This window comes from Streptomyces sp. Ncost-T10-10d (genome assembly GCF_900091955.1).
Classification (GTDB): Bacteria; Actinomycetota; Actinomycetes; order Streptomycetales; family Streptomycetaceae; genus Streptomyces.
Genome location: NZ_FMDF01000202.1, coordinates 1 through 45,265, shown reverse-complemented (window position 1 = coordinate 45,265; position 45,265 = coordinate 1). Strand labels below are relative to the sequence as shown.

Annotated in this window: 36 protein-coding genes and 9 pseudogenes; 18 read left to right on the top strand and 27 right to left on the bottom strand. The window is 68.6% G+C overall.

From position 1 onward, the window contains the following. The first annotated feature begins 281 nt into the window (after positions 1-281). From GA0115254_RS34865 to GA0115254_RS34855, 3 genes are read left to right on the top strand one after another with little or no spacing between them, the layout of a single operon-like run. Complete coding sequence (locus GA0115254_RS34865; protein ID WP_093899253.1) at positions 282-704, top strand: hypothetical protein; 423 nt, start codon at positions 282-284, stop codon at positions 702-704. 56 nt (positions 705-760) lie between these two features. Continuing rightward, positions 761-1,192, top strand: a complete 432-nt coding sequence (locus GA0115254_RS34860; protein WP_093899252.1) for a DUF3151 domain-containing protein — start codon at positions 761-763, stop codon at positions 1,190-1,192. Between the two features lie 11 nt (positions 1,193-1,203). Further along, complete coding sequence (locus GA0115254_RS34855) at positions 1,204-2,016, top strand: ankyrin repeat domain-containing protein (protein WP_218105605.1); 813 nt, start codon at positions 1,204-1,206, stop codon at positions 2,014-2,016. 239 nt (positions 2,017-2,255) lie between these two features. Here the strand turns inward: GA0115254_RS34855 and GA0115254_RS34850 are convergent, their stop codons facing one another. Beyond that, positions 2,256-3,557, bottom strand: a complete 1,302-nt coding sequence (locus GA0115254_RS34850; protein WP_256102937.1) for an MFS transporter — start codon at positions 3,555-3,557, stop codon at positions 2,256-2,258. 313 nt (positions 3,558-3,870) lie between these two features. Between GA0115254_RS34850 and GA0115254_RS46865 the strand changes: the two genes are divergently transcribed. Then, on the top strand, positions 3,871-4,773 hold the full coding sequence (locus GA0115254_RS46865; RefSeq protein WP_256102936.1) for a helix-turn-helix transcriptional regulator: 903 nt from the start codon (positions 3,871-3,873) through the stop codon (positions 4,771-4,773). A 443-nt stretch (positions 4,774-5,216) separates the two neighbouring features. On the opposite strand, the pseudogene GA0115254_RS46860 reads toward GA0115254_RS46865, so the two are convergent. From GA0115254_RS46860 to GA0115254_RS34815, 6 genes and pseudogenes are all read right to left on the bottom strand, one after another. Beyond that, positions 5,217-5,384: pseudogene (locus tag GA0115254_RS46860) on the bottom strand (transcription termination/antitermination protein NusG); the annotation flags it as partial. A 198-nt stretch (positions 5,385-5,582) separates the two neighbouring features. Continuing rightward, positions 5,583-6,482, bottom strand: a pseudogene (locus GA0115254_RS34835) (nucleotidyl transferase AbiEii/AbiGii toxin family protein); the annotation flags it as partial. Beyond that, positions 6,479-7,189, bottom strand: a complete 711-nt coding sequence (locus tag GA0115254_RS34830; protein WP_256102935.1) for a hypothetical protein — start codon at positions 7,187-7,189, stop codon at positions 6,479-6,481. The pseudogene GA0115254_RS34835 and the gene GA0115254_RS34830, both read right to left, overlap by 4 nt. Positions 7,190-8,096: 907 nt before the next feature. Further along, positions 8,097-8,984 carry an NAD(P)-dependent oxidoreductase gene (locus GA0115254_RS34825; RefSeq protein ID WP_093899248.1) on the bottom strand — a complete coding sequence of 296 codons (888 nt, stop codon included), beginning with the start codon at positions 8,982-8,984 and terminating at the stop codon, positions 8,097-8,099. A gap of 49 nt (positions 8,985-9,033) precedes the next feature. Then, a complete protein-coding gene (locus GA0115254_RS34820; RefSeq protein WP_093899247.1) occupies positions 9,034-10,179 on the bottom strand; it encodes an FAD-dependent monooxygenase in 1,146 nt (381 codons plus the stop codon). 81 nt (positions 10,180-10,260) lie between these two features. Then, positions 10,261-10,833: a TetR/AcrR family transcriptional regulator gene (locus GA0115254_RS34815; RefSeq protein WP_256102934.1), complete on the bottom strand. Its 573-nt coding sequence runs from the start codon at positions 10,831-10,833 to the stop codon at positions 10,261-10,263. 313 nt (positions 10,834-11,146) lie between these two features. Here GA0115254_RS34815 and GA0115254_RS47985 point away from each other — a divergent pair, with 313 nt between their 5' ends. The 4 genes from GA0115254_RS47985 (at position 11,147) to GA0115254_RS34800 (ending at position 16,121) form a co-directional block, all read left to right on the top strand. Continuing rightward, the gene (locus tag GA0115254_RS47985; RefSeq protein ID WP_370740994.1) at positions 11,147-11,731 is read left to right on the top strand and encodes a WD40 repeat domain-containing protein; all 585 of its coding nucleotides are present in this window, start codon (positions 11,147-11,149) and stop codon (positions 11,729-11,731) included. Between the two features lie 131 nt (positions 11,732-11,862). Continuing rightward, positions 11,863-14,070 carry an MMPL family transporter gene (locus GA0115254_RS34810; protein ID WP_093899246.1) on the top strand — a complete coding sequence of 736 codons (2,208 nt, stop codon included), beginning with the start codon at positions 11,863-11,865 and terminating at the stop codon, positions 14,068-14,070. Between the two features lie 144 nt (positions 14,071-14,214). Beyond that, entirely contained in the window at positions 14,215-15,438 is a 1,224-nt protein-coding gene (locus GA0115254_RS34805) for a sensor histidine kinase (protein WP_256102933.1), read from the top strand. Beyond that, complete coding sequence (locus GA0115254_RS34800) at positions 15,435-16,121, top strand: response regulator transcription factor (RefSeq protein ID WP_093899244.1); 687 nt, start codon at positions 15,435-15,437, stop codon at positions 16,119-16,121. The genes GA0115254_RS34805 and GA0115254_RS34800 overlap by 4 nt, the downstream gene beginning before the upstream one ends. A 236-nt stretch (positions 16,122-16,357) precedes the next feature. On the opposite strand, the pseudogene GA0115254_RS34795 reads toward GA0115254_RS34800, so the two are convergent. The 4 genes and pseudogenes from GA0115254_RS34795 to GA0115254_RS34780 all read right to left on the bottom strand — a co-directional run bounded on the left by GA0115254_RS34795 (position 16,358) and on the right by GA0115254_RS34780 (position 20,805). Further along, positions 16,358-17,468, bottom strand: a pseudogene (locus tag GA0115254_RS34795) (IS3 family transposase). 79 nt (positions 17,469-17,547) lie between these two features. After that, positions 17,548-17,961 carry a hypothetical protein gene (locus GA0115254_RS34790; protein ID WP_093899243.1) on the bottom strand — a complete coding sequence of 138 codons (414 nt, stop codon included), beginning with the start codon at positions 17,959-17,961 and terminating at the stop codon, positions 17,548-17,550. 375 nt (positions 17,962-18,336) lie between these two features. Beyond that, positions 18,337-19,401 (bottom strand): WD40 repeat domain-containing protein, encoded by a 1,065-nt coding sequence (locus tag GA0115254_RS34785; protein WP_107451464.1) that lies wholly within the window; start codon positions 19,399-19,401, stop codon positions 18,337-18,339. A gap of 125 nt (positions 19,402-19,526) precedes the next feature. Continuing rightward, a pseudogene (locus GA0115254_RS34780) lies at positions 19,527-20,805 on the bottom strand (IS701 family transposase). Positions 20,806-20,840: 35 nt separating this feature from the next. Between GA0115254_RS34780 and GA0115254_RS34775 the strand changes: the two are divergent. Further along, positions 20,841-21,379 (top strand): annotated as a pseudogene (locus GA0115254_RS34775) (transposase). Positions 21,380-21,453: 74 nt separating this feature from the next. On the opposite strand, the gene GA0115254_RS34770 reads toward GA0115254_RS34775, so the two are convergent. The 3 genes and pseudogenes from GA0115254_RS34770 to GA0115254_RS47980 all read right to left on the bottom strand — a co-directional run. Beyond that, positions 21,454-21,831, bottom strand: a complete 378-nt coding sequence (locus tag GA0115254_RS34770; protein WP_093899241.1) for a hypothetical protein — start codon at positions 21,829-21,831, stop codon at positions 21,454-21,456. A 122-nt stretch (positions 21,832-21,953) separates the two neighbouring features. After that, positions 21,954-22,175, bottom strand: coding sequence for a hypothetical protein (locus tag GA0115254_RS34765; RefSeq protein ID WP_093899240.1), 222 nt, complete (start codon positions 22,173-22,175; stop codon positions 21,954-21,956). A gap of 105 nt (positions 22,176-22,280) precedes the next feature. Next, a pseudogene (locus tag GA0115254_RS47980) lies at positions 22,281-22,568 on the bottom strand (aromatic-ring-hydroxylating dioxygenase subunit beta); the annotation flags it as partial. A 1,332-nt stretch (positions 22,569-23,900) separates the two neighbouring features. On the opposite strand from GA0115254_RS47980, the pseudogene GA0115254_RS47290 reads away from it, so the two are divergent. Further along, positions 23,901-24,116 (top strand): annotated as a pseudogene (locus GA0115254_RS47290) (IS630 family transposase); the annotation flags it as partial. A gap of 147 nt (positions 24,117-24,263) precedes the next feature. On the opposite strand, the gene GA0115254_RS34745 reads toward GA0115254_RS47290, so the two are convergent. The 7 genes from GA0115254_RS34745 to GA0115254_RS34715 form a co-directional block, all read right to left on the bottom strand. Further along, positions 24,264-25,010 (bottom strand): GNAT family N-acetyltransferase, encoded by a 747-nt coding sequence (locus GA0115254_RS34745; protein WP_093899237.1) that lies wholly within the window; start codon positions 25,008-25,010, stop codon positions 24,264-24,266. A gap of 231 nt (positions 25,011-25,241) precedes the next feature. Beyond that, positions 25,242-26,759 carry a UbiD family decarboxylase gene (locus GA0115254_RS34735; protein WP_093899236.1) on the bottom strand — a complete coding sequence of 506 codons (1,518 nt, stop codon included), beginning with the start codon at positions 26,757-26,759 and terminating at the stop codon, positions 25,242-25,244. After that, complete coding sequence (locus tag GA0115254_RS34730; RefSeq protein WP_093899235.1) at positions 26,756-27,349, bottom strand: UbiX family flavin prenyltransferase; 594 nt, start codon at positions 27,347-27,349, stop codon at positions 26,756-26,758. The genes GA0115254_RS34735 and GA0115254_RS34730 overlap by 4 nt, the downstream gene beginning before the upstream one ends. A 21-nt stretch (positions 27,350-27,370) precedes the next feature. Continuing rightward, a complete protein-coding gene (locus tag GA0115254_RS47975) occupies positions 27,371-27,748 on the bottom strand; it encodes a nitrilase-related carbon-nitrogen hydrolase (RefSeq protein WP_370740995.1) in 378 nt (125 codons plus the stop codon). Next, positions 27,652-28,320, bottom strand: a complete 669-nt coding sequence (locus GA0115254_RS34725) for a nitrilase-related carbon-nitrogen hydrolase (protein ID WP_141720971.1) — start codon at positions 28,318-28,320, stop codon at positions 27,652-27,654. Before GA0115254_RS34725 ends, GA0115254_RS47975 begins: the two co-directional genes overlap by 97 nt. Next, positions 28,305-29,636, bottom strand: coding sequence for a M20 family metallopeptidase (locus GA0115254_RS34720; RefSeq protein ID WP_093899233.1), 1,332 nt, complete (start codon positions 29,634-29,636; stop codon positions 28,305-28,307). The genes GA0115254_RS34725 and GA0115254_RS34720 overlap by 16 nt, the downstream gene beginning before the upstream one ends. Next, positions 29,633-31,261 (bottom strand): amidohydrolase, encoded by a 1,629-nt coding sequence (locus GA0115254_RS34715; RefSeq protein ID WP_370740993.1) that lies wholly within the window; start codon positions 31,259-31,261, stop codon positions 29,633-29,635. The genes GA0115254_RS34720 and GA0115254_RS34715 overlap by 4 nt, the downstream gene beginning before the upstream one ends. Here GA0115254_RS34715 and GA0115254_RS47970 point away from each other — a divergent pair. The 3 genes and pseudogenes from GA0115254_RS47970 to GA0115254_RS34710 form a co-directional block, all read left to right on the top strand. Then, positions 31,166-31,621 (top strand): annotated as a pseudogene (locus tag GA0115254_RS47970) (hypothetical protein); the annotation flags it as partial. The gene GA0115254_RS34715 and the pseudogene GA0115254_RS47970 sit on opposite strands and share 96 nt — an antisense overlap. 162 nt (positions 31,622-31,783) lie before the next feature. Further along, on the top strand, positions 31,784-32,077 hold the full coding sequence (locus GA0115254_RS46855; RefSeq protein WP_256102931.1) for a hypothetical protein: 294 nt from the start codon (positions 31,784-31,786) through the stop codon (positions 32,075-32,077). Between the two features lie 57 nt (positions 32,078-32,134). Next, positions 32,135-32,407: a hypothetical protein gene (locus GA0115254_RS34710; protein WP_093899231.1), complete on the top strand. Its 273-nt coding sequence runs from the start codon at positions 32,135-32,137 to the stop codon at positions 32,405-32,407. Positions 32,408-32,565: 158 nt separating this feature from the next. On the opposite strand, the gene GA0115254_RS34705 is transcribed toward GA0115254_RS34710, so the two are convergent. Then, on the bottom strand, positions 32,566-33,165 hold the full coding sequence (locus tag GA0115254_RS34705) for a hypothetical protein (protein ID WP_141720968.1): 600 nt from the start codon (positions 33,163-33,165) through the stop codon (positions 32,566-32,568). Between the two features lie 807 nt (positions 33,166-33,972). Here GA0115254_RS34705 and GA0115254_RS34695 point away from each other — a divergent pair. Continuing rightward, complete coding sequence (locus tag GA0115254_RS34695; protein WP_093899256.1) at positions 33,973-35,301, top strand: aminotransferase-like domain-containing protein; 1,329 nt, start codon at positions 33,973-33,975, stop codon at positions 35,299-35,301. Between the two features lie 76 nt (positions 35,302-35,377). Here GA0115254_RS34695 and GA0115254_RS44910 read toward each other — a convergent pair whose 3' ends face one another. Both GA0115254_RS44910 and GA0115254_RS47965 read right to left on the bottom strand, forming a co-directional pair. Continuing rightward, positions 35,378-35,557 (bottom strand): hypothetical protein, encoded by a 180-nt coding sequence (locus tag GA0115254_RS44910; RefSeq protein ID WP_176740409.1) that lies wholly within the window; start codon positions 35,555-35,557, stop codon positions 35,378-35,380. A gap of 38 nt (positions 35,558-35,595) precedes the next feature. Next, positions 35,596-35,961, bottom strand: a complete 366-nt coding sequence (locus tag GA0115254_RS47965; protein WP_370740992.1) for a GntR family transcriptional regulator — start codon at positions 35,959-35,961, stop codon at positions 35,596-35,598. A 133-nt stretch (positions 35,962-36,094) separates the two neighbouring features. On the opposite strand from GA0115254_RS47965, the gene GA0115254_RS34685 reads away from it, so the two are divergent. Then, positions 36,095-36,871 carry an enoyl-CoA hydratase-related protein gene (locus tag GA0115254_RS34685; protein ID WP_093899229.1) on the top strand — a complete coding sequence of 259 codons (777 nt, stop codon included), beginning with the start codon at positions 36,095-36,097 and terminating at the stop codon, positions 36,869-36,871. 319 nt (positions 36,872-37,190) lie between these two features. Further along, positions 37,191-38,606 (top strand): aldehyde dehydrogenase family protein, encoded by a 1,416-nt coding sequence (locus GA0115254_RS34680; protein ID WP_218105604.1) that lies wholly within the window; start codon positions 37,191-37,193, stop codon positions 38,604-38,606. 711 nt (positions 38,607-39,317) lie between these two features. On the opposite strand, the gene GA0115254_RS34670 is transcribed toward GA0115254_RS34680, so the two are convergent. Both GA0115254_RS34670 and GA0115254_RS34665 read right to left on the bottom strand, forming a co-directional pair. Further along, entirely contained in the window at positions 39,318-39,875 is a 558-nt protein-coding gene (locus GA0115254_RS34670) for a telomere-protecting terminal protein Tpg (protein WP_093899228.1), read from the bottom strand. Between the two features lie 3 nt (positions 39,876-39,878). After that, positions 39,879-42,065 carry a telomere-associated protein Tap gene (locus tag GA0115254_RS34665; RefSeq protein WP_093899227.1) on the bottom strand — a complete coding sequence of 729 codons (2,187 nt, stop codon included), beginning with the start codon at positions 42,063-42,065 and terminating at the stop codon, positions 39,879-39,881. A 446-nt stretch (positions 42,066-42,511) separates the two neighbouring features. On the opposite strand from GA0115254_RS34665, the pseudogene GA0115254_RS34660 reads away from it, so the two are divergent. Beyond that, a pseudogene (locus tag GA0115254_RS34660) lies at positions 42,512-43,269 on the top strand (toprim domain-containing protein); the annotation flags it as partial. A gap of 157 nt (positions 43,270-43,426) precedes the next feature. Here the strand turns inward: GA0115254_RS34660 and GA0115254_RS34655 are convergent. Further along, on the bottom strand, positions 43,427-44,416 hold the full coding sequence (locus GA0115254_RS34655) for an alpha/beta fold hydrolase (protein WP_093899226.1): 990 nt from the start codon (positions 44,414-44,416) through the stop codon (positions 43,427-43,429). A gap of 179 nt (positions 44,417-44,595) precedes the next feature. On the opposite strand from GA0115254_RS34655, the gene GA0115254_RS34650 reads away from it, so the two are divergent. After that, positions 44,596-45,168, top strand: a complete 573-nt coding sequence (locus tag GA0115254_RS34650) for a helix-turn-helix domain-containing protein (protein WP_093899254.1) — start codon at positions 44,596-44,598, stop codon at positions 45,166-45,168. Positions 45,169-45,265: the final 97 nt, after the last annotated feature.

Here is a 45,265-nt window from a genome sequence, read left to right as displayed (position 1 = left end):
ACCCCGCACCCCACGCGCTCATACCGCTCACCTGCAACGAAATCCAGCGACTCTTCGTCATCGGGCGTAGAACACCGAGCTGCGGCAGGAGCGGGAAATCCTGCGCAGGGCCGCGAAGTATTTCGCGGGCGAGACCAACTGGTGCGCAGCCGCTTCCAGTTCGTCGCCGACCACCAGCGCCGTTACGGCGTGAACAGCCCGCTTCGTGGAAGCGCGAGGCGAACTAGGGTGTTCATCGGACGCCGCGCCGCTCCGGCCCGGCCAAACCCGAGAAGCCTTCTGTGAGTACGCCTGAGTACGAGCGCTGGGCCGCGCTCGCCGTCAGCACCCCCGCCGACGTCCGTACCGAGGCGGGCGGGCCCGTGCCGCTGTCGTGGCAGATGAGCAAGCTCCAGGAGCACAGCGACCGCCTCGCGCTGCCCGTCGACTTCGCCTACGACGCCGAGTGGGGCACCGCCGAGGACGCTCTCGCCGGGCTTGCGCTGCGCACGTCGCTGCTGCGCGACCTGGAAGCACAGGGCGGCAGCCGCATCCACGAGGCCGCGCTCCTGGGGGCGGCGATCGCCTGGGCGACGGTACGCAGACCGCTGGTCGCGGCCGACGAGAAGGAACAGGCCCGGCCCGAGTGCACGGTGCGCTGCGGCATCACCGCCCCGCCGCTGGAACCCGCGCACGAGGAACCGGAGAACCCGGGCACCAGCTGACCGTACGCCCGGCGCCCGGCTGCCCCGGCACGCATGTACCAGGCACACTTGAACCCATGTCGATCCACGAGAACCTGCTCGGGGGTCCTCCCCCGACCCACCTGCCCGACGACCCGGAGCCGCGCGAGCTGCTCGCGAACGGCACGGCCCCCGCCGACGTCGCCGCGAAGTACCCGACCTCCTCCCTGGCCTGGGCACAGCTCGCCGACGAGGCGTTCGAGGGCGGCCGCGTCATCGAGTCGTACGCCTACGCCCGCACCGGCTACCACCGCGGCCTCGACGCGCTGCGCAGGGCCGGCTGGAAGGGCCACGGCCCCGTACCGTTCGAGCACGAGCCGAACCGCGGCTTCCTGCGCGCCCTGCATGCCCTGGCGCGGGCCGCCCAGGCGATCGGCGAGCAGGAGGAGTACGAGCGCTGCTCGGCCTTCCTGGGCCGGGGTGGAGGCGCTGATCAGGGAGTACGGGCCGTGACGGGGCGGGTGTTGTAGGGATGCCGCCGATGGACGCCTTCGAAGCCGCACGCGACGGTGACCTCGCCGCGGTACGGGCCGCCCTGGACGCCGGATTCGACGCCGCCGCGGTCGACGAGTACGGGTGGAGCCTCCTGCACCGGGCCGCGATGGGAGCGGAGGCGGACCCGGCCCGCGCGGCCGCCGTCCTCGCCGCGCTGCTGGACGCCGGAGCACCCGTCGAGCATCCGGGCGGTGACGGGCGCACCGCCCTCTACCTCGCCGCCGAGTTCTCGCGGTCGCCCGAAGCCGTCGAGCTGCTGATCGCCCGCGGGGCGGATCCCGACGTCACCGACAGCCACGGCAACCATGTCACCGTGAACGCCTGGGTTCCGGAGGTCGCCGCGCTCCTCGCGGCCGCCGCCGGAGTCGAGCCGTCGGCACCGGCCGAGGAGCCGTCCCTGGTGGAGCGGAAGTTGTCGCGGACGCAATGGCGCGCGGCGAGGAAACAGATCGGTGAGGTGCTGCACGGGCTGGACGCGGCCGGGTTCGTCGCGCTCGCCGACGCGGGCACCACCCAGTCCGACGGTTTCGACGACTGCTCCGAGGCCGCAAGGGAACGGGACCACGGCACGGACGACCTCGTGGGCTTCTGCTACTACACGCGCCAGGACGCCGAACGCGCCCGGGAGACGGGACACCTTTCCCTGGCGTTCTGGGGCGCCCCGGACGGCAGCACCCGAAAGACGGAACACGCCGGTGAACTCGTCGTCCGGGCGTTCCGCGCCGCCGGGTTCGCCGTGGACTGGAACGGCGCGGGCGACAGCCGACCCTCCGTCGACCTGAGAGGGCATTTGATCTAGGCAGATTGCCCGGGTGCGGAGGTCGTCGGCCAGGGCGCGGGCGGCTTCTTCTTGGATGTCGAGCGCGTCGAGCAGTGGCTGGATGTTCATGCGGGCACCGCCTGTGGATCGCGCCAGTTGGGGGCGGTCGTGCCGGTGAGCCGACGGGTCATGCCGAGATCGGCGCCCACCGCACAGAGACGACACGGGGCAAGCTGATGGACCAGTACGCGTTCTGCCGGAGTCCCCGCCGTAAGTGTTCAAATGCGGTAGCGGCGCAGGGCCGGGGCTGCCACAGCCAGAGCCAGCATCATCACTACGACCAGCGCTCCTCCGCCCGCGACGGCGGCCTGGGGGCCGAATGCGGAGCCTGTGGTGCCGTGCAGCACGTCGGCGAGGCGCGGACCGCCTGCGACCACCACCGTGAACACGCCCTGCATACGGCCGCGCATCTCGTCGGTCGCGGCGGAGAGCAGGATCGCCTCGCGGAACACCATGGAGACCATGTCCGCGACCCCGGCGGCGGCGAGGAAGGCCACGGTCACCCACAGGTTGCGGCTCAGCCCGGCCCCGGTGATGGCCACGCCCCAGCCGACGACAGATCCGATCACCATCCAGCCGTGCCAGCGTACCCGCGAGAACGTGCCGGAAAGCAGACCGCCGACCACCGTGCCGACCGGGATACCTGCGAACAGCACACCGAGCGCCAGCCCCTCGCCGTAGGTGGCGTACGTCTGGTTGGCCAGCTGTGGGAACAGGGCGCGGGGCATACCGGCGACCATCGCGATGATGTCGACGAGGAAGGACAGCAGCAGCACCTTGTGCCCGGAGATGTAGCGGAATCCGGCTGCGACCTCCCGTATTCCGGCCCGGTGGGTGGACTGCATGCCCAGTGGCGGCAGCGCGGGAAGCTGGAAGACGGCCCACACGGTGACGCACAGGGCTATTGCGTCGATCAGATACAGCTCGGGCAGGCCGATTATCGGGATCAGCGCGCCGGCCAGCAGTGGGCCCGCCACCAGGCCGGCCTGGTTGACCGTTGAGCCGAGGGCGTTGGCGGCGGGCAGTTCCTCGGCCGACACCAGCCGGGCGATGGAGGCGCTGCGGGCCGGTGAGTTGAGGCCGAAGAACGCCTGCTGTACGCCGAGCAGCACCATCAGGGCGACGACGGAGTGAAGTCCGGTGACTGCCTGAGCCCAGAACAGCAGCGAGGTCACGGCGATGCCGATGTTGGTGACCAACAGCAGCTTGCGGCGGTCCACGGTGTCCGCGACTGCCCCGCCCCACAGCGCGAACACGATCAATGGCAGCAGACCAGCGAGGCTGGCGTAGCCGACCCAGGCCGAGGAGTGCGTGATGTCGTAGATCTGCTTGGGTACGGCCACGGCGGTGAGTTGGCTGCCGACAGTGGTGACGATGGTCGACGACCACAGCCGCCGGTAGGCGGGATGGCCCAGGGGGCGGGTGTCCATCGCCCAGCGCCGCCAGCCGCGCCTGGGCGGCTGGCCGTCGGTCTGGGGGGCGGTGACGGACGGGGTACTGGTGCTCTCGCTCCTGGTCACGGGATCCAATCGTTGCTACATCTTTCGACTAGAGCCGCACTTTCTCAGCAGCTTCCATGGCTGTTCGAACCGGTTGTCTCAGGATCGGGCCAGGAGCGTGGTCCCGAGCGTGATCACGATGACGGCGACCAGGCCGTCCAGGGCCCGCCAGGCAGCGGATTCGGCGAGGAAATGACCGTGTGGTCGGACACCGACGCCGGAGGCGAAAGTCCAGTGCAGCGCAACGCGGTTGACGGCCAGGGAGCGAACAGGAACACAGTGTCAGGCGGACGGCCTTGGCCTCTACCTGCTCGACATCCCCGCGGGGACGGTCGTGGACGTACGCGCCACCGTCGGCGGTGAGATGCTCAACCAGTACGAGGAATACGGGCGGCCCGACGACCCTGTGCTCAGGTTCGTCGCCAAGCGCCGGAGTCCGATCGACTCCTCGCGGGTGGTCGTCCCCGAGGCCTGGGAAGCCTGCGGCGCGCGGCAGGCGCTCCGGACGGAAGGGCTCGCCCACTCGATGGAGGCGCCGTTGATCGCGTCCGGAGTGATGTACGGAACGATCAGCTTCGCGCGCCGGCCGTGGTCGCTCGCTGTGTTCGGCGAGCAGGATCTCGCCTCCGCGCGGATCGTCGGCGAGGAGCTGGGACTCGCCACCGAGCGTGCGCTCCGCTATGAGGCGACGGTGCGCAGGGCGACGGCGCTGGAGCACGCACTGGACCGGATGGCGCAGGCGGTGGTGGTCACTGACCTCGACGGACAGTTGCTGTTCCAGAACCGGATCGCCCGGCGGGACTGGGACTTCGAGGTCGTTCCGGACGGCGTGCTGCGTCCCGGGTCCATCGTGGCCTGCATCGGCGAGGGTCTCGCGGCGCTCCGGGACAGCGGCAGGTGCGTCTTCACCCGTAGCGTCCACGACGGCAGTCGCAGAGCGATCGTGAAGACCTACCGGCCGTCCTCACGCGGCGACACCGCAGTCACGGTCGTGTTCCCATGCGCGGAGGAGACCGCCGCGCAGCGGCTGCCCATCTGGGAGGTGTTGACGCAGCGCGAGCAGGAGATCGCGCAACTGGTCAGCGAGGGCCTGACCACCAAACAGATCGCGGCGCGGGCATTCATCAGCGAGAACACGGTCAAGCAGCACCTCAAGCGGGTGTTCGCAAAGACCGACGTGAGCAATCGGGCCGAGCTCGTCCAGCTGATCTGGACCTCGGGACGCCCGTCCGGGTAGGGGCGGCCTGTCACAGCTGCCTCTCCCCGATGTTGATCACGATGCCCGTGGTGATCCGCACCTCCACCGGTCGGTGAGACAGAGGCAGGCAACGCCGTTCACCCGCACCGCGGGGGGCCAAATCCACCGCCAGATGGGCGACGGTGCCGCGCAACACTCATTTGGCGGCGCCGTAGAGCACACCGCCGCCCGCCGGGTGGAACGCGGACTCCGAGAGGTGAGGGTGACGGATCCGCGCGCCCGCGCGAACTCCGGATACGCCGCCTGCAGCGCGCTGAGAACGTTCACCCGCCAATCTGAGCGACTCCCGGCCCGTGTCGGCCTCTCCGGACTCGGCTTCCCGCAGCTTCACGTTCCGCTCCAGCTGTGCCGGGTCCCTGGGTGTGTTGAACTTCAGCGGCTCCCGCGCGGGCATACTCGGCCCCCGCTCACCCACCTGCTCTTCAGTTCTTCTGCACCTGGTCGAAGGAGAGGTCGACCGTGGTCTCCCGGTGGAACACATGGACCAGAACTCTGGCCCTTTTCGAGTGGGGACTGACCTCGTTGACAGTCGCCTGGAGAGTAGCGAAGGGGCCACTGCTGATGGTCACCGAGTCGCCGACCTCAAGATCGGCCATTGTGGGTACCGCCGTTGCGAACATCGAAGTGAGTGCCGCGGACAATCGCGATAACCATTCCGCCGCGCTCCCCTGCACCCAGGGGTACTCGGTTTGGAACTTCCCCCATGCCATGGGCCATTGGTGTACCAGGTCCGGGTCAAACCCATTCGCGTCGGTGTGGCCGTAACCGCCGGACAGGACGTCTTCAAGGAGGCTCCTGGACAGGCTGGTACGGCGGTCCTCGGCCAGGAGGACGGCATCGTAGAGGTCCTTGCCCTGGCCACCATTGTCCTCCTCGGACTCAACTTGCAGCCAGAGGATCTTCCAGGCAAGCGACAGTTCCCGGCTTGCCGTCTGGACCACGACGGGTGGTTTGCCGCCGCCGACCGGCAAGGCCGCCATTTCCGGCGGTTCGGAGAACATTTCGTCGGTGGCGAAGTCCACGCGTATCCGGCCGGGCGGCAACCCGGGTGCCCGCCAGGGCACTTCCAACCGCACCCCCGGCCCGTGGTAGAACCATCCTCCGTCGCTCCACTCCACGTATGCCTGATCGACGTCGAGCATCACGCGGCCCGGTGCCTCGGGTTGTTGCCTGATCTGGTCAAGCAGGTCCATGTACAGGGATTCGGCTTCCTCGTCCACTGAGGCGGCCTCCAGCAGCCGGTCCAGGTCCGCCAACGGGCGCCTCACATCCCAGGTCCCATGAATGCCGTGCCCATTGTCTGCGGGCTCCAGCGCGTCCACCACAGCGGGCCAGGTGCGGGTCAGGTCAATGAGGTTTCCATACTGCCACCCCCCATTGAACACGTCTTGAACAACCACCCAGTCGAGATCAGCCGGCTCCCGGGCCCGCTCACCGGCCCATGCCTGTAGCGGCAGACTGCCCCGCAGCACCAGACTGTCGCTCCACCAGGATCCGGCGATCAGAGCGAGCACGTGACCAATTGCCGCCCGGCGCGCGGCCCGCCAGTGCACGGCCTGTGCCAGGTCCGCGAACTCCGGCTCCCCGGCGCGCGACCGACGGTCGAACTCCTCCAGCGGAGGTTCCCAGCCCTCGATCGCCTCCTTCGATGCCGGGGGAGTTGGACGGTTTTGATCGCTCTTCGTCATACGGCACCGCTCCCGTCCACGACTATCCAGCCTGCGTCCATAACGAGGTTGTCATCGTGCACCACGAACTCCTCCTCGACCTCCGCAACCGCGAACCCCGCGTTGGCGAGGGATGCCAGCAGGGCGTCCAGTCGCGCGCGAGCAGCAGGACGGCCGACCAGTCGGCAGCGCTGCGTGACAAAGCGCTCGTGGTGGCCCCCGCTGAGTCGGCGGCGGGCATTGCGGGAGACGTGCGCCGCGTGGGGCTCGCACAGCGCCCGCACCTCTGCCACCTGATCGACATCGGTCAGCGCCAGCTTCACATGGTGCTCGAAGTAGCATTGTGGCGGGAGCTGCGCAGCCTCCCAGGTTGTCTGCGGCACGTCCTTGTTCCATGGCGCGGCCTCGATTTTCACGCGTGTGACCTCGACGCCCTCACCACGCAGTTGTTCCACGTGCCTTCCGGCAACAGCTTTTTGTAGGGCCAGAGTCCCACGGCCGGAGACGGTGAGCATCGGTTGGTCCGGCGTCCTCCCCCGATCCAGGACAATTCGGGAGTACTTCAACCCGTTGCACTCCGCGAAGCGAAGCAACGACGCTTCTTCCCGCCCGCACAGACGCACCGTCAGGTGGGTCTCGAAGTCCCCGGTGAAAGGCTTCTCTTTGGTTCTGGTGTCGAGTCCGTTGGCGGAATGGTGGGTGAATGGGGAGTTGGTGGCCTCGTTCATGGCCGCCCCTCTCCAGATCCCGGGCTCCAACGGCACAATCGGCAGCCCTGCACCCGGCGACCACTCGTCCGCAGTCGTAGGTTCACTCCGCAGGCCACCGCTCCGCAGATCATCAGACATGGCTGGCACAGTAGACGGCCCCACTGACAATGCCCCCGGCTCTCCTCGCCGCCGGGCAGGACCATCGAGGCGTCACGCAACGCCGTCACCGGTGACGTCGGCCTGCTCCTTCCACTTCTCAACAACTCGAGCCCCGAAGTCCATACCGCCGCCTGCTACGCCTTGGCCGCTGCGTCGGGCGAGACCCACCGCATCGCAGAAGCCCTCCGTGCCCGCCTGGCCACGGAGCAGACTTCCGGGGTCCGCGCGAGCCTCATGCCGACCGTCACGGAGCTCGGCCGCAAGCACATCGATCCCCGTGCCGCTGCTTGGGTTCGTGGCCTCTGGCCTGATCCCACACAGCACGCGGACGTCCGCGTGCCTGTCGCGCTCACGTGGTGGCTCGAGGCTGAAACGAACCCGCGTCACAGCCATTCGTCGACGTCGGCGCGGCGGCCCCATGAGCGAGGCTCAAAACCAAGACCTTCCGGTCACAACCATCGATGCAGTCCCGGTGGTAATCCGCAGGAAGTGCGTCGCGGCGACCGCTACGCCGTCCGGCTGGTCAGCGAGTACCGCGGACCATCACATGGCCGTTGCTTGACGGCCCATCTGAAGTGTGTGATCTCAGCCCGGTATTCGGGCCTCCACGCCACGAGCAACGGTAAAAAGGCGGCGACGGACCGGCCGCCGCGCTCGCGCGGGCTTCGGCACGCCTGGACGGAGGTCCATGGCCCGGCCGGCAAACGAAGGCGCGCTCAAGCGATCGACGCATCACCACCGGTCAGGAGCAGCTGGTGGCTGTCGGTTACGGCGTGGGGTGGCGGAGCTGTTCGATGATCGCTGCGTAGCTGTTGCTGCCGTGTCCCTTGGCTACTGCCCGTTCGGCCAGGGTCGTGAGGAGTTCGGGTAGTTCGGCGTTGACGTCGGCGGCGTGGCTTTCGTGGAGGAGGTGTTTCATTCCGGTCAGGTTCGTGTTGACGGTGGATTCGGTGGCCGGGTAGGTGCCGTCGTCGATCTGCTGTGCATAGCCGGGCAGCCAGTCGGCTACGGTTTCGATGCCGGTCTTGGCCATGCGGGCGAATGCGGTCGCGGGGATTCCTGCCTTGCCGAGCAGGGCGGCGCCGTGCAGGAAGCCGTTGAGAGTGCTCCACACCAAACTGAGTGCGGCCGCGTCGAACAGGGACGGCAGGCCATGGTCTGCGCCGACGTACACGGGGTCGCCGAGGCTGCTGAGTGCCTGTTGATGCTGGCTGAATGCGGTGGTTGGGCCGCCGTAGAGGATGGTGGCGTTCGCGGTGCCGATGGCTGGGGGTACGGCCATGATCGCGCCGTCGAGGTAGGAGGCGCCTTGGTGTACCGCCCACTTGGCCGTCTCGCGTACCTCTTGTGAGGTGCCCGAGGTCAGGTTGACCAGGGTGCGGCCGGCCAGGTCCCGGCTCACGGGTTCGAGGATGTCACGCACGTTGTTGTAGTCGGAGACACAAATGACCACGAGCGGGCTGGCCGTGACGGCGTCACGGACGGTCCAGGCGTGCTGGGCGCCCTGCGCGGTGAGGGGTTCGGCCTTGGTGTGGGTGCGGTTCCACACGGTGGTGGGGTGGCCGTGGCCCAGGAAGGCCGCGGCGAGGGCCTGGCCCATCAGGCCCAGGCCGAGGACCGAGAGGGGGATACGGCCGGTGTCGGTGTTGTGCATCTTGTGCTCGCTTCCGGTGAATCGGCGCGGGTGGAGGGGTGCCTGGGGGTCAGCTCGTGGTCTCGGGCAGCTGCCAGGCGGCGCGTAGCTGGCGTACCAGGACGGAGGCCGGGGTCAGGCGGACAAGGGTGTTGCGTACCCGGGTGCGTGTGGGGGTGCTCCAGTGAGCGATGCGCCCGAGCTGGTGGGCGGCCTTGACGACGGCGTTGGCCCTGGGCTTGCGGAAGCGTTCGTAGCGACGCAGGGCGTCGGGGGTGGGGCCGTGCTCGGTGATCAGGTCGGTGAGGGCGAGAGCGTCCTCGATGGCCTGGCACGCGCCCTGGCCCAGGTTGGGGGTCATGGGGTGGGCGGCGTCGCCGAGGAGGGTGGTGCGGCCCCGGCCCCACTGCGTGACCGGCGGTCGGTCGCGGATGTCGTCGCGGCGGATGGCGCTGAGGGGGGTGTCCTTGACGGCCTGGCGGACGTAATCGGGGAACTCGGCCGTGGCCCGGGTGAGCGCGGCACGGGTGTCGCCGTCCGTGCCGTCGGCGGGGCCGTTGGCGCACAGGAACCAATACAGGCGACCACCGTCGATGACGCATCCGCCGAAACGACGGCCCGCTCCCCACATCTCTCCGATCCAGTCGCTCGGCAGAGGGTTGGCGTCGGTGACGCCGCGCCAGCAGTAGTAGCCGCTGTAGGTGGGCGCCTGGGCGCCCAGCAATGCGGTTCGGACGGTGGAGCGCAGGCCGTCCGCGCCGACCAGCACGGAGCCGCGTACTTCCTGTCCGTTGGCGAGGGTGACGGCGGCCCGGTTGGGGTCAACGGCAGTAACGGTCGAGGCGAGCCGCAGTTCGCTGGTGCCGAGTTGGTCGACCAGCGCCTCGTGGATGGTGGCGCGGTGCAGGCCCAGGGTGGGGGCACCGATCTCCGCCAGCAGGGCGCTGGCCTGGGCGGGGCTGGGCTGCAGCAGCACGCGGCCGCGGGCATCGTAGACGGCGGCCGTGGAGAGCCGCGCGCCGGCGGCTTCGAAAGGCTCGGCCAGGCCCAGGCGGCGCAGCGCGATCAGTGCGTTGGGCTGCACAGTCAGGCCGGCCCCGACAGGGGCGAGCTGTTCGGCCTGCTCCAGGACGACGGCCGGGATGCCGCGGTTGGCGAGTCCCGCCGCGAGGGTGAGTCCGCCGATGCCTGCTCCGGCGATGAGTACGTGGTCCATAAGGTGTTTTCCTCTTGGGTTCTTGCCAGATTCTGGAGCCGTCTTGCGGCAGATTCCGCCCCGTAGACGGCAGTGCGAAGGTCAGTCGATGAAGGTGTGCAGCAGGCTCAGCAGCGTGGTGCGGAGTTCGGCCGGGTCGAGGTCGAGTCCGTCCGGGCCGGCCAGATACTCGAAGAGCAGACCGTCGAGGGAAGCAATGAGTGCTTTCGCGCGCTGCTCCGGCTCGGGGACACCGGCCGCAGCAAGCAGGTCGACGACCGGCCGTCGCACGTGCCCGGCCGCAGTCTTCAGTACCGCCCGCAGTTCGGGCCTGCGCGTAGCCTCCAGGGCGAGTTCGTGGCGCGCGAGCGTGCGCACGCGTCCCTGGGTCCCCCAGTGCTCCAGGTAGGCCACTGCTAGATCGGCGAGCTTCACTGCTGAAGTGGTGCCTGTTGTCGGCAGCGCGGCGGCATCTGCGATGTCCGCCTCGGCGAGCCGTTCCACGGCCGCCTGCAGCAGCGCCTGCCGGGTCCTGAAGTAGTAGGAGCAGGAACCTTCCGCCAGCCCCGCCCGCTGGTCGACGGCCCGGTGGGTCAGCCCCCGCATACCTTCCGCGGCCAGCGTCTCAATCGCCGCGTCGGCCAGCTGTTTCCGTCGTGTCGAGCTCTCCGTCACAGTCGCTTCCTATTCACACGCCCAATTCCTCTACAGAAGTAGAGTACCACTGCCACTACAACTGTAGAGGCCGGCCGAGGTGGAGGGAGGCCAAGCGCCGAAGCGCTGGGAGGCCTGGAGGACACACTCCTACGCCCTCTGGAACAAGCGCTTCTGCCTGGGGCACGCTCCCTGGCGGCGTTCGATGGCAAGGACCGCCGTCCCTCCCGGACAGGCAGAGAAGACACACCGGTGACGACAGCAAGCAGTCGTCCCAGTGGAAGGCTCCGCCGGTAAAAGCATCAGTCAGGTGTGGCCGGTCGGCTCAGGCTGGATGACGCTCCCACCGTTACGGCGGGCAAAGCAGGTAGCGGCCGTGGCGGCCGACGACGGCCCCCTGGCCGTCACCCGCGACGGCGACGGGACAGTACGGCTGTGGGACTTCACCGCGCGTGAGCGGGTCAGCAATCCTGTCGTCGGCCATACCCGCAGCGTTTATACCGCAGCGACCGCAGTGGTGGAGGGCCGATCCCGCGTGGTCAGTGGTAGCGGCGACGGGACGGTGCAGGTCTGGGACCTTGCCACGGGCAGACACATCGGCGAACCCCTGACCAACACTGTCGGTGGGGTGACTGGACCCGCCGCAGCCGGGCGACGGGCGCTGAGGGGGCGCGGGGTGTCGAAGGGCATGGCCGCGACGGCCTGCGAGGCCAGCAGGCCCCGGCCGACGGCGGCGGACGGGAACAGTGCGCGGCGCGGCCACGGAGGCCACGGACGACGGCCGGGTGCCCGGCGGAGGGTGATGGACCCAGGGGATGACCCGATGCGCCGGCGCCGTCCTGTTCACGAGGTACGGCGCACCCGCCGCGTACGGCAGCGGCAGTACGTACGACTCCATGCAGGCGGACGACGACGATGACGCCCCCGTTCACGAAGGATTGAGGCATTCCTCCGGCCCCGCCGTGCCCCGGCACGGCACAGGCACGGCCGGAGCGCGGCACTCACGCCGCCGACCCGTTGCCCGACCCAGACAGACTGGAGCGCCTCTTCGTGGCTACCTTCCTCTACCGGCTGGGCCGCTTCTCCTTCCGGAGACGCCGGCTCGTCGCCCTGCTCTGGGTGGCGGTCCTGGCCGCCTGCGCATTCGCCGCGGCCAAGGCGCCGACCGCCCCCGAGGACGGGTTCTCGATGCCCGGCACGGAGTCGCAGAAGGCGTTCGACCTGCTGGACCAGCGCTTCCCCGGCGGCAATTCCAAGGCCGCCGACGCCCGTATCGTCTTCGTCGCGCCCAAGGGCCAGAAGGTCACCGCGGGCCCGAACAAGGCCGCCGTCGAGAAGATCGTCACGGACGTGGCAGGCGGCTCGCAGGTCAAGGGCGCCCTCAACCCGTTCGAGATGGCCGGGGCCGTCAGCAAGGACGGCACGACCGCGTACTCCACCGTCTCGTACGACGTACAGAGCACCGACCTCACCGACGCCACCACCAAGGCGCTGGAGGACGCCGCCGAGAACGGGCGGGACGCGGGCCTGACCGTGGAGCTCGGCGGTTCGGCCCTGGTGCCGAAGGGGGAGCTCGGCGGCACGACCGAACTCATCGGTGTCGCCGCCGCGGCGGTCGTCCTGCTCATCACCTTCGGATCGCTCGCCGCGGCGGGCCTCCCGCTGCTCACCGCGATCGTCGGCATCGGCGTGGGTGTGGCGTCGATCGTCGCCATCGGGATGTCCACGACCACGACCACGCTCGCCCTGATGCTGGGGCTCGCGGTCGGCATCGACTACGCCCTGTTCATCGTCTCGCGCTACCGGACGGAACGCGCGGAGGGCCACAGTGCGGAGGAGGCCGCGGCACGGGCCGTGGGAACGGCGGGCTCCGCCGTCGTCTTCGCCGGTCTCACCGTCGTCATCGCCCTGGCGGGCCTGGCCGTGGTCGGCATTCCCGTCCTGACCAGGATGGGCCTCGCCGCGGCCGGCACCGTCGTGATCGCCGTCCTGGTGGCGATGACCCTGCTGCCCGCGCTGCTCGGCTTCTTCCAGAAGGCCGTCCTGCCGCGCACCCAGCGCAAGGCACGGGGCGGGCAGCGCGCCAAGGACGACCGGCCCAACATGGGCACCCGCTGGGCCCGCTTCGTGATCCGTCGGCCCCTCGCGGTCCTGGTGCTCGGCATCCTCGGCCTCGGCTTGATCTCCGTACCGGCGCTCGATCTCCGACTCGGCATGCCGGGCGACGAGTCGAAGCCCACCTCGACCACCCAGCGCCGCGCCTACGACGCCCTGGCCCACGGCTTCGGCCCCGGCTTCAACGGGCCGCTCACCGTGGTCGTCGACGCCAAGGGCTCGGACGACCCGAAGGCCGCGGCGGCGCGGGCCGCCAAGGAACTCTCCACCACCGACGGCATCGTGGCCGTGACACCTCCCGCCTTCAACAAGGCCGGTGACACCGCCGTGCTCACCGCCGTACCCGCCACCGGGCCGAGTACCGCGGACACCACGGACCTCGTCCGCACCATCCGCGACGAGGCACATGGCCTGGAGTCCGAGACCGGCGCGACGATGCTCGTCACCGGCACGACCGCGGTGAACATCGACGTGTCGCAGAAGGTCACCGACGCGCTGGTCCCCTACCTCGCACTTGTTGTCGGGCTGGCCTTCCTGCTCCTGATGATCGTCTTCCGCTCGCTGCTGGTCCCGCTCAAAGCAGCCCTCGGCTTCCTGCTGTCCGTGACGGCGGCCTTCGGCACGATCGTGGCGGTCTTCCAATGGGGCTGGCTGGCCGACGCCCTCGGCGTCGAGCAGACCGGACCCGTGATGAGCATGATGCCAATCTTCCTGATCGGGGTGGTCTTCGGTCTGGCTATGGACTACGAGGTCTTCCTCGTGACCCGGATGCGGGAGGCGTACGTCCACGGGGAACGGCCTGGCGAGGCGATCGTCACCGGGTTCCGGCACAGCGCGCGCGTCGTCGGAGCCGCGGCCGTCATCATGATCGCGGTGTTCGCCGGGTTCATCGGGATGAGCGAGTCGATGATCAAGATGATGGGGCTCGGTCTGGCCTCGGCCGTCTTCTTCGACGCGTTCATCGTCCGCATGGCAGTCGTCCCGGCCGTGCTCGCCCTCCTCGGCGACCGGGCGTGGTGGCTGCCCGGGTGGCTGGGGAAGGTCGTGCCCCGGGTGGATGTCGAGGGCGAGAAGCTGACCCGCGGCGCTCCCGCGGCGCCCGCGCCGACGGCGGAACCCGACCCCGATCCCGTGCGCGTATGAGCCGCGGTGAGTGACGTGAGGCGGCCGGAGGCCCGTGCGTCGAGCGCATGACGGACGGGCCTCCGGCCGCCCTTCGCGGGCAGACGGCCGAGTCGACGACCATGGATGGCCGGACAGACCCTGCGGAAGAGGAAGAGAGACTGCGTGTTCACCGACTGGTGGCAGTGGGCCCGACGCCACCCCCGGGCCGTCGACGTGGCGGTGACCGTGGTGGTGTGGGTCTTCGCGGTCTTCTCCAGCACCCTGACCGACGCCCGGATCGTCCGCGTCCCGACGCTCGGCTTCTCCCTGGCCGCCGTCGTACCGTCCGCCGTTCTGCTGCTGGGGCAGCGCAGATTCCCGCGCACGGTGGTGGCGGTGACGACGATGTGCGGTGGCGTCCTGGGCGTCATGGGCGGCCGCATCGGGTTCGACCCCGGCCCCAGCGTCGCCGGCGCCGCCCTGGTCGCCCTCTATCTCCTGGCCCTGCGTACGGACCTGCGCACGACCACGGTGTACACGGCCGGGGTGGCCGTCGCCCTCGTCATCGTCTCCGTCGGCTGGGGCAAGGGCGCGCTGCTGCGGCCCGACCAGATCGGCACCCTCTCCTGCGTCCTGCTGGCGGGCGCCGTCGGTGAGTCGGTACGGACCCGGCGCGACCATGTCGCCGCCGTGGAGGCACGGGCCGAACTGGCGGAACGCACCCGCGAGGAGGAGGCGCGCCGCCGGGTGAGCGAGGAGCGGACCCGCATCGCCCGCGAACTCCACGACATCGTCGCGCATCACATCGCCCTCGCCCACGCGCAGGCGGCCACCGCCGCGTACCTGCTGCGCAGCCGGCCCGAACAGGCGCAGGACATGATGGACCAGCTTGCCGGAACCACCTCCTCCGCGCTGCGCGAACTCAAGGCGGCCGTGGGGCTGCTGCGCCGCGAGGGCGACCCGGAGACGCCTCTGGAACCCTCCCCCGGGCTGGCCCAGCTCCCGGAGCTGATCGCCTCGTTCGAGCGGACGGGCCTCGTCGTCTCGGTATCGGTGGAGGGTGAGAAGCGAGCGCTGTCGTCGGGCACGGACCTGACCGCGTACCGGATCGTGCAGGAAGCGCTGACCAACGTCACCAAGCACGCGGGCTCCGCGACGGCCTCGGTCCGGCTCCGCTACACGCGCCGTCTGCTCACCCTCACCATCACCGACGACGGACACGAGCCGCGGACGGAGGGCGCGCCCGGGTACGGCCTCATCGGCATGCGGGAACGGGCCCTGTCCGTCGGTGGCCGGCTGGCCGCCGGGCACCGGGCGAGCGGCGGTTTCGAAGTGACCACGGAACTTCCCCTGGAGACGGCGGAACCCGAACCCCACCAGGACGACCACGAGAGGACGGCGCGGTGACCATCCGGGTACTGCTGGCCGATGACCAGGCGCTGCTGGCCGGAACCTTCCGGCTGCTGATCGAATCGAACGACGACATGGAGGTCGTCGGTGTCGCGGCGGACGGCTGGGAGGCGGTGGAGCAGGCCCGCGCCACCGCGCCGGACGTGGTCGTGATGGACATCCGCATGCCGGGCCTCGACGGGCTGGCGGCGACCGAGGAGATCTGCCGCGACGAGGCGCTGCGGGAGACCCGCATCCTCATCCTCACCACGTTCGAGATCGACGAATACGTGGCGCGGGCCCTGCGCGCGGGAGCCAGCGGCTTCCTCGGCAAGGACGTCGGCCCCGGGGAACTCCTGGACGCGATCCGCACGGTGGCCTCGGGCGACACGCTCCTGTCGCCCACCGCGACCCGGGCCCTGATCACCCGCTATCTCGCCCGCCCGGAGGTCGGCATCGCCGTGCCCGGGGCCCTGGACGTCCTGACCGCCCGCGAGCGCGAAGTCATGGCGCAGGCCGCCGAGGGGCTGTCGAACGACGAGATCGCCGAGCGGATGCGTGTCAGCCCGCTGACCGTACGCACCCATGTCGGGCGGGCGATGAGCAAGCTGGGAGCCCGGCACCGGGCCCAACTGGTCGCCATGGCCTACCAGTCGGGCCTGGTACGGGTGGACCCGCCGCAGCCGGGCGACGGGCTCTGAGGGGGCGCGGGGTGTCGAAGGGCATGGCCGCGACGGCCTGCCCCGCCTTCCGTGAAGCACCCGTCCACGCGTGTCCGGCCCGCGCGCCAGGAACGCGTCAAGGCATCTGGCCCAGGGCTCCGGGCGGGGTGGTGGCGGAGGCATGCTGGAGTGGCCGGCCGGACCGGCCGGCGTTCCGGAGCACCTCTGGACTGAGGGGCCCTGCGCTTCTCGGACAGCGGTGTTGAGGGTTCTCGTTATGCCACTGCCTGCAACTCCTCGTACTCGGCGTGAATTTCAGCGGGAGTCCTGTAGCCGAGTCCGGAGTGGAGGCGTTTTCGATTGTAGAACATCTCGATGTAGCGGACGATCGCCGGCGGGCATGCGCGCGTGTTGGGAACGTAGTTCGGTGCACGAGTTCGTTCTTGAGGGCGCCGAAGAATGATTCAGCCATCGCATTGTCCCAACAGACACCGGTGCGGCCGACCGAAGCTCGCAGGCCCAACGAGTGGAGCTTGCAACGAAGTTCCCGAGACGTGTATTGACTGCCGCGATCGGAATGAAATATGCAGCCTTCGGCGAGGTCGATGTTCCGGGCCGCCATATCGAGTGCATTCGATATGAGAGAGGTCTTCATGTGGTCGTCCATCGCCCAACCGACCACAGCTTTGGTGTGGCAGTCGATGACGGTCGCGAGGTAAAGGACCCGGCCCAGGTGTGAACGTAGGTGATATCGCTGACCAGTTTCCGCCCGGGAGCGTCAGCGGTGAAGTCGCGGGCCAGCAGGTCGGGCGTGGCCGGCGCCACATCATCAGCGATCGTGGTCGCCCGCCAGGGCCGCGGCCGGCATGGCACCAGGCCGAGCTCGCGCATCAGCGCGCGGACCAGTTCCGCTCCGGCCGAGTCAGAGAAGACCTGGAGGATCACGGCCCTCAGTTCCGCACGGCGCTTCGCGGTGGCCGACACTGGCCTCGATCTCCAGTGGTAGAAGCCCGACGTGGATACTCCCGCCCAGGTGCACATCTGCTGCACGGGAAAGTTGTCGGCCTCGCCGTCGATGAACTCGTACTTCTCCGTCACCGGTATTCCTGGGCGAAGAAGACCGCCGCTTTTCCCAGGAACTCGGTCTTCATACGGAGTTCCCGGTTCTCGCGTTCAAGTTCGCACAGGTGGGCGCGTTCGCTGATGTTCAGGGGAGGCTCCTCCCCGGCGTGCTCTTGCCGGTACCGGCTGACCCAGGTGCCCAGCGTTCCCTCGTTCACTTGTATCTCTCGGGCGAGACTCCGCGATCGGGCGAGACTCCGCGACCACCATCTTGACCGCCTCGTCCCGAAACTCAGGACTGAACTTCCTACGCTTCTGTGCCACGTGCTCTCTCCGCCGTTCCGGACTTCGATCCTATGGGGACCGCTGTCCGAGAACTTCGGGGCGCCTCAGACCGCGCCGTTCACCAGAGTTCGGACGGTTCCACGAGAACCCAACCCGCGCCGGTCGGCTTAGCCCAGAACGACAGCGCGACCTCCATTCTCCGCCCTCGATAGTTAACGTAGACGTAGAAATGAATGCCATCATCGGCGTAGGCCCAGACGAAATGCCCGAGGTCGAGTTCGTTGAGCCATGACAGGTCATGCTCCCACTCGTCAGCGGCGAAGGCGCGGCCGTCCCCGGCCACATCAACACTGGCTTCGACCGAACCCCGCCACAGCGACCTGAGCACATGTCGAGAATGCTTTCGAGCGTCCGATACATACTCAACGAGCTGTTCGGCGGCACTGAGACTCCCCGCTCGCAGCAGGCTGAAGTAGTCGCCGACTACGGCTTCGAGGTCGACTTCAGTCGGGCGGTCGGTCCATGTCTTCACCAGCGAGATCTTACCTTGCCCGGGAGTAATCAAGATCGGGTGTTCTGTAGCGAATCCGGTGAATGAGACGGAATCCTTCAAAGAGGGCGGGCCTCTCGGTATCGGTGGTGGTAGCGAATCCACACCCTGCACAAGGAGGACCAATGTCGTCCTCCCCCGTTCCAGCCGCCCTCGTCTCCGCAGAGTTGATTTCACCATGCCCGTGCGACCATCGGCACTGACATAGACCTTGGGATGCAACCCGATACCCTGCACGTAGAAAGTGCTCTCCGCCTGGACCGACAGTACCCCTCAGCAAGGTTCATCATCCCAGGCCAGGAAGGCACTTTCGCGTTTCCGCCTCGACAGCCATCAAACCCAAGCGAAACGGCGAGGTTAGGGCGCTGTAGGCGTAGTTCGCTGCCCTATTGCCGGTCCGGTGACGGGGCCGTGTTCAACTCGGACGGACGTCGCGAGCCCGGTCAGGTCCCATACTCGTACGGTTTTGTCGTTGCTGCCGGTGACGGCGACGGGCTGGCCGTCCACCATGGCTGTCGCCGCTCCCCAGATCATGCCGTTGTGACCTTCAAGGGGTTCACCGATTGGCTGCCCGGTGACCGGGTCCCAGATCCGTACCGTCCCGTCCCCGCAGCCGGCCAGGGCAATGAGACGGCTTCCCACCACCGCTGTCGTCACTGCGCCCACCTCGGAGTGTGCTTCCAGGGGCTCGGCTGCGGGCTGACCGGTGGCCAGGTCCCATACTCGTACCGTCCCGTCGAAGTCGCCGGTGACGGCGATGGCACGACCGTCGACCACGGCTGTCGCTGCGGCGCGTACCTCGTTGGTGTGGCCGGCCAAAGGCTCACCGATCTGTATCCGGTCGGTCAGGTCCCATACTCGTACGGTCTTGTCGTTGCTGCCGGTGACGGCGACGGGCCGACCATGCACCACGGCTGTGGCCACTGCCTCCACCCAGTCGGTGTGGCCTGCCAGGGGCTCACCGATCTGTTCCCGGCCGGCCAGGTCCCATAGCCGTACCATGCCATCGGCATGACCAGTGACGGCAACGGGGCGCCTGTCCACTACAGTCGTCGCCGCTGCGCACATGCAGCCGATGCCTTGATCCAGCGGCTCACTCACATGTCGGCCCGTGGCCAGGTCCCACATCTGGATGAGATTGCTCCCGCCACCGGATATGGCGACGGGACGACCGTCGACCACGGCTGTCGCCACCGCCCATACTTCGCCGTTGCAGATCAAGCCGTTGTGGCCGACCAGAGGTCCACCCACAGGTCGGCCATCGCTGAGGTCCCAGATGCGGACCGCCTCGTCGTGGCTGCCGGTGACGGCGACGGGCCGACCGTCCACCACGGCAGTCGCCAGCGACCAGACGCCATGTTCGTGGCCGGTCAGGGTAGATCGGAGCCGGGATGTCACATCAGCACGCGGGCTATCGGACATGAACGAGATGATAGTAGGGCTTGGTCATGTTGGTGCGGGGTCTGGCATGTCGCGGTGACAGGTGGGGCAGGCGCCGGTCCAGATCACGAGGAGTATCTGCAGCTCGCGGACGACTCGGTAGAGGCTCAGGCCGACGCCGTCTCTTTCGGGGATCGGCTCAATCGCTGCAGGGTGCAGAAGGCGTGGGCGACCGAGACGAGGGTGACGTGGTGATGCCAGCCTGGCCAGGTTCGGCCTTCGAAGTGGGCCAGGCCCAGGGCCTGTTTCATCTCGCGGTAGTCGTTCTCGATGCGCCGGCGGAGCTTCGCGGCGCGCACGAGGACGGGCAACGGGGTGGTTGCGGGCAGGTTGGAGAGCCAGAACTGCACGGGCTCGTCCTGGGCGGCGGGCCATTCGGCCAGCAGCCAGCGGACCGGAAGCTCGGTGGCGGCCGTGGCCTTGCGGATCTCACGTCCGGCGGGCCGGATCCGCAGGGCCACGAAGCGCGAGTACATGCGCTTGTGCCCGCTGCGGCCACTGCCCGGCCGCGATCCCTCCCTCCACCGCACCGGCCGCGCGGAAGATTTGCCGGCCGCGATGACCAGGCTCTTCACCGTCTGTGCCGGCTCGGGGTAGGCAGGAACCGGCCGTCGGCCCCGGCCGGGGCAGGCCGGGGTGCACGGCTGTGCGTCCTCGGGTTGCGCGGTGGTCGTGGTAGAGATGCCCACCACGTAATCGAGACCGCGTTCTTCCAGGCCGAGCCGGAAGGTGGCGGTCCCCGTAGCCGCCGTCGGCGATGACCTGGGGCACCTCGATGCCCCAGGACCGCGTCTCGTCGACCATGTCGAGGGCCAGCTGCCACTTCTCGACATGGCCCACCTGGGCGGGGATGGCGCACTTGTCACGGCGGGCCACTTTGACCGGATCGGCCTTCGGCGAGGCGGGATCCCAGCTCCCGGGCAGGAACAGACGCCAGTTCACCGCCGCGGAGGCACCGTTGGAAGCCAGGTGCAGCGAGACTCCGGCCTGGCAGTTGGTGACCTTGCCCGCGGTGCCGGTGTACTGCCGGGTCACGCACGCCGACGCGTCCCCGTCCTTGAGGAACCCGGTGTCATCGATGATCAACGCGGTGGGCTTGACGACCGGCTGCATACGCCAGGCCAGACGGGCCCGCACATGCGCCGCATCCCACGGGCTGGAAGTGATGAAGTGGGCCAGCGCCTGCCGGTTCCCGTCTTCGCCCGGACGAGCGGCCAGCGGCTCCACCGACTTACGCCCGCCGTCCAGCAACAGGCCCCGCAGATAGACCCCGCCCCACTAGACCCCGCCCCACCGTCGCTGATCCGCCCGCGCGAACGGCTCGAACATCTCCGCCGCGAAGTCCTCCAGATCACACCGAACCGCAGCCAACTCCTCACCCAGCACACCCGATCAACGACGCAACCGATCAAGAAGACGCCGTGGCCGAGCCTGTCCGTGTGTGCGGGCTGACCGACCAGGAAGGGCAGAAACTGCAGCAGATCGTGCGCCGCGGCAGCACCAGCTCGGTGCGCTACCGGCGCGCGATGATGCTTTTGGCGTCGGCTGGCGGGAACCGGGTGCCGGTGATCGCCCAGCTGGTGCAGGCCGATGAGGACACCGCTGCCCGCCCGGACGGCGCACCGATCTACGTGATCACAGACAACCTGTCGCCCACAAGGGCACCGACATCCGCCGCTGGGCGAGGAAGAACAAGGTCGAGCTGCGCTTCACCCCGACCTACGCCTTCTGGGCCAACCCGATCGAAGCGCACTTCGGGCCGCTGCGGCAGTTCACCATCGGCAACTCCAACCACCCCAACCACCCCGTGCAGACCCGGGCCCTGCACGCCTACCTGCGCTGGCGCAACGCCAACGTCCGCCACCGCGACGTCCTGGCCGCTGAACGCAAGGAACGCGCCCGCATCCGCAGCGAAAAAGGCATCCGCTGGGGCGGACGCCCCCTCAACACCGCAGCCTGATCAACCGCGAACCGCAGCCCCGGAGCGCCGAACGGGGCAAGTTCAGGAGAAAGACGGCGCCGGAGAAGGATGTCCTAGGAGGCGGACGGCTCGATCTCCCCCGCGAAGACGATGACCTGGTCGATGAGGCTCCGCCGCAGATGGACGACGTCCGTTCCCGCCAGGCGGGGGCCTCCATCCGGCGTGGTGAAGACCCACTGGTACCGGGCCCACTCGTTAGGCATGTCCACCGCTGAGCAGCGCACCATCGTACCGGTCCCTGCCGGGTGGCGCCTGATGTCCAGCACAAACCGCTCGACCGCCTCGATCCCTTCGCTGCGACCCAATGGCCCCCAGAAGACCACGTCTGAGGTCAGGGCCCGGGAGAGCAGGACAGTCACATAGCTGTCGTCCGAGGCGTTGAACGCGGAGATGAACGTGTCGATTGCGGAGCGCGCGGTCTCTTCCTGCATGCCCCAGTAATACCAGACCGTTTCGCGTGCGCTCGTCCCGTGAGCCGCCTTCCGGTCACGGTGAACCATCCCGGTCACAGCACTAGCCGAGCACGACGGCGCGGCCAATACCCGAGCCCGCGTCATCGCCCCGGATTCCGTGCGAGCAACCGCGTGTTCAGCTCGGACTCCTGGAAGCTCAGGCAGTCCAGCGAACCCGCTCCCAGCAGCACCCGGCTGCCGCGGCGCGGCAACCAGATCTCCGACCGCATGCCGTAGCGGGTCCGGACGCGCCGTACGACGACGTCGGCGAATTCGATCGCGACGACGACCGGACCATCGTCCCCCGAGTCGGACGGATACATCGGCGACGTCGCCGACCGGCGGACACTCGATCAACGGCTTACGGCGCGACCCCATCATGACCACCTTTCCTTCGGTGCCGCGGCACCCGCATCAGATGAAAATGGCTATGTTGTGGGCTTTGACCAACGACTGGTCCAGCACCGCCCACCGGCGGGCCGGCCACCATCCGGCCCGGTCGGGCGGAGCGTGTCCTTACGGAACAACGAGAACAGGCTGAGTGTGGCCTCGTCGCCCCGGCTGCACCAGACCAAGCAGTTCGAGGAGATGAGGTGCTCCCACGGCGGCACGACCGAATCGACGACGTTGGCGATGTAGTGCCGGGTGCACAACGGTGGCTGCTCGGCCCACGCGAAATCGGTCCCCGACCGTCGGACCCGCACCTCACGTGTCTGCCAGGTGTCGTTCGGAGATCCGCGACGTCGGTACGAACTCCCGGCCGGCGAGTCCCTCGCACGTCACCCGCACCGGCACCTCGTACCGGACATCGTCGGCCAGGAACTCCAACCAGTCAGTGCGCCGTCGAACATCCCGATCTCGTCGCAGCCGCAGTCGTCGTGGATTCGCCCTATGGTCTACCCGACCTCGAGGCGTCCGGACGATGGCGGCCACTCATCAATGCGCTGGGAACCGACAACGGGCTAGAGCACGTTGCTGGCGCGCTCGCCGCGGTAGAGGGCAAGCAAATACCCAATGCCTTGAGAAAATGGCATCAGCGGCGAGTCCTGGGCGCGGCCCCGAGGTGATGCGGCCCATATTGGAGACATTCCTGAGGGAGGGCTCCGTCGCAACACGTTCAGGCGCCGACGAGTACCTGCGGAGAAGGCGATGCCCCGTCCTCACCGTCCACACACACCCGGCACAGGCCGCCTGGGAAGAAACGACCTTCGCCGACCCCCGCAGCCGGTCCCTCCACTGGCCGGAGGCCGGACACTGGCTCCACCAAGAGCGAGCCGACGACTTCAACGACCTCATCCTGAGGTGGCTGACAGAGCTCCAGACCAACTGACCGGACGCGGCAACATCAGCGGGAATCACCCAGCGGAGAAGCCGAGCGAGCCGTTGGCTTTCTTGAAGGAGAAGCTCCCGCCACCTGATTCTGGATTCTGCGATGCGACCAACCGGCGTCTTGTACTGCAGCGCACGGCGCTTGTCGTTCGCCCAGCGGCTGCGACGCCCGTTCAACGGACCGAGATGCGAGGCGAGGGTATTGCCCGCATTCTCGGTCGGGGCGTCGACGGTGGTGATTCACTCCTCGCTGTGGGCGCCCGTCATGAGACCGGCGAGGTCTTCCGGCGACCGAGGACCGCTACGTGGAGGATGTCTGGGCGGGCTGACACGCCCCCTGCACCCCACCCCACCGGAGGGCGGGACATCACCGCACCCGCTCCGCCCTCCGGTTGCAAGGTGTTGAAGTTTCACCGAGCACCAGGAAGCCCTGCCTGTCTCAGCTGTACAAAGTCGAGGTCCCAAAGTTCAACTCGCCCGCCGTATCACGCGTTTGCCTCGCCCATGCATACGGGAACGCTGCGAACCAAGCGGACCGGAACAGGCGCTGTCCCCCGGACGCGACGGACACAGAATGGGCGGAGATCTGGATGCTGCTGCCAGCACCGGCCTGGATAAAGAGCCGGGAAGGCAGGCCAGAGGGCCCCTATGCCGCATCAGGCAACGTTCGCCCTGGCTGCATCTTCGTTCGGCGTACGCTCGGCCTGTCTATCGAATGCGACCACGACTACACCGCCAAGAAGGCCCGCGTCGAGCATCTCTACGCGAGCGTCGACGGCGAGGTCGTCCCCGAGGGAGGGAAGCCCGAAGTCGTTTTCTGCCTGGACGAGTTCGGGCCGCTCAACCTCCAGCCCCACCGCGGTCGGCAGTGGGCCGATCGCGGCGGACGCCACAAGGATCCCAGCCGCAGGCCCCGGCCCCTGCCCCGGGCCACAGTGGGCCCGTCGGTCCAGCAGCCTATGGGCCCTGAGCAAGATCGGTCATCGGACCTGTGCTCTCCCCTGCGCCGATGGCGATCACGCCTGGCTTCAGGGCCGCTACAAAATCCGGTTCAGCTCACTGGCTGCACGGGGTTTCGAGACCTACGGCACTACGACAGTCAGTGATGTACCAATCAGCTGAAAACCGAGCTTCTCGTACACGTGGCGGGCTGGATTCGCATCGCTCACGACGAGCGAAATGTCGGTCAGCCCGTCGGCCGCAGCAGCGCTGAGCACCCGACGCAGCAGATCGGCGCCAAGGCCCGCGTAGCGGGCTTCGGGCCGGCGGAACACGTCCGCGATCCACGGTAGTCCGTCACGGTCGGTGATAATCGCCCCAGCCACAACACGGTCCGTCTCGTCCACCACCAGGGCGCTGCACGGAAGGACCGGTCCGAGAACGGAGCCCGCCAGCATCGGTGCCAGGAGCTCGTTGAGCGCTTCTTCGTCGCTGCCGGAGTGGTGGTCGGGATGATCGGCAGAAAAGGCGGCTCGCCATGCCGGGAACACCGCATCGGCATCGAGGTTGCAAGGGACTGCCCGAAGTCCGTTTCCGAGGGCGCATGATGACCAGTCGGCCGGTGGCGGACACGCGACCAAGTCCCTCCGCATTTCATGGGCGTGCCGCATCACCCGTGCGCCACGGCGCAGCAGTTGCTCACCGAGTTCCACGGATCCCGAGACTGCCCATCCGGACATGCCGGAGACGATGGTGTCCACGGGGTCGGGGCCGACCACTTCGGCCAGGTCCGCCCATGGGTGCCCCTCCCGAACACCCTGCAGATAGGTCAGGACCGGCACACCCTGCCCATTGGTCAGTGTGTGGCGCTGCTCGTCGTTCTCAGTCACTCTTCATCCTTGAAAGATCATGCGTACTTTGGCGTGCGTATTCTGCGGTTCCGCATCCGGTGTCGCAACAGAATTTCCGCAATGTGTGCAGTGAACAATTCACCGATCCCCATGAGGGTCGAACAGGCCGTCCCGATCGCCGTATCGGCGGGCTCGACCAGGAATCCGCCATGCACCGTGCCCACCTTGGGCTGCCCACCGCTGGGTGGGTACCGGGCGCCGGACGCGACGTCACCGCCGACCCGGTTGGCGTGAGGTCCCCCGAATCGGCGTAGTCCCTCCCGTTCCGCTTCCCGTTGCGGTGATCGAGGGCAGGTTCCACCCGGCGACGCGTTCCTCGACCCGTCGCTTGAGGTCGTCCGGGTAGCTGGTTGTGAAGTCGCTGCGCAGTGGAATGTCCTGCGGCGCGAGCTCCACGGGCCATGTGCAGTCGAGCAGCACGTTGGCGCCGCCGACGCCCAGGGCCTTGTGCGGTCCGGACGGCAGATACGGTTGGAGAGGCGCGTTGTAGAAGCCCGGGTAGACATGGATATCGCGAGCCGGGTGGCACTTGGCGACGATCGCGTGCATGACGGCGCCGGTGTCCATCGGATCCACGTCGGTGTTCACGACGATGACATAGGGCGTGAGTTTGCTACCGGTCGCGTCGGACCAGATGGTGGCGGCGATGCGCTGCGGCAGACCGGCGATGGGAGTGTCGGTGGATACCACCACGGCCATGCCGTTGCCCGCTACGGGCACGCCGACCTTGGCGACGGGGAGCCTGGCCTGCAGGAGGACGCGTTTGAAGTTCGCTGCCATCTGGATGTGCGGAAATACCATGTCCATCGGGATGCCCATGCTGCACGTGGGCAGGACGGCCCGGTCGCGGTAGGTGATGGCGGTGACGCGGACGACCGGGGCCGGGGATGGGTCGGAGACGAGATATCCGGGATATTCGGCGAATGGCCCCTCGGGCAGCACGTCACCCGGGGAAACCGTGCCTTCGACCACGATCTCGGCGTCGGCTGGAACCATCAGGTCGACGGTCTCGCATCGTACGAGCTCGACCGGGCGGTCGCGCATCCCGCCCGCGATGTCGGCCTCGGAGACGCCGGGTGGTGCGCCGGGGCCGCCGAGAATGGTGTAGAGGGGGTCGCCGCCGAAGAACATGGCATACGGCATGGGTCGGTCCTCGCGGTGCCAGGCGGCCATGATTCGACCACCGTGGTTGATCGCCGGATGCAGGGTGATGCCCAGGGCCCGTGGTCCGTGGATCATGCCGCGGTACAGGCCCCAGTTGGTCCAGTCGCTGTCGGGGTCCTTGGTGACGCTGACGCCGAAGGTACCCAGGTACCGGCCTCCGTCGCCCGGGTGACCGTGGACTGCGGGAAGCGCGTTGAGGTTCGCGTCGTCCCCGAGCAGAACGTTCTGTTGGCACACCCCTTCTGAGGCGATGACGGGTTCGAGGGTGCGGCCGAACCTCGTGAGGTACGAATCGATGATGTCGTACACGTCGGTATCCGCTGGCAGGCCGAGCGCGACGGCGATGCCCGGGAACGTTGCGAACATGTTGGCCGCCAACCGCATCCCGGGAATCGAGTCCTTCACCCGGCTGTAGACCGGCCCGGGAAGGCCGGACTCGAGCAGATACCGGTTGATCGCTCCGGCCTCGAGATACCAGTCGACAGAGTCGTCGACGTGGTGCATCAACCCCAGCGCGGTCAGTTTATCCAAGTACGATCGGAAATCGCTGCCTGTGTTGTTCATCGGTTCTCCTCGGGAGTCTTCCAGCGGACGAACAGGTCCTGGCCGATGCCGAACTGGTCGAGGATCTTGCCCGCGGTCTGCCGCAGGATGTCGTCGACGGTCCGTGGCCCGTGGTAAAAGGCCGGCACCGGCGGTAGCACCGTGGCTCCGGCCAGGGTCACCGTCTTCATGTTCCGTATGTGGATCAGGCTGAGCGGAGTCTCACGGACGGCCAGCACGAGGGGCCGACGCTCCTTCGATGTGACGTCAGCGGCCCGAGTGAGCAGGTTGTCGCTGTTGCCGGTGGCCACCGCAGCCAGTGTGCGCACCGAGCACGGCACAACGGCCATGCCCACTGTCTGGAAGGAGCCCGAGGATATCGAGGCCGCCAGGTCGGCGGGATTGTGGACGACTTCGGCGAAAGCGGCCACATCCCCGACGCTCAGGTCGGTCTCCAGCTGTATGCATCGTCGAGCGCCGTGCGAGATGACCAAGTGGGTCTCCACAGTTCCTGCTTCGGCCAGCGCCCGGAGCATCGCGATACCGAGCTGCGGCACGCTCGACCCCGAAATGCCGACGACCGGGCGGGGCTTGCCGTGCGCGGAAGTCATCGCGCCTCCTTTCGACCGCGGTCATGGGCGAACACAGTGGGAGCTATGGCTGCTGCCCAAGGGCTGCGACGATGTCCGGGTCGCCATTTCCCGCGGAAGTGATGTACGGACTCGGTGCACGTACGTTGTTGAACAAGCCGTTCGATGTTGACGCAGTGGACGTCGTCGACCTCGGCGTGCCGACCGGGCTCCTGGACGAGCCAGGGGCCCGGTGTTCGGGCACACCGTGTACAGCCCGTTGGAGTGCGCGTGCGCCCGGTTCTGGAGCAGCCAGGTGCCACCGGCGTCGGAGCTGGCCGTGGTCATCGGAACCGCCTCGCGGGGCCGGTATACGACCTCCGCGCCGTTGAACGCCAATGCGTGCACGGCTTCGGGATATTCGCCGTCGCTGCAGCACAGGGTGCCGTTGTTGCCGATGTCCGGGGTTCGCAGCACCGGAGAGAAGGCCTCGATGTCGTCATCGAACAGTTCCACCCACCGGTCGTGGACGTCGTGCGCAGTACATGAGTGCTCCGGGCATCACACGTGATTCTTCGCCGCTCGGTGGTGATCTCACCTCGCGGCGAGATCACCACCATGACGTTGAAGAATCGATCGTCGATCATCTCGGGCCGGCGGGCTTTGCACTGAACGACGATGTAGGTGTCATACAGCCGCGCGAGTGCGGGTAGACGGTCGGTCTCCGGGCCCGGGATGTCGATGAAGAGCTCTCGTGCGCAGTGTGCGTGCGGCAGATCGGAGATCTCGTCAGCGAAGCCGGTGAGCGCGCCTTCGGCCACAGCGATGAGCCTTACGGACAGGTTGATGCCGACGATCGACACCGCGGCGTGGACGGTCTCCTCGATCGTGTCGAGATTGCGCGCGATGTGGTCACGCGCTCCGACGCCGTGGACGATGGTCGACAATCCGATCGCCATGTACGGTGCGATCGGCGAGAGTTCGGCCGTATCGTTGTTCATGCCGCACCGCACCACTCGATCGCCGCCACCGCGTATGCCTTCGCGGCACCGACCATCTCGTCAATCGCGCACCGTTCATCGACGGCGTGTGCCATGACATGGGCGCCCGGCCCCAGCCCGACGGCGGGTATGCCGACGGCGGTGAACCATGTGAGATCGGAGGCCGAGGGGAACGGCAGCACATCGCCCGGGCCGGCGAACGAGGTACCGAGGGCCGCTTGCTCGCGAGCGGCGCGAACCGTTCGGCAGAGCGGATGATCCCGGTCGGTCCGCCCGCCCGGATAGTGCATCGGCCAGTCGATGCGCGGAGGGTTGACGCGCAGCCAGGCATCTTGCCGCACGATGTCCCGCACCGTGTGCACGATCTCCGACCGGATCTCGGGCACGCCTGTCGCGGGCGGGTAGAAGATCGCGTATTCGAGGGTCGTCCTGTCGGGGATGAACGCGACGTTGCGGCTGCCGTGCGCGGCGCCATCGACCACGTTCAGACCGATGGTGAACTGGCCCTTGTCGAAAAGCGGGTCCGTCCGGCTCTCGACCCATTCGGCCTCGAGCCGGCGCAGCCCGTCGTGGATGCGCAGAGCGGCATCGATCGCGCTGGCGGCGACGGGGTCGGCGGCGTGTTCGTCGGCCACCATCTGGGCACGCATGCGTGAGCGCATCGACGCGTGCCCGCTGCGCCCTGTCACCGCGATGCGCATGATCAGCACGCCGGGAGTGGCCGGCATGACTGTCAATGGCCGGTCGGCACCGGTGGGCTCAGCGATGATCGCCGCGTCGGCGGTGAAGCCACGGCCCAGGACGGCGGAGGTCCCCAGATGGTGTTCGAGGTTCTCCTCGCCGACCACTCCCTGCAGGATCAGGTCACCCCGCAGTCGTGTCCCGGTCTCGGTCAGTGCTCTGGCGGCGAAGGCCTGCGCGATCAGTCCGCTCTTCATGTCCGCCGATCCCCGGCCCCAGACATGGGTCTCGTCGATGAACGCCGTGAAGGGGTCGTGGGCCCATTGCACGGAGTCGTCCGCCGGTACGACGTCGACATGGCCGTTGAAGATCAGTGAGCGCCCGCCGCCACTGCCGCGTACCACGCCGACCACGTTGTCCCGGCCCGGCACCTCGCCGAACAGCTCGGTCTCCGCGCCGGCCTGCCGGTACAGCCTCGCCAGCAACCGGGAGACCTCCGTTTCGCCACCGACCAGATCGTCATAGTCCTGATCCGGGTAGGTCGGGTTCACGCTTCGGATGGAGACGGCCTCTGCGAGCGTGGCCACCATCTCCTCGCGCATGCTGTCGATGCGGGCGAGCACCCGGTTCGCCGGGTCGGCGGTCATGACGTCGCCGCCTGCGTCCCCTCGGGCGGGCAGGAGAGTTCCCCGCTGTCATGGACGGTCCTTCCGCCCACGAGCGTCCGCAGCACCCTGGTACCACGAAGGTCTTCCACCGGGCAGGTCACCGGATCGCGATCCACGATCACCAGGTCCGCATGGTTTCCCGGCGCGAGCGAACCGATCTCGGGCCAGCCGAGCACGCTCGCCGCCCCCGTCGTCCACATGCGCAGCGCCTCGGTGCGCGAAAGCTTCTGATCCGGCCCGTCATTGCGGTGATCGCTGCCCGCGAAGCGGTGCGTCTGCGCCAGTTCGATCTGCTCCCACGGATTCTTCGGCCCCCAGTCCGAACCGCCCGCCAGATCAAGCCCGATATCGGTGAGACGGCGCAGCGGCTCCAGGTCGCGCCAGACGTGAGTTCCCATGCGCTCGCCGTACATCGCGCCTTTGCCCCAGGCGAATCCCGCGCTGGTCGTGACCTGGAAACCGAGTTCCGCGTATCGGCGGGCCTGCTTCGGCGTGATCGTCATGGCATGCTGGAGAATCCAGCGCTGATCACGGAAATCGTGTTCCCGCACAACGCGTTCCGCGATGTCGAGAAAATCGTCGTGCTCGCGGTACGCGCCGAGGCACAGGTTCGCGCGGATGCCGTTGGTGGCACAGAACCTGATGAAGGTGTCCTCCTTGTCCAGGGACAGGAATCGCACGCCACGGGTAGGTCGGCCGAAGGGGTCCGCGTAGGGCTCGTAGGTCGCGAAGAATCCCGAGAAACAGGGGCCGCCCGGGCTGAGCGTGAGCCCGCTGACCCGCAGCATGTCGTCGCCATCATCCGAGATCTCGGCGACGAGCTGCCCGAGGCGAGCGGCGAATTCGCCGTGCGGCAGCGGGTCGAACGGATAGAAGATGACCGACTCGGCGTCCAGCGTCGCCATCACGCGAAGGGGGAGGGCGTCGGTCGCGCGCAGCTGTCGGTAGAGCGCGATGTGTTCCGGTTCCATCGCGTGCCCCTCGTACACGGTGGTCACGCCCTGCGCCGCATAGCGCGCCAGCTCCGCGGTCGTACCGGCGACAGCGTTCTCCACGCTCGGTTTCGGCAGCTTGGTCAGGATCTGTCCCCAGAAGGGGTCGTAGGTGTAGTAGTTGGTGACAGGTCCGCGCAGGATTCCGGTCAGGTCACCGGCTTCGTTCTTGTCGATCTCGACGTCGCAGACCCGGTCGGGGATGAACGAGGTGAGCCCGACCGCGCGCAGGCCCGCGCTGTTGAACGCGACCACGTTCGGCATGCGCGGCGCCCACGCCTGGATCAGCACCGGATGGGCGTCGGTCGCCGAGTCGAGGGTCCATCGATCGGGCAGACGCCGTTCGGCCAGGTCTCGTTCCGAACGGCGTATGAAGTAGTGCGGCTCACCGACCGGTGTGCACATAATCCACTTCCCCGGTGGCGTGTTCGCGGCCTCGGCCCGGATGCGCGCCACGATGTCCGCGTGATCGACAGCGTCGGCGAGGTCGACGAGCCCGCCCGCCATCGTCCCGAAATGCACGACATGCGGATGGGTGTCGATCAGGCCGGGCATCACTACGCCGCCTTCGGCATCGATCTGTCGGGCGTCGGGCCCCGCCGCTTCCACCATGGCGTCCCGGTCCCCCACAGCGAGCACGCGCCCGCCGGACAGCACCAGCGCCTCGGCCTCGGGTGCGCTCGGATCGAGCGTACGCACCCGCCCACCTGTGATGATCGTGCTGGTCATAGCTTCCCTCCGCGGTTGACGGTGGTGTCGGATGAACACACGGTAGCGCAGAAGTTCTCCATATGGAGAAAAACTTTCGCCGTCCACGCCGGTACGATGAACTCCGTGACAACGCCCATGCGCGAGCCGCAGACGGACCGAGGGGCCGCCCGCCGCGAAGCTCTCCTGGACGCCGCGACCCGACTGCTGGCACGGGAAGGCGCGCGCGCCTTGACCCACCGGGCTATCGCGGCGGAGGCCGGCACCACCCACGGCATCGCCCGCTACCACTTCGGCACCCTCGACCAGTTGCTCGACGAAGCCCTGCGACGACTGGCCACCCGGCAGATCGATGAGGTGCGCGTACTGTTCCACCAGCTGCCGGACGTCGATATCCCGCAGCGGATCACCCGCATCGTGCAGTACGTGACCGGATCCCTGGCCCATGACCGGGACTCCGGCATCGCCCGGTACGAGTTCTTCCTGGAAGTCGCTCGCCGCCACCAGCTACGGGCCAGCCTCAACGAATGGGGAGTCGCCCAGCGGGCGGCCTTCGCCGGCGAACTGCGCGGGGCCGGATCCGCAGACCCCGAGGCCGACGCTGCGGATCTGCTGACCATCATCAATGGTCTGCTTTTGGAGCAACTCGCGCTGCCCATCGACGACTTCGAAACCACCCGGCTGCGACCGGCCGTCGAGCGGTTCTTTCCGGAGGGCTGATCACTGCGGCGCGGCGTCTGGGCGCTGATGGACGATGCGCTTGCTCACGCGCGAAGCGTGGAGGCCAACGACTCCGAAGGAATCGACCGCGGCGCCTCAAACGATGACTGGCCTTCTTTGTCCCGCCCGTGCGATCGGCTCACGCGAGCCCGCTCGGCCAAGGAGAAGCTGTATGAACGCGCTCTGCCCTCACCCAACGAGATCAGAATCAAGGTCGAGGCTGCGGAGCGGATGGTGGCCCGGGCAGAGGAGCGTCTGGCCGCGGAGACGGCGGCTCACCAGGAGAAGCTGAAGAAGTACGAAGGCCGTGCCGAGGCGATCGGGCGGTAGGTCGCCGCGGGGCAAAAGGGTCGGCCACTGGTCTCGATGGAGCACAAGACCGTCCTGGTGCGGCGGAGTGAGCTCTGCGAAGCCGCGGCCGTCGCGCAGAACGCCCTGGGACGTGATGCTCCCGGTGATGGTGACCAGGAAGGGCCACCATCCCGGCTTTACTTCACCCGCGGGGCTATGGCCTTCGCCAGTGCAACAACATCGGCGAATTTGCCGTACTTGTTGTCGGAACTCACGGACAGCACCCGGTCACCGATCTGCATCACGACGAACTTCTGACCGACGTAAATGGTCCGGTCGACCTTGACGAGCACGCCTCCCTCCGCCGGGCCGTCAACCGCGCTGACCGTCACCGTCACCGGGCTGAGCTGCCCCGAGGAGCTCTGCTCATAGGTGCTCCCGCAGACGCCCTCCAGCACCTTCAGCCTGCTGAGCACCCTCGCAGCGTCACCCGCGGGGTAGGAGTTCACCGCGACCCCGACCTCGTGGGACGACGAGTCGACGACCCCCACGCTGGCGTACGCGGCCGGGCTGCCGACGGCCGCTCCCGTTCCGTGGCCGGCCAGTTGGTCACAGTCGGAGAGCATTGTCGGGCTGGGAGCGGCGGATCGCGGCATCTGCGTCGGGCCGCTGTCCGCCTCCGTGAAGACGGAGGACAGCTTCCAGCCCGTAGGCAGGGTGCTGTTGGTCGGCAGGTAGGTCTTCAGGACCGACCCCGGCACCACGTTCGGGTCCACGGTCGGGGTCGCAGGCGTCACCGGCGACGGGCTGGCGGCGGGACTGGCCGCTGCGGCCGACCTCCCCGCCGGCGTCCCGGCCGCCGGCTGCTCCGCCGACTGCGAGCTACAACCCGCGCAGATGACGGCCACACACACAGCCCCGGCAACCGCGGAGAATCGGAATGTATCCATCAACACCTCGCCTCCCTACTCTGCATGCCAGCACACCAGGCTGACATGCCCGCCGCACCGAACCGCAGGCGGGATTGGTTGAAGCAGCCTAGTTGTCACCAGTGAGGCACGCGGCAATTCGGCATCCTTTCCGTCACCAGTGACGAAGATCGGGGCCTCTGGCTCGCTGAGGCGATTCCATGAGGCCATGGCAGGACATCACGCTGGGTTGGAAAGGGCAGTAGAAACCCACGTCAGGCTGTGTCAGCTGACAACTCAGCATCGATGGGATAGCCGATCTCGACGACCACACCGGGATGTCGGGAAGCGATCGGGCGGCATCATGAACAGTCATGAAGACATCCAAGCCGACGCCACTGACACTCTCCCGGGTGCATGGCTGATGCACCCGGGCAGGCATCGGTGACAACAAGCCTGCCTGCGGAAGCCGAGCAGGTCGGAGATGGGCGTCGGATACCGCATGTGGGTCCGGTCTCCCGGCCGCAGCGTCCCCGTGAGTTTACGGCGCAGGTATGCCGGCACCGGCAGTGCCGTGTCGGATCCGGGCACGGGCGCAACTCCTCGACTCTCGTTGGGTCTCGATGGATGTCCCGGACGGTACGGACCGTACAGTGATGCAATCAAGGAATTGTCCTGACTACAGGGATGGTGGCCGTGCGGGTCGAGCGTTTCCGGTCCATCGCGGACGAGATCGCCACGGCCGTCCGCGCCGGGACCATCCCGGCGGGCACTCGGCTGCCCACCCACCGGGATCTCGCACGGGAGCGCGGCATCGCGCTGGCGACGGCCACGAAGGTTTACCGGGAGCTGGCGGCTGCCGGCCTCGTGGTGGGCGAGCCGGGCAGGGGCACCTACGTCCGCGACCTGAGCGGCTTCGGCGGCACCGACCCCCGTCGCCTGCCCGCCGGGGCCCGGCTGGCCGACCTCTCGTTCAACCAGCCACTCGCACCGGACCAGAGCGATCAGCTCCGTCACGCCCTGCGTGAACTCTCGACTCAGGGCGACCTGGGCGCGCTTCTCGCGCAGCAGCCACCCGGCGGACGTGGTGGCGACCGGGCGGCCATGGCCACGTACCTGCTGGATCGTGGCATCGACGTCCCTCCTGCCCGGGTGCTCCTGACGGGCGGGGCCCAGCACGCCCTCGACACTGTCCTGAGCAGCATTGCCTCGCCCGGCGAAGTCGTGGCCGTCGACGCATTGACGTATCCCGGCGTGAAGCTCCTTGCCGGAGTCCGCCGTATCGAGCTCGCCCCCCTCCCCTGCGGTCCCGCCGGCAGCGACCCCGACAGCCTCGAGGCGCTCTGCCGGGAACGCCCGGTCTCGGCGATCTATGTGATGCCGGACCTGCACAACCCGCTCGGGTTCACACTCGATACCGCGGCCCGGAACCGGATCGTCGAAATCGCCCGCCGGTACGACTGTGTCCTCGTCGAGGACGGCACCTACAGCTTCCTCGTCCCGGACGCACCACCGCCGCTCCAGGTCCTGGCCCCGGAGCGCACCTTCTACGTCGGCAGCCTGTCGAAGAACCTCTCCACCGGACTGCGCGCCGGACACATCGTCACACCACGACAGCACCTGTCCACTGTCACCCGGGCACTTCGGGCATCCAGCTGGGGAGTTCCCAGCATCGCCACCGCCCTCACCACGCGATGGCTGCGCGACGGAACCGTTGCGCGCCTGGAGAAAACCCGACGTGAGGACGCCCGCCAACGCCAGGCCATCGCCCGCCGCGAGCTCACGGATCTCGGTCTCATAGGCCATCCCGGCTCCTACTGGGGTTGGCTGCCGCTGCCCGACGAGCTCAGAAGCGACATCGTCGCCCACCGTCTCGCCGAGAACGGGATCCTCGTCTCCACAGCCGAAGCCTTCGCAGCAACACGGCACGCACCCAACGCGATACGTCTTGCACTGGCCACACCAGGCATCGACGTACTCACCGCGGTACTCAGGCAAATCCGCGAAGCGGTTCGGCTTGCCTGAGCCGACAAGCACGCGAGCGGCCGCCGCGGGCCCGGCCCACAGGCCCGCTGGAAACGGACTGCCAGATCCGGCCTCCTCACTCGTACGGGCAGCGCCGCGTGACGGGCGGGATGAGCGTGGACACAGCCGGGGTGACCACTGAGGCCCCGACCTGAACCACCGGGCTGACCCGTGAGGAATACGCCCGCCAGGGCGCGCCGTGCTGGAGCACGACCTGGACGTGGACAGCCTCGTTCTGCTCGAACTGGTGGGACACCCGCCAAGCCCGTCTCGCGATCGTTGTACCGGATGAGGTCACCGCCCTCGACGTCTCCCGACATCGCCATGGTGCGCAGGGCGTGCCGCAGTTGGTCGACCTGCACGGGGGCCAGGGGCTGGTTGAACGACAGGTCCGTCAATCCGGGGCACCGGCAGAGTGCGTGGTGGTTCGAGCCCTTCGTAGCCGGAGCGCACCCGGACGAACGGTCCCCGGCCCGGCTCTCCAACGACCAGGCCCAAAGCGGCCAGTTCGGCGTAGACGCGGGTGGCCGTGGCCAGCGCGATCCGCCACTCGCGCGCGAGAGCGCGGTGTGTCGGGAACCGGGTGCCGACCGGGATCGCGCCGGAGCGGATGGCTGCGGCGAACTCGTGGACGACGGCCTTGTAGGAGGACGGTCGCATGCGGCACTTGCTGTCCGTCGCGGAGGAGGATGGGAGACGAGCTCCATTGTATGCAGGACAATTAATGGATCGTCCTGGATGACGGCTCGTAGCCTCGGTGATTCCGAACCCAGGCGAAACGGAGTATCCCGGCATGACCGTGCGCATCGAGCAGGACGACCAGGTCGCAGTGATCACCATCGACCGGGAGCAGAAGCTCAACGCCCTGGACTATCCGACGATCCGTACGCTGCTCGCGCAGCTCGAACTCATCGACTCCGAAGACAGCATCCGGGCGGTCATCCTGACCGGCGCCGGGCGCAGGGCGTTCAGTGCGGGCGCGGACATCCCTTCGCTTGCGGCCAGCATCGCCGGCGGGCCCGAACGTGCGCTGCGCGAGATCGTCCGCCGGGGCCACGCGCTGACCCGGCGGATCGAGGAGTTCCCCAAGCCGGTGATCGTCGCGGTCAACGGCCTCGCCTACGGTGGTGGCTGCGAGATCACCGAGGCCGCCCCGCTCGCGATCGCCGCCGAGCACGCGACCTTCGCCAAGCCCGAGATCTCCCTGGGCTTTCCGCCCCCCTTCGGCGGCTCCCAGCGCCTGCCGCGGCACGTCGGCCGCAAGCGCGGCTTGGAAATGATCCTGACCGGCGACCCGATTCCGGCCGCCCGAGCCGCCGAGCTGGGTCTAGTCAACACCGTCGTACCGGCCGACGAGCTCATGGGCGCTGCGCGGGACCTGGCCGCGCGGATCATCAGGCACGCGCCGACGGCCGTGGCGGCCTGCCTGCGCGCGGTCACCCGTGGCATCAACCTGCCGATCGACGAGGGCCTGGCAATCGAGGCGGCGTGCTTTGCAGCCACCGTCCCCACAGACGGTGTACGGACCGGCCTGCGACGGTTCCTCGACCGGACGGCCGCAGCCGACTGAACCCGGCGCGCTCGACCGAGGCCGTCTCGGGCGCGCCGGTCTGAGCCGGGATGTGCGAGGGCCTGCCGACCTCCAGAAGGGCCAGCGGTCACCGATAGGAGACCGCGGTCAAGCAGGGCAGTCCAGCCAGGCCCCACGGCAGCGGCCCATTGGGGGGACTTGCTGTACACCCATGCTGAACGGATGAGCCCTCGCCGCCGGGTTCGAGACTGCGTTGGCCTGCGACATCCGCAGCGCCTCGGGGATTGTCGAACCCACCGTGAAACAAGGACCACGTCGTTCTACGAGAGGACGGACGAGGTCGGAGCAGGAGGGCACCTTGATCGATCGCAATGCGACCTATGTGGACGGAACGTGGGCGCCGGGCGCGACTGAAACGATCGCCGTCGAGAACCCGGCCACCGAGGACGTGATCGGTGTCGTCCCCAACGGCACTGCTGCGGACGCGGAACGGGCAGTGCGGGCAGCGCGCGCGGCGTTCCCCTCTTGGGCCGCAACATCCCGCGCCGAGCGGGCGGAGTACCTGCGCAAGCTGCACCACGGCCTCGCCAAACGGTCGGCGGAGATCGCTGAAACGATCGCCACCGACGTCGGCACCCCGATGCGTATCGCCACCCGGATTCAGGCCGCACTCCCCCTGACCGACATCGCCGGCTACATCGACCTGCTGCAGGAAGACAAGGCCGAAGAGCGGATCGGCAACTCGCTCGTCCTCACCGAACCCGCGGGTGTCGTCGCGGCGATCACGCCGTGGAACTACCCACTGCACCAGATCACCTGCAAGATCGCGCCCGCGCTCGCCGCCGGCTGCACCGTGGTGGTCAAGCCGAGTGAGGTGGCTCCCCTTGCCGTATACCAGCTGTTCGACGCCATTCACGAGGCTGGTTTCCCGCCCGGCGTGGTGAACCTGATCAGCGGCTACGGCCCGGGCGTGGGAGAGGCACTGGTGACCCACCCCGAGGTGGACGTCGTCTCGTTCACCGGTTCTGTTCGCGGCGGTGCCCGTGTCGCCGAGCTCGCAGCACGGTCGATCAAGCGCGTCACGCTCGAACTCGGCGGCAAGTCCGCCAACGTGATCCTCGACGATGCTGATCTCAGTACTGCGGTGAAGGTGGGCGTGGCCAATGCGTTCCTCAACGGAGGGCAGACCTGCACCGCCTGGACCCGCATGCTCGTCCCCGCCCAGCGCCACGACGAGGCACTGGAGCTGGCGAAGAGTATCGCGGAGGGCTTCGTGCCCGGAGACCCGCTCGACCCGAAGACCAAGCTCGGACCGCTGGTGTCCGGCGCCCAGCGCGACCGGGTACACGGATTCATCAGGCAAGGCATCGAAGCCGGCGCGCGCCTGGTGACCGGGGGCAGCGCGGCGCCCGAAGGCTTCGAGCGCGGCTACTTCGTACGGCCGACCGTGTTCGGCGGAGTCGATCCGGTCTCGGTGATCGCCCAGGAGGAGATCTTCGGCCCCGTTCTCTCGATCATCCCGTTCGAAGGCGACGACGAAGCTCTGGCTGTCGCGAACAACTCCGCCTTCGGCCTGCACGGAGCGGTCTGGTCGGCCGACCAGGATCGCGCACTCGCTTTCGCGCGGCAGGTCCGTACCGGGCAGATCGACGTCAACGGCGGCGCCTTCAATCCGCTCGCTCCGTTCGGTGGCTACAAGCGGTCCGGCATCGGCCGGGAGATGGGCAGGCAGGGCCTGGCGGAATTCCTCGAGACGAAGTCCATCCAGCTCTGAAAGGACACGGAGATGACCCCCTCCGGTGTTTGGTTCAGCCGTCGTGGAAGGGTCGCCGTCCGTCGGGGGTCTCCGCGCGCGTTGCGGAGGGAAGGCTCGGACAGGGCCGCGTGGCGCAGGTGTTCAGCGAGCGCCGTGGTCGCCGTCGACGCGGCACGGTCCTTGACGCCCCGGGCCAGTAGATGGTGGCGGCGAGCCCAGGGGTCCTGCAGTTCTTTTCGCATCCGGTTCCGCCCCTCGCGGTATGCCCTTGAACATCTTCCGCTTCGTCACCCGCGTGCTTGCTGCGGCCGATCGCGCCTTCTTCCGCTTCTCCGCCGTCCCTGAGAACTACCCGCCCGTCGGCGCCACGGCACGTCGCGGTCAGCACCCAAAACGCTCACTCAGTCCGAATCGCCGACGGATGTCGCCCGGTGTGCGTCGGGATCGTCGTCCGAGAGAAACTGCTGAGCACCCGCCAAGGTGGGCCGCGAAGAGGCCAAGAACAGGCGTGAGCTGGAGAGGAGGGCGCCGGACGAAGCACGGGTAAATGGCGTGCACGGCCCCACTGCTCGGCAATGACGATTTGCCTCACGCCGTTGTATCGAATGTATCGAAGAGAGATGCCTCGAGCGACACCCCTGGGGGCGGGGTCCCCCGCTCCCAGGCTGCCCTTGACCCGATCTCACCTTCGCGAGCCCTGGTTCAGGGCCTTGTTGGCTTGCAGTCCTGCTACAGCTCGATGTCGACCCGCTCCACATCGGTGAACTCCACCCCGAGGCCGTGCGCCCGGGAGTTGTTGGCGCGGAAGTACATCTGCGCGAGGCCGTCGGCCGCGATCTGCTGGAGCTGTTGCTCGTTGGCGCCCTGCTCGCGGGCGGTGAACAGGCGGTCGGCCCACTGGGGCGGCAGGGCCTGGGTGATGTCGCGGATTCGGGCGTCGTCGGTCGTGCCCGCGGCCGCGGTGAACCCGAAGCGGGCGCGAGTGGAGACGACCAGGCCGTCCGTGGACGCCGCCTTCTTCCGGGCCTTCGCACGGATCTGCGGCTGCCACCGCTTCTTGACCTCGCGCTCCAGGCGGCCGCGCAGCTCCTGGCGGGGCCGCTTGAGCGTGCCCGCAACGTACCGCTCCACCGTGCGCTGGGAGATCCCGAGCACCTGCGCTGCGGCTCTGGTGCCCTTGAGCTGCTTGACCAGGTACTTCATCTGCGCCTGGGCGCTCTGCGGGATGCGGCGGGTGAACGCCCCTTCCAGCGCGCGGTCCAGGCTGTCCCCGAGCGAGTCGACCATCGGTTACTCCCCTTCTCCGGCCGTCGGGTCGTTCTTGATGAGGTTGGCGATGTTGAACACGCCGCCGCGTTCCTCGAACTGCTCCTCCGCCCACAGGACGGTCTGGGTGCCCTGGTGCTTGACCATCCCCGGCGAGACCCCGAGCCGGAAGCCGCCGGGAACCGGTTTGCCCTCGTCGGTGTGCGGCAGGACGTCCAGCGGGGACGGGCCGGGCGAGGGGTAGACGATCGCGTCGGTGCCGATCGCGACCGGGTACAGGTCGGCGGCGGCCGCCGTCTTCATCAGCTTGCGGTGCAGGCCGACGCGCTGGTTCGCCAGCACGGCGGCCCGGATGTCAGGGCGCCACGTCTCCCGCTTGAGCGCCGGGTACTCCTCGTAGTACGGCACCTGGCCCCGACTGCGCTGGCGCAGCTTGCCGATGCCGCCCTTCGCCGTCGCCTTGATCGCGGTCGCCAGCAGCGCCATCGTCGGGTCGGCCTGCTTGGAGCGGGCCATCGCGTCCAGGAACTCGCTCCCGCCCATGTCGGTGGTGACGCCGAGGTCGGCCATGGTCGCGACGTAGGCGTCGCGCAGCCGCTTGTACCAGCCGTCCAGGTAGCGGCCGGTCCGGGTACGTACGTGCGCCTCGATCGGCGTGACGTCGAAGCCGAGCTCCGTCGCGTACTGCACGGTGGGCGTGGCGTACCAGGCCGGACCGGTCGGGCGGTCGCCCTTGGGCGTGAACGGCGACGGCAGCCGGTCGCCGTCGACCGTGCGGCCGTTGATCTCTACCCGGGACAGGTCCACGTGCGAGAGGTCGACCAGCCACGAGCCGGGCAGCGACGCATCGAACTTCGGGTTGTTCTTCAGATGGGTCGGCCCGTTCAGCCCGACGGTGAGCCCGTTGGCGGCCGCGGCGAACGACATGTTGATGTCGAGCGCGACCAGGAACTGGTTCATGCACTCATCGTCGGTCAGCGGCCGGCACCAGTCGTAGGGCTCCTCCATCAGCATCTCGGCCGGGGTGCGCAGGTGGTGCCGGGCGAACTTCCCCTTGAGGATCGGGTGTTCGTCGGGGACCTCGCACTCCACCACGTCGTACAGGGCGGTGAGCGCGTCGTCGTTGAAGGCCCGCTTGAACTCGCCGGTCGCCTCGTCCTTCTCCGCGCGGGTCGGCGGGCGCAGCGCGGTCATCAGCTCCAGGCCGGTCGTCGCGGTGGTGCCGCGCGGCGTCATCACCCGCTCCGCGTACAGGCCGAGGTACCGGGCGAGGTCGGCCGGGTGCATCGTCGGCAGGATCGGGGCGTCCTTGCGGTCCCACTCCCGGGCGTCCAGCGCGTTCCACGGCAGGATGCACAGCTGGACACAGCGGCGCTTGAAACCCTCGGGCTCGCGGTAGACGCGGGCCCACGGCCCGAACCCGCGCTGGGTGAGCTGGAAACCGGCCTTGCCGATCTGCTTGACCACCTTGTGGCTGTCCGCGAGCCGTCCGTGACGCCGCTCCTGATCCGACAGGACGGCGGGCAGGCCGTAGCGCTCCAGCGCGGCCGGGGTGAGGACGAGGATCGGGTCGGCGTCGCGGCCGTTGCGGTGCAGCCGGGCCTGCCCGAGCCGGGCTTCGGCCAGCGTCCAGTCGACCAGCGCCGGAATCGTCCTGGCAGGCACGTCCAGGACCAGGCCGCCGACGCAGTACGCCGACACCTGTCCGTCCTGGTCTGCGTCGACGACCGCGAGCGGCCCGTTCTCGAAGCGCGGGTCGACGGCGGCCGCGGTCTTCTTCGCCACCGCCTTCTTCGCACCCGGGCGCCGCGACGACGTCGACGGCCTGGTGGTGCTGCTCGCCACCTTCGGGCGGGACGGCGGGACGGCGGGGGGCGCCGGGGCCGTCGTCAGGGCCGGGACGGTGGCCGTCGGGACCACCGGCGCCGGGGCAGCGGCAGGCGCGTCGGCGGCCGGGGCGGGGAACCGCTGGGCGAGGCCCTCCAGCAGCCGGGCGTACGCGGCGCGCTTCGGCGGCCGCGGCTCGGTCCGCCCGGTCTCCCAGTTCCCCACCGCTTCCCGGCGGGCGTCCAGCGCTTTGGCGATCTGCGCCTGACTCAGGCCCGCCGCCTCCCGCAGACGCTTGCGCTCCACAGGGGCCGGCAGATCATCCTGCGCGGCTTGCTCCAGCAGCGCATCGACGGCACTGAACAGCTCGTTCTCGGTGGACACAGAGGTCACCTCCGATAGGCATCATAGCCCAATCGCTCAACGATTCGCGCATTCAATCGCGTGCCAATCGCGCATGATTCAGGGGCAACTGTGACGTCGATCGGTCGTTGGCCATCTCGTTTGATCTCCCGGGGACTGCAGCATCCCAACGGCGACCTCCTCGCCCCATGCCTCCGGCATCCGATGCAGCGCCGAGCAGCCGCCGTCCGGCTCATTCAGATGGTGTCCGACATGGGCGTCCAGGAGGCGGCACGCTTCCTCGGCATCCCCGGCACATGGCTCGAGCGCCGAGCCGGCAACCAACGCTTGCCCATCGCCCTGTTCCTCAACGGCCGAGAGATCGAACTCCTGGCGAACCGGATCATCGACCACACCTGCACAACCGACTACCGCCACCGCCGGATCAGCCCGGCAACCTGGACGCTGCCCCAACGCGCTGGGCCCTTGCGCAGCGCCGCAAGACGGCACTGGAGTCCTCGTCGCTACCCGCGAAGCTCGCCGACTGCCGCAGCGACGACGTCGACCGCAGCGAACTGTTCATCGTCGAGGGCGAGACTCCGCACTCGGCACGGCGAAGCTCGCCCGGAACTCCGAGTTCCAGGCCCTGTTGCCGATCCGCGGCAAGATCCTCAACGTCCAGAAGTCGTCCGTCACGGACATGCTGAAGAACGCCGAGTGCGGCGCGATCATCCAGGTCATAGGAGCGGGTTCGGGCCGGACCTTCGACCTGGACGCGGCCCGCTACGGCAAGATCATCATGATGACCGACGCCGATGTGGACGGCTCCCACATCCGGACGCTGTTCCACCGCTACATGCGGCCCATGGTCGAGGCCGGCCGCGTCTTCGCCGCCGTGCCGCCGCTGCACCGCGTCCAGCTCACCCAGCCGAAGAAGGGGCAGGACAAATACGTCTACACGTACTCCGACCGCGAGCTGCGCGACGAGCTGCTCGAGTTCCAGAGCAAGAACATCCGGTACAAGGACTCGATCCAGCGCTACGAGGGCCTCGGTGAGATGGACGCCGACCAGCCGGCCGAGACCACCATGGACCCGCGCCACCGCACCCTGCGCCGGATCGACCTCTCCGACCTGGAAGCCGCGGAAGGCGTGTTCGACCTGCTGATGGGCAACGACGTGGCTCCCCGCAACGAGTTCATCACCAGCTCCGCTGCCATGCTCGACCGGTCCAGGATCGATATCTGAGAATCGCGCGACCCGCCCGGGCGGTCCCTCGCACCGCCTGCTCCCTTGCCCGGCCCAATGCCCGATCGGCCAACCAGTGGACGACATGGGCGCTGCCCTCGGATGTGCCGGCCGGGGTTCTCCTGCGACGGAGCCCGGCCGCGGCACGCCCGACGATTCAGCCCTGGAGGGAGGCGAGCCAGGCGATCAGCAAACGGTTGACCTCCTCGGGACGCTCCTGCTGGATCCAGTGCCCGCAGCCGTCCAGGATGTGGGTGGAGGCCAGGCCGGGGAGGGTGGCTGGGTAGGCGTCGATCGCGTCGGCCATCCAGGTCGTGGAGGCGTCCAGGGCGCCGCCGATGAACAGGGACGGCTGCTTGATCGGGGCGCCGCCGTACTGGCCGAGGTCCTCCCAGTCGCGGTCCATGTTGCGGTAGCGGTTGAGGGCCCCGGTCATGCCGGTGCGCTCGAATTCCCCGGCGTACACGTCGAGGTCGTCCTCGGTCAGCCAGGCGGGCAGCTTGCCGCCGGGGAAGCGGTCGCGCAGCCGACCGCCGGCGCGGGCCACGAAGTGCGGGTCGGGCTCGCCATGGGCGGGCATGGTGTCGGCGGACAGGGCCGCGTAGAAGCCCGCGAGCCAGCCCCGGAGGTCGGGCTCCATCTCCGCTTCGGCCCGGCCGGGCTCCTGGAAGTACGAGACGTAGAACTCCTGGTCGCCGCCCATCTGCGCGAAGATGTCGGTGGGGCGGGGGCCGCCGGGCGGCGCGTAGGGGACGCTCAGCAGTCCGACGGCGCGGAAGACCTCGAGGTGGAGCAGGGCGGAGGCCGCCGCGATGTTGGAGCCCCAGTCGTGCCCGACGACCACCGCCCTCTCCTCGCCCAGGGCCCGCACCAGGGCGACGTTGTCCTCCACCAGGTCGAGCATCCTGTAGGCGTCCGTCGCGGCCGGCTTGGAGGAGCGGCCGTAGCCGCGCACGTCGAGCGCCACGGCCCGGTACCCCGCTGCGGCGAGGGCCGGAAGCTGGCGGCGCCAGGAATACCAGGACTCGGGGAAACCGTGGACGAGCAGGACCAGCGGGCCGGTGCCCTGCTCGACCAGGTGCAGGCGCCCGGCGGGGGCCTCGATCGTTCGGTGGCGCAGGTCGGCGGACGGCTCGGGCTGGTGCATGGCTTCTCCTCGGTTCGCGGGCGGCCGCGGTTACCCACCGATCATGCGGCGCGGCGGCCGCCCGACGCGAGCACCCTTGCCATCCTGGCAAACTGGCAGGACAGGGTGGTGGAGGCGGCACGGCCGGAGGGAGCGGGGCAACGGTGACGGACGACGGCATAGCCGACACGCTGGCGGCCATGGGCCCCCGGCTGCGGACCGCGCGCGAGCAGCGCGGCGCCACACTCACCGGCGTCAGCCGCGCGACCGGCATCTCGCTGAGCACGCTGTCACGGATCGAGACCGGCCGGCGCAAGCCGACCCTGGAGGTGCTGCTGCAGCTCGCGAAGGCGTACGACGTCTCCCTGGACGAGCTGGCCGGCACCGCACCCGTCGCCGCGGCCGGACCGCGCACCCCGATGCCGCAGCGTCCCGGCGACGACAAGGCGGTACTGCCGCTGACCCGGTACGTGGGGGGCCTGCACGCCCACAAGCACGTCCTGCCCGCCGCCGACGCGCCGCCGGCGCGGCCGCGGCAGGTCTCCCACGACGGGTACGAATGGCTGTGCGTCCTGTACGGGCGGCTGTGGCTGGCACTCGGCGAGCAGGACCTCGTCCTGAGCGCCGGGGACGTCGCCGAGTTCGACACCCGCACCGCCCACGGAGTCGCGAACGCCGGACCCGGCGGACCGGTCGAATACCTGATCATGTTCGGACCGCAGGGAGAGCGCCTACGACCACGCACCCCAGCCCTTGGCCGCAGGGCCCGGTAGGACGGAGCACGGCGTCCTGGGACCACTCCCCCCGCGACCACCCAATCGAGACTCCCGTTCGACCGACAAACCCCAAGATCGGAACGACAACAGCTAC

Excerpts from the sequence above, each read along its gene's own strand:
- GA0115254_RS34860 (WP_093899252.1), top strand. The coding sequence starts at position 761 with ATGTCGATCCACGAGAACCTGCTCGGGGGTCCTCCCCCGACCCACCTG.
- GA0115254_RS34855 (WP_218105605.1), top strand. The coding sequence starts at position 1,204 with ATGGACGCCTTCGAAGCCGCACGCGACGGTGACCTCGCCGCGGTACGG.
- GA0115254_RS34830 (WP_256102935.1), bottom strand. The coding sequence starts at position 7,189 with ATGAACGAGGCCACCAACTCCCCATTCACCCACCATTCCGCCAACGGA.
- GA0115254_RS34825 (WP_093899248.1), bottom strand. The coding sequence starts at position 8,984 with ATGCACAACACCGACACCGGCCGTATCCCCCTCTCGGTCCTCGGCCTG.
- GA0115254_RS34820 (WP_093899247.1), bottom strand. The coding sequence starts at position 10,179 with ATGGACCACGTACTCATCGCCGGAGCAGGCATCGGCGGACTCACCCTC.
- GA0115254_RS47985 (WP_370740994.1), top strand. The coding sequence starts at position 11,147 with ATGACGCTCCCACCGTTACGGCGGGCAAAGCAGGTAGCGGCCGTGGCG.
- GA0115254_RS34785 (WP_107451464.1), bottom strand. The coding sequence starts at position 19,401 with ATGTCCGATAGCCCGCGTGCTGATGTGACATCCCGGCTCCGATCTACC.
- GA0115254_RS34770 (WP_093899241.1), bottom strand. The coding sequence starts at position 21,831 with ATGCAGGAAGAGACCGCGCGCTCCGCAATCGACACGTTCATCTCCGCG.
- GA0115254_RS34765 (WP_093899240.1), bottom strand. The coding sequence starts at position 22,175 with ATGTATCCGTCCGACTCGGGGGACGATGGTCCGGTCGTCGTCGCGATC.
- GA0115254_RS34735 (WP_093899236.1), bottom strand. The coding sequence starts at position 26,759 with ATGAACAACACAGGCAGCGATTTCCGATCGTACTTGGATAAACTGACC.
- GA0115254_RS34730 (WP_093899235.1), bottom strand. The coding sequence starts at position 27,349 with ATGACTTCCGCGCACGGCAAGCCCCGCCCGGTCGTCGGCATTTCGGGG.
- GA0115254_RS34720 (WP_093899233.1), bottom strand. The coding sequence starts at position 29,636 with ATGACCGCCGACCCGGCGAACCGGGTGCTCGCCCGCATCGACAGCATG.
- GA0115254_RS34715 (WP_370740993.1), bottom strand. The coding sequence starts at position 31,261 with ATGGTGGAAGCGGCGGGGCCCGACGCCCGACAGATCGATGCCGAAGGC.
- GA0115254_RS47965 (WP_370740992.1), bottom strand. The coding sequence starts at position 35,961 with ATGCGACCGTCCTCCTACAAGGCCGTCGTCCACGAGTTCGCCGCAGCC.
- GA0115254_RS34685 (WP_093899229.1), top strand. The coding sequence starts at position 36,095 with ATGACCGTGCGCATCGAGCAGGACGACCAGGTCGCAGTGATCACCATC.
- GA0115254_RS34670 (WP_093899228.1), bottom strand. The coding sequence starts at position 39,875 with ATGGTCGACTCGCTCGGGGACAGCCTGGACCGCGCGCTGGAAGGGGCG.
- GA0115254_RS34655 (WP_093899226.1), bottom strand. The coding sequence starts at position 44,416 with ATGCACCAGCCCGAGCCGTCCGCCGACCTGCGCCACCGAACGATCGAG.
- GA0115254_RS34650 (WP_093899254.1), top strand. The coding sequence starts at position 44,596 with ATGGGCCCCCGGCTGCGGACCGCGCGCGAGCAGCGCGGCGCCACACTC.